Below are 57671 nucleotides of genomic sequence, written 5' to 3'. Positions count from 1 at the left end.
GAACATCTTGAGTCTTTAAATTATAAAGTTATCATGACTAGAGAACCTGGTGGTGTTCAAATATCAGAAAAGATTAGAGATTTAATTTTAAGTAAAAGTGGTGAAGGTATGGAGCCTTGAACAGAGGCTTTACTATTTATTGCAGCTAGAAAAGAACATCTTGAAAAAGTGATCAAACCAAATTTGGAAAAAGGATACATTGTTATATCTGACAGATTTATGGATTCAACCACAGCATATCAAGGTGGAGCTAGAGGATTAGGTGTTGATTACTTAAACAATTTACAAAAAACTATATTAAAAGGCTTTCTTCCTGATTTAACGCTTTATTTTAAATTATCTTTTGAAGAAGCTGAAAAAAGATTGTCTAATAGAAGTTATGAAAAAAACAGATTAGATGAAGAAGGTAAAAAATTTAAAGAAGATGTTAAAAATGCATTTGAGGAATTAGCTAAAAAAGAACCTCAAAGAATTAAAGTTATTGATGCAGAGAAAACCCCTGAAGAAGTTTTTATTCAAACTAAAGAAGTAATTTTGGAAAAAATAAAATTATGAAAAAAATAGAAATTTTACAAAAATTTAAATCTCAATTATTTGATAATACTTTTTTTAGTTCAATTTTACTTTCAAATGATAATCAAGAAAATTTAAACGATCTTGCAAATGAAATTTCAAGATTAATTTTTTGTGAAAACAAAAATTTAGAAAATGATGATTGTTCCTCATGTAAAAAATTTATCAATAGTGCAACATCTAACTTTAGTTTTATTGGAGATGGAAATTTAGCTATAACAAAAGCAGATGTTCTTGATTTAATGCAAAGATATTCATTAACAACAAATGAAATTAATAAGCTTAAAATTTATGTAATAGCTAATGCAGAAAATTTAAAAAATGAATCAGCAAACTCATTACTAAAATTTTTAGAAGAGCCACCAGCAAATACTATAGCAATTTTATTAACTAAAAATAGAAGTCAAGTTTTACCAACAATAAAATCAAGATGTAAATTAATCGTTTTAGAAAATGAAAAAGTTAATGACAGTGCAGAAAACTTAATTGAAAAGATTTTACAAAAAGACAAACATTCAATTTTATTAAGTAATGCAGAATTGAAAAAGGTCGATAAATCTGAGCTAATTGGAATGCTAGAAGAAGCTTATATTAGAACTATAATTAAAAAATATCCTATGTTAGCGGAAATAACTTTAAAATTAATCAATGATTTAAAATTTACTTTCCAAACAAACTTGGCAATTGATGTTTTCTTAATAGAAGTAAGTGAGGCTTTATAATGAAGATTTTAAATGATTTATTAGGGTATGAAAATAGAAAAATTTATCAAGATTCTGAAATGTTTAATTTTACTTTAGATAGTATATTGATAGCAAGATTCATTAACTTAAAATCGGGTATTAAAAATATTGTGGACTTTGGTACAAACAATGCAGTAATACCTTTAATAATAAGCAAATATAGTAAAGCAAAAATTGTAGGTTTAGAAATTCAAAGTAAGGCTGCTCAGTTGGCAATAGAAAATATTGAGCTTAACAAATTGACTGAACAAATAGAGATTGTAAATGAAGATATAAAAATTTATGCAAAAGAAAAAGCAAATAAGTTTGATGCTGTAATTTGCAATCCGCCTTTTTTTAAAAAGCATGAAGAATCAAAAGTAAAAAAAATAAGTGAAGAAGTTGTTAACGCTAGACATGAAACTTTAATTACTTTAGAGGAAATAATTAAAAATGCAGGGTTAATATTAAAAAATGGTGGTTCTTTTACTCTTGTTCACAGACCCGAAAGAACAGGCGAAATAATCAACTTAATGTATAAATATAAATTTGCTCCAAAGAGAGTTCAATTTGTTCATTCTAAACAAGGTGAAGAAGCAAAAACAATTTTGATTGATGCAATTTTAGAGGGTAATGAAGGCATGCAAATTTTACCTCCGCTTATTGCTCATAAGGATGACGAATCTTATACTAATGAATTACTAAAATACTTTAAGGATTAAAAAGATGAATAAATTTAAATTAAATAAAGATACATCCTATTTAGTTGCTGTATCAGGTGGTCCTGATAGCATGTTTATGCTTAATTCATTAATTGAACAAGAACTAACAAACTTTGTGGTTTGCCATGTTAATTACAATTTCAGAAAAGATTCAAATAATGATTTTAAAATTGTAAAAAAATTTTGTGAAAAATATAATTTAAAGTTAGAATTTTTAAACGTTGATCAAGATTATAGTGAACTTAAAGAAAATTTCGAAAGTTGAGCAAGAAAGACTAGATATGATTTCTTTGTAAAAATTGGTAACAAATATGGAATAAAAAATATACTAGTTGCACATAACAGAAATGATTTCGTAGAAACTTATTTACTACAAAAAGAAAGAAAAAATTATGCAAAATATTATGGCTTAAATAAGGTATCAAAATATAAAGAAATGAATATTATAAGACCTATGCTAAATATATTAAAGTCAGAAATTTTACATTATTTACAGCAGCAAGAAATTGAATTTGCAATTGATTCAACTAATACAGATATTAAGTATAAAAGAAATGAAATAAGAGCAAGTTTAAAGGAAGAAGATTTTGCATCAATTGAAAACGAAATTAAAATTAAAAATCAAGAATTAAATAAGTTAAATCTTGAAGTTGATTGATATGTTAATAATAATATGTCAGCTGAAGAATTAGTTATAACAAAAAACTTTAAAGACGAAAATTTAGAATTTATTCAAAGATGTGTTTATAAATGATTAGAAATAATTAAAAAAGATCATTTAGTACAAAACAGAAGCAATAAAACAGTTTTTGAAATTGCAAAAAATATAAAGACTTCACATAAAGTTTTTTGAAGTATGAATATTGAAAATTATTGCCTTGTTAAAGATTACGAAAACATATTTATAATAAAGGCTGATCTAACTTATCCCAAGTCTTTTGAAATAAAAACAAAAGAAGATTTGTATAAGATTGAAGAATTCATTAATTGACTAGATATTTTTAACGCAATTAAAAAAAATAAAGAGAAGTATCCATATGTAGTAACTAATGATTACACAAAATATAAATTTGAAACCTATACGCTTGGTAAAAAAACAAACAGATATTTTATTGATAAAAAAATAAGATATAAAAATAGAATGTTAAAAGCAGTCGTATATAGTAAAAGAACAAAGAAAATCTTAAACAATATAAAGTAGAGTAAAATATCAAATAATGGTATTATTAAAATAGAATAAAAATCTTAAGAGGGAGGAATAAAATGAAAAGCAAAAAAAGCAAATCAACCTTATGATTTTGACTTATTATTATTTTGGCTTTAGTAGTCACAATAATCATAATTTCTGTTACTGTAAAGGGAACAACTCAAACAATTAGTGGAAATGAATTAAATATTTTGGTTAATGGTGGAGGCCCAAATAATGCAATCCCACATTTGCCTACATTAAATCCTAAAGACGACACATTCTGAAAGAGTGTAGTAATCTACAAAGGAACAAATGGAACAGTTGTTATAAAAGGCGCATATAACATTAATGGGGATGGAAGATTTATAAATTTCGTTGCCTATGTTGATGAATCAGATTTAAGTAAAATTTTCCCTACTGGTACATTACCTTGACCATCACTTGTATATCAAGGATCAGTTGGTATGGCGTTGCTTGTTTCATTAGCGCCATTAGTAATTTATGTAATTTTATTTGGTGGAGTATTTTACTTTATGATGAAAGGTTCAGCTGGAGCTGGTTCAGGAGCCGGAAATATATTTGGAATGGGTAAAAATAGAGCTCGTGCTGAAAAATCAGAAGTTAAATTTGATAATGTAGCTGGAATTGAAGAAGAAAAATCAGAATTAGTAGAATTAGTAGATTATCTAAAATTCCCCGCAAAATATGCTGAAGCTGGAGCTAGAGCTCCAAAAGGTGTTCTAATGGAAGGTCCTCCTGGGACAGGTAAAACATTATTAGCAAAAGCTGTTGCTGGTGAAGCTGGAGTTTCATTCTTCTCAATTGCTGGTTCAGAATTTGAAGAAATGTTTGTTGGGGTTGGAGCAAGTCGTGTTCGTGAAATGTTTAACGATGCTAAAAAATCAGCGCCAGCAATTATATTTATTGATGAAATAGATGCAGTTGGTAGAAAAAGAAACAACGGAATGGGATCAGGTGGAAATGAACAAACATTAAACCAATTATTGGTTGAAATGGATGGTTTTGGAACTAACTCAGGAATTATTGTTATGGCTGCTACAAACCGTGCTGATGTTTTAGACCCAGCTTTATTAAGACCAGGTCGTTTTGATAGAGTTATTCAGGTTTCACTACCAGATATTAAAGAGCGTAAAGCTATTTTAGAACTACATGCAAAAGGTAAAAAAATTGATAGTTCAGTTGATTGATATAGAGTTGCTGAAAGAACTCCAGGTTTCTCAGGTGCTCAATTAGAAAACGTTTTAAATGAAGCTGCCATTTTAATGGTTAGAGAAAAACGTGACATCATAACAATCACTGAAATTGATGAAGCTATTGATCGTGTAGTTGGAGGACCAGCTAAAAAATCACGTGCTATGACAAAACAAGATAAAGATATAGTTTCATATCATGAATCTGGTCATGCGCTTATTGGGTTAAAATTGGACAGTGCTTCAAAAGTGCAAAAAGTTACAATTATTCCTCGTGGTAATGCTGGTGGATATACAATTATGACTCCAAAAGATGAAACAGTATTCTCATCTAAAAAAGATTTATTTGCAACTATCGCAGGTTACTTAGGTGGTAGAGCTGCTGAAGAGATAATTTTTGGAAAAGAAAATGTTACAACAGGAGCACATGATGATTTAGATAAAGCAACAAATATTGCAAGAAGAATGGTTGTACAATTTGGTATGTCTAATTTAGGTATGACTAAATATTTAACAATGGCAGAAGAGTCATATGGAAAAATGGAAGGTACATATTCAGACGAGACAGCAACAAAAATTGATGCTGAAATTTCAAAAATTCTTGAAGAATCATACAAAATTGCTTTAAAAATTATTAAAGAAAATATGGAAACACTAGAATTGCTTGCTGAATCACTAAGAGTTTTAGAAACAATTACAGCTGAACAAATTGAATATATTAATAAAAATAAAAAATTACCTGAAGAAGTTTTAGAACAAAAAGCTAGAATGGCTAAAGAAGATGAAAAAATAAAAAAAGGTGAAATCATCGACATTAAAGTAGAAGACCTAGAAATAGACGAGTAATAACATGAATATTATTAAATTAAAAAATGAAATTGAAGTAGCGCAAAAAGCTGCAGAAATAATAGAAAATCAAATTAAAATCAATAACTTCTCAGTTTTAGGTTTGGCAACAGGTTCATCACCGATATTGACTTATGAAAATTTAATTAAATCTTATAAAAAAGGTGAAATTTCATTTGCAAATGTTAAGACATTTAACTTAGATGAATACAAAGGTTTACAACCTACACATCCTCAATCATATAGATATTTTATGAATGAAAAATTATTTAATCATATTGATATTAATATTAAAAATACTTTTGTTCCTGAAGGGGTTAATAACGTCAATCCAGAAGCATATGATCAATTGATTAAAGATAAAGGTGGAATTGATTTACAATTATTAGGTTTAGGAGTTAACGGACATATTGGTTTTAATGAACCAGGTACATCATTTGATAGTTTAACTAGTGAAGTTGATTTAGCCAAGGAAACTATTGAAGTTAATTCAAAAAAATTCTTTAATGGAGATTTAAGTGAAGTTCCAACAAAGGCATATTCTATGGGATTAAAATCTATAATGAATAGTAAGAAAATTTTATTAATAGCAACTGGATCTAGCAAAGCCGAAGCTATTCATGCTTTAGTAAATTCTGAAATCTCAGAAAATTGACCTTGTACAGTTTTAAGAAATCATAATAATGTAACAATTGTTATTGATGAAGAAGCAGGAAAATTGATATAAGCAAAAGAGGTGCTCTTGCACTTCTTTTTTATTTTTTAATAATAAAACACAAAATAATTTAAAATTAATAATAAGAGGTATTAAATGATATTAAAAAATGCAAAAATAGTTTTACAAGATAAAATAATTGAAAATGGTTCTTTATTAATAAAGGATAACAAGATTATAAAAATTTCTGAAAAAGAAATTGATGCAAACAAAGAAGAAGTAATTGATTTAAAAGGTAATTATCTAATGCCTGGATTTATAGATTGCCATGTTCATGGTGGATATGGTGTTGATTTTGAAACAGGTGATGAAAAAAGGTTTCTAACCTTTTCTGAAAATGTTATTAAAGAAGGAATTACTTCTTATGTGCAAGCGAGCGTAACTAATAGTGTTGAGGATAATAAAAAGTATTTAACAGAATTTAAAAATTTTAAAAATGCTAAAAATATAAAAGGAGCTAAATGTCTTGGAGTACATATGGAAGGACCATTTATTTCAGCTGAAAAAAAAGGTGCTCATGATCCAAACTTACTAGTTAAGCCTAATATAGATTTAATAAAAGAGTTTATAGAAATATCAAATAAAAATATTAAAATAGTTACCTATGCAAGCGAACTTCAAGATGGTAGCTTTACAAAGTACTTGATCAATAATAAAATTGTTCCTTCTGTTGGACATACAAATCAAGAATCTTATGAATTAGAAAAAGATTATTTATTAGGAGCAAAACATGTAACACATATTTTTAATGGCATGAGTGGAGTTGATCATTACAGACCGGGTTTAGCAGTATCAGCATTAACACATAAAGATATTTTAGTTGAGGTCATTTCAGATGGAGTCCATCTAAATGAAGATATACTTGATTTGATTTATAAAATTAAAGGAGCAGATAATATATGTATAATTACTGATTCAATTAATGCTAAAGGATTATCAGATGGGGAATATAAAATAGGTAATTTAGAAGTAATAAAAAAAGGAATAGAAGTAAGACTAAAAAGTAACAATGTTTTAGCAGGGTCTGGTGCAACATACAATCATAACGTAAAGTTTTATAAAGAAAAGTGCTTAATACCAATGACAGAGCTAATTAAAATGACATCAATAAACATTGCAAAGCAATTAAATATTTATGAAAAAACAGGAAGTATAGAAGAAAATAAAATAGCAGACTTGGTAGTTGTTGATAAAGAATTCAATGTTTTATATACATTTGTAGAGGGTAAAAAAGTTTATGAAAGATAAATTATTAGAAGTTATAGCAGCAAATATAAATGATATTAAAATAATTAATGAATCAAATGCTGATAGAATAGAATTTTGTAAAGAGTTAAAAAAAGGAGGTTTTACTCCTGAATATGACGATATTAAAAAAGCGTGTGAAATTTCTAAATTACCAATTAATGTGATGGTTAGAAATACTGATAGAGATTTTTGCTATACAGAAGAAGAATTTAAATGAATGTTAAGCGACATTGAATTTATTAATTCAGTAAAGCCAAATGCTATTGTTATAGGTATATTAAAAGAAGATAAAAGCATTGATATTGAAAGAATGAAAATTGTCAAGGAAAAATTGGATTCTAAAATAAAAATCACATTCCATAAAGCTTTTGATGAAGTTTTAGATAAAATTGAAGGCTTAAAAATTTTAAAAGAATTAGGAGTTTCTACTATACTAACAAGCGGTGGAGCAAATATATTAGAAAATTTAAAACTACTTAATGAGTTATCAAATTTAAGTGATATTGAAATACTAGCAGGTGGCGGCATTAATTCAAACAATATTGATTTAGTTAAACAAAGTGTTGAATCAATTCATGTAGGTACTTTAGCAAGAGTTAAAAACAGCTGAGACTTTGAATGTGATTTAAATGTAATAAATGAAATTAAAGAAAGGATAAAAAGAAAATAATGGAATTTAGTAAACATTCATTTTTAGCAATAGCAACGTCTGAAGAAAGTCAAAAAGTATCACAAACAGCTGGAATAATAATGCTAACATGCTCAGCGCTACTAATTGTTTTAGGCGTTGTTACAATTTTATTATTTAGAAAGTACTTAAAAAATAAAAAATGAAAGCAAGAACAAAATTTTAAAATTGTTTCAGGTAAATATAAAATAATGGATTTCTGATCAAACTATGCTTTCATTTTTATTATTGTGGCTTGTTTTGTAGGTTCTATTATTCTTTTTGCGTTAGGTATTGCAGGAACAGTAAGTTAGCTTACTGTTTTTTGTTTCGTTTTAATTGGTATGGTGTTATTATTAATAAGGTAACAGAAAGGAAAAATTTTCAAATGTTTACACAAATAAAGGAAAAATTATCCTTTTTTCAAAAAAATGAAAAAAAAGATAATTTAAAAACTAAAAATGGTGGAAGCGCATTTAATAACTTTTTAAATAAACTTCAAGAACTTGGAAAAGCATTACAGTTTCCAATTGCTGTATTGCCGTTCGCAGCCATTTTAAACAGATTTGGAGCTTTAGGTGTTACATCAACAACAGATTCAGCTGGTGCTATACTTGCTGGAACAGGAAATCAAATTGGGTTTTGAATATCATTCATTATTCAACAGCCTGGTGCAGTTGTTTTTGATAACTTAGCTTTAATGTTTGCAATTGGAGTCGCATTTGGTTTAAGTAAAGACCATAGAGGTGAAGTTGCCCTTGTCGGGGCAATATTCTACTTCGCACTTATGGCCTTGACTAGTGTTGAAAGAAGTTTACCATCAATGATTTATGGTAAAACATTAGGTTTTGACATTTATAAACCAATATTTGGTGATAATAATGAAATAATAGGCATAGAGCTTGCCGGAAAATTGTCTTCATTATTTTATGTACCAACAAATGCATCATATGAAACAGCCAGTGGAGAATTAGTAAATTATGTTTCAGGTGGAGCTTATGTACTAAACATAGGAGTTCTTGGAGGTATTACTTCAGGATGTTTTGCTGCTTATTTCTATAATAAATTCAAAGATATTCAACTACCACAAGCATTATCTTTCTTTAGTGGAAGAAGATTCGTTCCCATGATTGCATTAATAGCTGTTATTCCAACAGCATTTGTATTTGCAATTGTTTGACCATGAATTCAATATGTATTAATGCAATTTGGTAAAGCAGTTGCTGATCCAACAAACCCATCTGTTGCTATTCCAGGAACAGCGTTATATGCAATTTTGAATAGATTATTATTACCATTTGGTTTACACCAAATTTTAAATACTTTCTTTTGATTCCAATTACCTATTCAAGGTCATGTAATTGATCCAATTACAGGTAATATTAGTCAGGGAGAAATCATTGTTAATGGTGATATAAATGCCTTTGCAGCTGGAGTTGAAGGATCAGGATTATTCCAAGGTGGTTTCTTCCCAGTTATGATGGGTGGAGTTCCCGCTATAGCAATAGCTATGATACTAACATCAAAATCAGAAAATAGAAAAGAAGTTGCAGGGTTTCTAGGTGGAGTTGCGCTTGTTTCACTAATTTCAGGAATTACAGAACCAATTGAATTCTCATTTGCGTTCATATCTCCTGTGTTATTAGTTGTTCATGCAATACTTTCAGGTATATTCGTAGCAATATCAACTTCTATGCAAATTCAAATAGGATTTGGATTTAGTGCAGGATTAATCGATTATATTGCTTCATTTGCTCAATCATGAGGATTTGCGGCATCAAAAGAAGGAGCATTTAAAGTTTTAGCTAATCCTCTATGAGTGTTAGTTCTAACAAGTGCAGCTTTTGGAATTTATTTAGGAGTATTCTATACATTAATTAAAAAATTAAATATTCCTACTCCTGGTAGAGAAGAAAAGTCAGAAGAAAATTCTTTAGAAAAAACTGCTTCTTCAAATTCGGGTGATAAATATCAAGTAATGGCAGATGAAATAATTGAAGCTTTAGGTGAAGACAATATAGTTTCAATAGATAACTGTATGACACGTTTAAGATTAATTTTGAAAGATAACAAAAACATAGATGAAGCTAAAATTAAAAAAGCAGGAGCTTTCGGAATAAAAAGATTAGGTTCAGAATCTATACAAATTGTTATTGGTCTTGATGTTGTTCATGTTGCTGAAAAAATGAGAAATTCTCATTCAAAGCCAAAGCCAAAAGAAAATTTAAAAAAATCTCAATAATTGAGATTTTTTTCTTTTATTGTTTATTAAGAAAAAAAGGCTAAAATTAAATAGAAATAAAATAGAAAAGGTGTTTTTAATGAATAAAAAATTTGATGTAGTTGTTATTGGTGGTGGCCACGCTGGTGTTGAAGCAGCATTATCATCAGCAAGACTGAATAAAAAAACAGCATTAATTAATTTATATAAAGACAGAATTGCTGCAATGCCATGTAATCCAAGTATTGGTGGACCAGCAAAGGGAATTGTAGTTAGAGAAATTGATGCTTTAGGTGGAGAAATGGCCAAAGCAGCTGACAAAACAGCTTTGCAAACTAAGTTGCTTAATTCATCAAGAGGACCTGGTGTTTGAGCTTTGAGAGTTCAATCTGATAAAGAAGAGTATTCTAAATATATGCAAAAAATTGTAATTGAACAAGATAATCTAAAACTAATTGAAGCAGCAGCAACAGAATTAATAATCGATAATAATAAAATAAAAGGTGTTAAATTAAGTACTGGAGAAACCATTGAAGCTAAGGCTGTAATATTAACAACTGGAACTTATTTAAAATCAGAAATATTGACAGGGCATGAAAAATTTTCTTCAGGCCCTAATGAAGAACCTACAACAACTGGAATAAGCAAATCTTTAAAAGATTCAGGTATTGAATTATTTAGATTTAAAACTGGAACGCCACCAAGAATTTATAAGAATTCAGTAGATCTTTCTAGAGCAATAAAAGAACCAGGAACAAACGCTAAATTGGCTTTTAGTTTTTTAACAAGTAAATACACGCCAATTGAGAATCAAGAATTATGCTATTTAATTCACTCAACAAATGATACAAAAAAAATTATTGAAGAAAACTTAACAAAATCAGCAATGTATTCTGGAAAAGTGGATTCTATAGGTCCAAGATATTGCCCAAGTTTTGAAGATAAAATTGTGAGATTTTCATCAAAAGAAACTCATCAAATTTTTATTGAACCAGAATCATTAAAAGGGGATGCTTGATATATTCAAGGATTTTCAACATCAATGCCAATAGATATTCAATTATTAATGATCAGATCTCTACCTGGTTTTGAAAATGCAGAAGTTAAAACATGAGCATACGCAATTGAATATGATTGTATTAATCCAATGCAACTTAAACCATCATTAGAATTAAAAGCAATTGAAAATTTATTTACAGCTGGGCAAATAAACGGAACTAGTGGTTATGAAGAAGCTGCTGGTCAAGGACTGATAGCAGGAATAAATGCAACAAGAAAAATTGATAATTTAGAGCCGTTAATTTTAAGAAGAGATGAAGCATACATTGGAGTGATGATTGATGACTTAATTAATAAAGGAGTCTGAGAACCTTATAGATTATTAACTAGTAGAGCAGAACATAGATTACTTCTAAGAAATGATAATGCTGAGAGCAGACTTAAAGCAAAAGGTTTTGAAATTGGATTGGTTAAAAAAGTTGAATATGATCTATATTTAAAGTATGTAAAAGAGATTGATGAAGCTATTAAGGAGTTAGAAGAAATTAGATTTACTCCAAAATCTGAGTTAGCTTTAAAATTAAAAGAATTAAATCAAGCCGATTTAAAACACGGATACAGTGGAATTGAAATTTTGAAAATACCAACAGTTGATATTAATGAAATGATTCCTTATGTTTCTAAATTACAAAATCTTAAAAATAATCAGTTACAATCAATTGTTATTGAAACTAGATTTGCAGGATATGTTAAAACTGAAAGACAAACAGTTGAAAGATTGATTAAATTAGAAAAGAAAAAAATACCATTTGACATTGATTATGATAAGGTTGAAAATTTAGCAACAGAAGCAAGACAAAAACTAAAAAAGGTTAAACCTTTAAACATAGGGCAAGCTTCACGAATAACAGGAGTTAATCCAGCAGACATACAAATGTTGCTATTTTACTTGAAAAATACATATGCTAATGATGAAAAAGTACACTAATAGTAAACTAAATAATAATATTTGTTTATAATAAAAAGGAATAGGAGGCATAACTATGTCAATAGAAATGAGAAATAAAAAGCATACTAGAACAATAAGTTTAATTATTTTACTAATTCTATTTATTGGTTTAGTATTAGTTTTTAAAATAATTAATCAGGTTACAAATGGAACATCTGAATGATTAACAACAATTAAAGCAACAGGATTAATAAATGAAAAATACTTAGACACTGCTTGATTTTCAGGATCTAAAGAATTAAGTCACTTTTTCAATGGACCAATGGGCTTCAAATCATTTGCACAATTTAAATTAATAGGTGTAACAGGAGGAGAGTACAATACATTCTTATTACCTATATTTTGAGACTTGTTAATCAACTGAATTGGATTGGTAGGAATTATTTTCTTAGTAATTTGAATAATTTTAAGTTGAGTAAATGAAAATAAAATTAATAAAATTCTTTCAGAAAAAGGTTCAACAACAGCACCAGTTGAAGTTAAACAAGCAACTGAACAAGAAATTAAACAAGAAGCTGTTGAATTAGAAGAAAAACTTGAAGAAGAACTTATTGTTAAAAATAAAAAAACTTCAGCAATTAAAAAACCAGCTGTAAAAAAAGAAACTAATATTGAAGCTAAAAAAACTGAATCAAAGCCAACAACTGAATCAAAACCAGTAGCTAAAAAAACTTCAGGAACTAAAAAACCAGCTGTAAAAAAAGAAACTAATGTTGAAGCTAAAAAAACTGAATCAAAACCAGTAGCTAAAAAAACTTCAGGAACTAAAAAACCAGCTGTAAAAAAAGAAACTAATGTTGAAGCTAAAAAAGTTGAAGAAGTTAAAGTAGTTGAAACTAAAGCGGCGCTAGTTGGTATTTCAAAAACTGAATCTAAATATGTTATTAAAAAGCACTATGAACAAGTTTCTAAAAAAGATTTATTAGTTAAGTTAGAGGAAAAACATTCTGACTTAAGTAAAAAAGCAGTTAAAAAAATTGTGGACTCAGCATTTGAAATTATGTCAGAAACATTATTTAAAAATGAAGAAATAATGATTTCAAACTTTGGTAAACTTGAAAAAATTCATAAGGAACAAAAACAAGGTAAAAATCCATCAACTGGAGAAATAATTACAATACCTGCTTCAAATTCAGTTAAATTTAAGGCAAATAAACATTTAAAAGAATTAATGACAAAAACAAAATGAACAGGCTTAAAAAGAGTAAAAAAAGAAGTTAAAAAATAAATATTAATGAATTACCTTTAATGGTAATTTTTTTTAAATTATAGTATTATATTATTAATTCAAGAGAATTAAATGTTTCTTGAAAAATTTCCAAAAATATTTTAGTTTTTAGAAATTTTTATAAAGTGATCATTTTTTTTATATAATAAAAGTGAACAATTTATAAAAAACATATACATGCCAACATAATGGGTTGGTGACCTGCCTCTGAACCTATTCAGAGACTTACATGTGTGGTTTTTTGTTTTTTTATACAAAAAGACCCTTTTTAAATATTGAAATGGAGATCTTACGATGAAAATATTCTTATCATTTTCGGTCAATAAAAATTTAATAATAAAAAAGATAACGTCATCTTTTTCACTCATTTGCTTTGTTAAACAATATATAAAAAACTTAAAAAGTTATATTAAATTAACTTTCGAATTCAAAATTGAAAGATTAATTTCAAAGATTGATAAAGGAGTAAAATGAAAAAAATAAATGCTGTAGAGATGAATAACATCTCAATGATTTTTAATAAAACAATAGTTGCTAATAAAGATATTAATCTTGAAGTGCGTAAAGGTGAAATACATGCTTTAATGGGCGAAAATGGTGCAGGTAAGTCTACGTTAATGTCGATTCTCTTTGGTATTTATGAACCTACAGAGGGAACCATTAAAATCAATGGTAAAGAAGAAATAATAACAACACCTGTTAAAGCAACAAGATTGGGTATTGGAATGGTTCATCAACATTTTAAGCTAGTTGATATATTCCCTGTGTGAAAAAATATTGTTTTAGGTGCTGAAGATACAAAGTTTAAGCAAATTATAAATAAGAAAAAAATTATTGAAGATTTAACTAAATTAATGAAAGAATATAATCTTGAAGTTGATTTAAATGCAAAAGTAAAAAATATTTCTGTTGGTATGAAGCAAAGAGTTGAAATTTTAAAAATTCTTTATAGAAAAGCGGAAATTATGGTTTTTGACGAACCAACAGCTGTTTTAACTCCAAGTGAAATTGATGGTTTGTTAAAGGTTTTAAAAGAATTGCAAGCCATGGGGAAAACAATTATTTTAATCACTCATAAAATGGCTGAAATAAAAGCTGTTGCAGACAGAGCTACAGTAATTAGAAGAGGCCAATATATTGGTACATATGATGTTAAAAAAACTTCAATTGAAGAATTAGCTGAAGCAATGGTTGGAAGAAAACTTGTTGAAGTTAAAAATAAATATAAGAAAAATACAAATGATGCAACTTTAATTATTGAAAATATTAACGTTAAAAAACACAGTAATCACAAAGTAATGGGATTAAAGGATTTTTCTTTAGAAGTTAAACCAGGTGAAATTGTAGGTATTGCTGGTGTTGAAGGCAATGGCCAAATTGAATTAGCTGAAGCAATAACAGGAATGGTTAAAGTTGAAAGCGGAAAAATCACTATTAATCGCGTAGATATAACAAATGAATCTGTAAATAAAAGATATAACAAATATAAGATGGGCTATATACCTGAAGATAGACACAAATATGGTTTAGTTTTAGATGCAAATTTAATTACAAATGTCGCGTTGCAAGATATTTCAAGTAAGAAATATAGCAAACACGGAATTATTAACCAAGAAAAATTACAAACTAATGCTCAAGCGGTTATTAGTAAATTTGATGTTAGAAATGCAGACTCAGGATTTGCTATTGCAAGACAGTTATCTGGTGGTAATCAACAAAAGATGATTGTAGGTAGAGAATTGTCAAGAGAAAATGATTTCATTATTATTTTCCAACCGACAAGAGGATTGGATATTGGTTCAATTGAATTTATTCATGCTGAAATTTTAAAAGCAAGAGATGAAGGAAAAACAATAATTTTAATTTCATATGAGTTATCTGAAATTTTATCTCTATCAGATAGAATAGTGGTTTTAAATTCAGGAAGTAAAGTTGGAGAAGTATCAGGAAAAGAAGCAACAAGAGAAATCGTAGGAAAAATGATGGTTTCAGCGGGAGGGATAACAAATGAATAAAGTTTCAATTTGAAAATTCAAGACAAAGCAAGTTGCCTATGTTAGATCAACAACTTTTAAAACCAAGATGTCTTATGTTAAAGCATCGTCAATATCTATTGCTGTAGGTTTAATAGTTGGTATTATCTTTCTGTATATGCTAGGTATGGATGGGATAGGGTTTATCTTTTACAGTTTATTTAGCCCAATCTTCGATTCTGACACGACAGGAAACACATTAATTCAACTCTCTGTATTTCTATTACTAGGTTTGGGATTAGCTTTAGGATTCAAAGTAAAACTTTTTAACATGGGTGGAAGTGGTCAAGCAATTGCTGGATTGCTTATATCTTACATTTTCCTATCTTCAACCATGGGAACGGGCTTTCAAAATGCAAGTAATGGAACTGTTCTATTAATATTTATTATGTTTATTATTTTTGGAGCATTTGTTTCATCTTTAACTGGTATCCTAAAAATAATGTTTAATATTCATGAAGTCGCAACGTCAATAATAATTAACTGAATTTTTTGATATTTGTTAAAATTTTATGCAATAGGAAGTTTTGGTGGATCAGTAACAATGTCACCTCCGCTTCCAAAATTGTTTGGTGATTATATGTGAATATTTGCTATTTCATTTGCAATAATATCTATAATTTCAGTTTTCATAATAACAGAAAAAACAACAATAGGATATAAATATAAAATTGTGGGAAACCAAGAAAGCGTTGCAAAATATGCAGGTATAAATAGCAAAAAAATAATAATTGCTGTAACTGCAATTCAAGGTATTTTAATTTCTGCAGCAGGCTTCTTTTATTATTTTGGTATTGAGGGAAGCATAGGATTGTCAAATGATATACTACCTTTAATTGGTTTTGAAGGAATTCCGGTTGCTTTAGTAGCGTTCAATAATTTTATTGGAATTATACCAATTGCAATTCTTTGAACACTACTTAGAGATGGGATAGAACTAGCTCAATCAAATCCTCAATATATGGGTCTTCCAAAAGAGACTGCAGACTTATTATTTGGAATAATTATACTTTTCTCAACTATGTACACTTTATTTATAAAATTTGATGGAACAAAATATATAAAAAACTTTATTTACAAAATTAAAGATCCAATATTTAGTAATAAAATTAGGTCGTTAAAAAATGACATATGGACAGAAAGAATTAATATAATAAATATTTATAAAAATCAAGAATTGAAAAAAATAAAAGAGCAAATTTCAGTTTTTAAAAAAGATTTAAAAAATTCTAAGGACAATAAGTTAAATCTAAAAATGGAAATTAAGGAATTAAAATTAAACTATAAAGATCTAAAGAAATTTAAAATTTCCAAAATTAAAAATAATATAAAAGACAACAAATTAAAAATAAATAACTTAAATACAAAATTTGCTTTAAATTATTTTGACAAAACAAAATTGGGTTTAAGAAAAAAATATATAACAAGTTATAACAGAATAACCTACTTAGCTTTAGATAAAATTGCTGAAAAAGAAGCATATATTTTTGACATTGAAGCAAATAATCATGATGAGACTAAAGTTTTAACACTGAAAAATGAGATACTAAGCGTAGTTGAAAATCATGATAAAGATGTAAAAGAAATATATAAAATATATAAAGAAAATAAAAAAAATGCAAAAAAATATTTAAAAGAAGTAAAAAATGACTTTAAAAATAAGAAGAATAACTTGAAATCAGACAAAGAAAATTATAAGCATAATTTAGAAATTTTAAAAGTTGAATTAATTAAAAAACAAATGGAGGTTTTAAGTAAGTATGGAAACAATATTTAAATTATTTTTAGCCTTCTTTGCCATATTTACTTTAGCCGCAATTGCTGGCATGTTCACTGAAAGGTCGGGAGTTGTAAACTTAGGAATTGAAGGATTTATGACAATTGGTGCACTATTTTACACATTAAGTATTTATTTTATTAAAGATGCAGGGGTTGATGTTGTTTCAATTAAAGTAACAATAATAACAATTGCATTTATAATTGCTATGTTTGGTGGAGCTTTATTCTCATTGCTACACTCTTTTATGAGTTTGAAACTAAAAACAGATCAAGTAATATCAGGGACAGTAATAAACTTATTAGCTCAAGGAATAGGATTATTTGTAGTTAATATAAAAGCTGTATCAAATGGAAGCACAATAAATGCCCAAATATCTCCGGAGGTTATGAATGGTTTTTCATTTTTAAGTGCTTATATGCTAATAGCATTTTGCTTTAGTTTATTTATTGGACTATATTTTACTTTTACTAAAACAGGAACTAGACATATTTCTGCTGGTGAAAATCCAAATGCGTTGGATGCAGCAGGAATTAAAGTAAATAGATATAGATTTATATGTATAACAATTTCTGGTGCAATTGCAGGTCTTGCCGGGGCAATATTTGTTATTACACAAACATTACAAAATTTTGATGGTTCAGTACAGGGTTTAGGTTTTATTTCATTAGCCATTATGATAATTGGGCAATGAAGAGTTAGTTTAATTGTCTTTTTCTCAGCAATATTTTCAATAATGTTTGCTATTGGAACGGGATTAGACATAGGCTCACAATTTAGACCTTTAACAAAAGCAATGCCGTTTATGATGTCAATTTTTGTAATGATTATTGCATCTAAATGATCTTCACCACCACAAGCATCAGGAATAGCATTCGATAAAACTTTAAGATAGAAAAAAAGAGGAATAATATATGACACCACACATTAATGCAAAAAAAGGGGAAATTGCTAAAACAGTTCTTATGCCAGGTGACCCTTTAAGAGCAAAAAAAATAGCTGAAACATTTTTGAAAGATGTAAAACTTGTTAATGAAGTAAGAAACATGCTTATCTTTACGGGAACATACAAAGGTAAGGAAGTAACAATTGCGGGTAGTGGTATGGGATGCCCAAGTATAGGAATTTACTCTTATGAGTTATTTAATTTTTATGATGTTGAAAATATAATAAGAATTGGTTCAGCAGGAAGCTACAAAGAAAAAATTAATTTATATGATATTTACAATGTTAAGGAAGCTTATGGAGATAGTGATTATGCTAAAATAGCAGCAAACATTGATAATAGAATAATAGGCTCAAGTGATAAATTGTTTAATTTAATTGAAAAAACAGCAACCGAGTTTGATATACAAACATTAAGTGGAAGAATTCATTCGTCTGATGTTTTTTATAGACATGAAAATGTTTTTAGTTTTGCAGAAAAAAATAATCTAGATGCTGTTGAAATGGAATCATTCGCGCTTTTTGCAAATGCTATCAAAGCTAATAAACAGGCAGCCTGTTTATTGACAATTTCAGATAATTTAGTAACAAAAGAAGAAACAACTGCCGAAGAGAGACAAAATAATTTTATGAAAATGGTTGAATTGGCTCTTGAAACAGCAATAAAACTTTAAAAAATGTTATAAAATTGTATTGTATTAGATTGAATTATTTAAATTTCATTAATTTAAAACATCTTCTACATAAAAGTATTTTCCTTAATAATTAAATCAACTTATACAAACTAATATAAAGGATTAGTGTTTCTGCCTCATGACCTATTATGAGACTATAAGTAAAGAAGAGAAAAAATATAAAGTTAATTTGTTATTAAGATAAACAAATCAATTAAAATTAAAGGGGAACAAATATGAAAAAATTACTTTTAGGTCTTATGTCTGTAACTGTTGTTGGTACAAGTGCAACAACAGTAGTAGCTTGTGGAAGCGAAAAATTTAATAATCAAATTTATTTAGTAACTGATGCCGGAAGAATAGACGATAAATCGTTTAACGAATCTTCATATAAGGCTGCTTCCGATTTTTCACAAAAAATCTTAGGAAATGAAAATAAAGCGGCTTATATTCAGCCTGCTTCAGCAACAGAAGCAAATTTAACTAGAGCTTATAGCAATGCTAAAAGAAATGGTGCAAAAACTTTAATTCTTCCTGGTTTTCACCATACAGTTGAAGGAGCTAATAAAGCACCTGGAATTATGGGTGAAGATGGTTCAACAATATTGTTAGATTCACAAAATGGTGGTCAAAAAAATCAAATAGCCTTTAACTTTAGAGGAGATGTTTCAGGATTTTATGCTGGTATGGCAAGTATAGTTGTTTCAATTAATGAAGGAAACTATGACAAAACAAATAACACTATTTCATTAGGAGCATTCGGAGGTATTTCAAACCCAGCTTCTGTTGATAATTTTATTGTAGGTTATTTAGCATCAACTTATGTTTGAAATGAAATAAAGGATGATGCTGAAATGCTTACTTCAATTGGAATTAAAGAAGATGAATTAGATAACGCTGCTAAAATAGAAGCAAGAAAAGCTCAAAATGATTACCCTGAAAAAAACTCAGACGAAAATTGATTTTCAAATAGTTTTTTAGTAGGTCAAGCAAGAACAGTATTAACTAATATAACAAATCCAACTAAAGCAGCAAAACCTAATGTAATGATGGCAGTGGCCGGACCTCAAACTGCTGATGCGCTAAGTTTTGATAATAATTGAAAAATGGTAGGTGTTGATACAGATCAAGCTTTATCATTTGAAAAAGAAGCAAGTGCCGGAAGATTTATAACATCAGCAGAAAAAGATTTATATAACTCTGCAATTTTAGGTTTAGCTCATACTCCTGAATGAAAAGATGTTAAAGTATCAGATGCTGATGGAAAAGAAACAACAGTAATGGCTAAAGCTGATAAAATGTATAATACTGAAGAAAGTAAGTTTTTAGTTGCTGATGAAAAAGGCGAATATAAACCAATTGAAGAGGTCGCTACAGACGGTGATTGAACAGGCAATGATGTTTGAGTTAACGGTAAAGCATCTGCAACAGGGAAAAACTTATTAACAGAAGAAATTAATGAAAAAATTTCAACAACATTTACTCCAGAAGCATTGACTAGTGCTTCAATTGAATTGTTTAAAACAATTAATGATACAACAAATGGATATGTTCCTGCAAAAGAGGGCGATGTTATAACAAAAACAATTATCAATGAACAGGTAATTAAAGCATATGCAGACTCAATATATAGAAAATAATTTTCCAAAAGGGTAAACCCCTTTTTTGTTTGCTTTTTTTGTTTTTTTTTGATATATTTTCTTTAAATTATAAAAAGGGAGAAAACAGATGTTTAAGAAAAAAAATAAAAGCTCAAAAGTCTATGAGTTTTGGTACTTATTCTTATTAATTATTGGAATTTGTATTGGTTCAGGAATTTATGTAAAGAATCAAGAATTGATCTCACAAACAAAAAGCCCTTGAATAGCAACGGTTTTATGACTTGTTATAGGTATGGTTTGTGTTATTTCAATCGTTGCATTTATGGAAATTGCAAAATCAACAGAAAAGCAAGGAAATGGTACAGTAAGTAATTGATGCAAATTATTTATAAACAGAAAATTTGCATCATTTGTTTCAATTCTGTATACAACAATTTATATGCCAGCTTACCAATCAATATTTGTAAGTTTAACAATTGCTTATTTTTTTGTGTTCACTGGTGTGACGCCAAATCCAGCAGCATTGCTAAGCACTTACATAATTGTTGGGTTATTGTTATTTGTACTATTTGCATTTGTAAATGTTTATTCAGCGAATGCTTCTAGAAAAATTCAATTTTTAACTATGTTTATAAAGTTTATACCTTTAATCGTTGCATTTTTTGCAGGATTTATAATTTATGCAATAAATCACAAAACAATGCCTGGAATGGGTTTAAGACCAAACGATCAAGGAGAAATAGTTTCTCCAGTATTTATGAATTACTTGGGTGGAATGGGAGCTATTTTATTTTCATTTGATGGTTATATTTTCACAGCTAATACTCAAAAAAGTGCAAAAAATAAAAAAGTAGTTCCGCTAGCAATTATTGCAGGTCTAATATTTATAACTTTATTTTATGTTTTAATGGCATTTTCATTATTCTTAGGTGGAGATGGTAGTGTTCAAAGTGTTTTAAAAACAGTATTTGCAGGATTTAATACAAATCCATCACCAAAAGCGGAAAAAGCGGCTAATACTGTTGTATATTTAATAATGTTCTTTATTTGTTTATTCAATATAAATATGTTTACGCACTTTGGAACATCAAATTTACTATCAGATCACAATATGAAGTTAGTTTACTTAAAAGAAGGAAAAGCAAGTTTCAAAACTGCTGCATTTACACAAGCAGCAATATCAGGAACATTTTATGTTGCTTTAATTTTAATTGGTGGCTTATCTGCACATGGGGGTTGAAACGGAATTAGTACAGTGGCACCAGAAGCTGGAAAAGAAGCTGGATATCTAACAGGGCCAATGTTTTACGTAGGAATTATGTCTTCGGTTTGTGTGGTTTTAATTTTTATAGTAATTTCAATCCTTATGATATCTGCAATGATTAATAGAAAAACTCAAAAAGTAAAAGTTGACAAAGTTAAATTCTTTTGGCCTGCTGCAATTATAGGAACAGTATTCTTCTTATTCTTTACTATTTGTGGATTAATAGTTTTCTTAGCGCCTCAGTTATTAGACCCAGCTGGACAAAAAACTAAGTGAACAGAAAATGGTGGAATGGTATTTACAATAATATTCTTAATTACTTTAGTTGCTACAATTGTTGTATGATTATTACAAGAAAGAATGTTTAAAAAATATCCATTTAAAAATGGCTTTGAAGGCGAAATTGACCCTTTAATGAAAGTAAACAATTGAATGGCAGCCAAAGAAGCACAGGATCATAAGGAATTAAAAAATGAATCAAAAGCAAAAATTAAATCTACCTAATATTTTAACCTTAGTAAGATTGTTGTTAGTACCAGTGGTTGGAATACTAGTTATTGCAAACATATATGGTTGAGATAAAACAGCTATAGGAAATCAAATATTCTCAATAAGTGCTACTATGTTGAGTGCAGGAATTATATTTATTATTGCAAGTTTTACTGATTATTTAGATGGTTACCTAGCTAGAAAAAATAATCAAGTGACAGAATTTGGGAAATTCTTTGACCCAATCGCAGATAAATTACTAGTTAATTCAACTTTAATTTTATTTGCTGCTAACTTTTCTAGTTCGTCAGGATCAATACTTCCTGTTTGAATAACATTGGTTTTAATTTTAAGAGATATATTTGTTGATTTTATTAGAATGATTTTGAGCTCAAAAAAAATAACATTATCTGCAGGAACTTTTGGAAAGTTAAAAACAGTTTTTCAAATGGCAGGTTTATCAATTCTATTTTTTGCTAGTTCGATTACTTTTATTGAAATAAAGGTTTGACAAGAACAATTAATTTTATTGCCAATGTATATAGCAGTAGCATTTAGTTTATACAGTGGTTTGGATTATTTCTTAAAAGCAAGAAAAGATTTATTTTAATTTTTAAAAAGGAGGAAACTCCTTTTTGTTTTGCCAAAACTAAAAACCCTACTATGTGCTATAATATTTAAGTTAAAAAAGAAAAAGAAGGTGTAAATAATGTTTAAAAATTGAAATATATTTAACGAAAATTTAGGCATTAATCCTTCTGAAGAAATTAAGCAAAAACTTAGCGAATATTTTGAAATTTTAGTTGAAGAAAATGCAAAATACAATTTAACTAGAATTATTGATGAAGATGAGGTTTATGAAAAACACTTTTTGGATTCATTGTTATTTACAAAGGAATGCAAGATAGTTAATCAGAAAATTATAGACATTGGAACAGGTCCAGGTTTTCCGGGGATAGTAATTAAAATATTTTTTCCTGAAACAGAAATAACACTTATAGATTCAAACAATAAAAAAGTTAACTTTTTAAATTTAGTAATCAAAAAGTTGCAATTAAAAAATATTACTGCAAAACATGTAAGGGCAGAAGAATTAGCAAGAATAGAAAATGAAAAGTATGACATTGTTATTTCTAGAGCAGTTGCTTATTTAGATATTATTTTAGAACTAGCAGTTAGATTTGCAAAAGTAAATGGTCAAGTAATAGTCCTTAAAGGTCCTAGGGCAGAAGAAGAAATTAAAGATTTAAATTCAAAAGATGTAAAAATGAAATTAAAGCTTAAATCAAAACAACAAATTGCAGATAAAGGCTTTGGAAAAAGAATTAATTTATTTTATGAAAAATACAGTTCAACTCCTGAATTGTTTCCTAGAGAATACGCTAAGATAGCAAAAGAAAGCAGTAAAAATCATGCATAATCAATTGGAAGTTGGAGATATTGTTATATTCAAGAAATCACACCCAAGCGGAACAATAAAATGAGAACTTATTAGAATAGGCGCTATGTTTAAATTTAGAAGCACAGATAAATTTGATCTTTTTATTGAATTAAGAAGAAATGTATTAGACAAGCAAATAAAAGAAATAGTTAAAAAAGGAGAATAGAAATGAGTTTAAAAGTAGGAATTGTAGGATTACCAAATGTTGGTAAATCAACTTTATTTAATGCAATTACAAATTCAAACGTAGAAGCAGCAAATTACCCATTTGCTACAATCGAACCAAATGTAGGAGTTGTTGAAGTACCAGATGAAAGATTAAACAAAATTTTTGAAATATTTAATTCTAAAAAGAAAATGGCAACAACAATTGAATTTGTTGACATTGCAGGTTTAATTGCGGGAGCATCAAAGGGTGAAGGGTTAGGTAATGCGTTTTTAGCAAATATTAGAGAAACTGATGCAATTTGTGAAGTTGTTAGATGTTTTGATAATAAGGACATAACTCATGTTGAAGGCAACGTAGACCCAATTAGAGATATTGAAATCATTAATCTAGAATTAATGTTATCTGATGAGGCTACTATTAAGAAACGCATTGAAAGAATTACGCCTAAAGTTCGCGGCGGTGATAAAACACTTGTTGCTGAAATGGAAGTACTTAAAAAAGCTGAAGCATGCTTAAATGAAAATAAGCTTTTAAATACTTTGGAGTTAAATGATGAAGAAACTAAAATTTTAAAAGGTTTTCAATTTTTAACAGCTAAAACTTTCATTTATGTGGCAAACGTTAATGATAGTGAATTAATTGAAGATAATAATTATGTAAAACAAGTTAAAGAGTTTGCTAAAAATAATAACGCATCTGTTGTAAAAATATGTGCAAAAATTGAAGAAGATTTAAGTGAGGCAACACCTGAAGAAAAGGCGGAGTTCTTAAATGATTTAGGTGTTAAATATTCAGGGCTTGAACAAGTTATTAAAGCAGCATATGAAGCTTTAGACTTAGAGACTTACTTTACAGCTGGCCCTCAAGAAGCAAGAAGTTGACAATATAAAAAAGGTTGAACTGCCCCTCAATGCGCAGGTGTAATTCACACTGATTTTGAAAGAGGCTTTATTAAAGCTGATATTTACAATGTTAAAGATCTTTTAGAATTAGGAGATGAGAAAAAAGTAAAAGAATCTGGAAAAATGCGTCTTGAAGGTAAAAGTTATGTAATGCAAGATGGTGATGTTTGTTTCTTTAAATTTAATGTCTAATTTAAAACTAAAGAAAACATTATCTTATCAAGGTAATAACTTAAGCTATACAATTACATTTAAGGAACAGAAACATATCATTTTAAGAGTTATTCAAGGGGAAGTTAGAATTAGTGCACCTCTTAACACTCCTGACTGAGAAGTAGAAAAAATCATTTATAAAAATATATCTAAAATAGTCTCAGTTCAAAATCAACATATTTTATCTTCGGTTTATGATTTTAATTCAAGTAATCCATGAGTTAAAATATTTGATAAAGAAATTGAAATTATAATTGATGAAAATTTGACAAGGTCAAAATTTGAAAATAATAAAATTTACATGAAAAATTATTTTGATAATGAAGAACAAGTTAAAAAAATGTATAGCATACTAGCTAAGCATTATAAAAATTGATTTATTTCAAGAACAATTGACTGAGGATTAAAAATGAATATTCAGTTTAGAAACGTTAATGTTAAGTTAATGAAAGCTAAATGAGGATATTGTTTACCAAAGGAACTAAAAATTGCTTATAATACAAAACTTCTACATTTTAATGATGAAATAATAAGTTATGTAATTATTCACGAATTAACTCATATTTTATATCCTAACCATTCTAGAGAATTTTGAAATTTTGTAGAAATTTATTGCCCAAATTATAAAGAGCTACAAATTTTATTAAATTCTACAGGAATATAGACTTTTTTATTTAAAAAATCTATAATTACCTTTAAGAATTATTTGGGGGTTATTATGAAAACAACAAAATTTAGAAAATCAAAATTACCTCAAGTAATCGAAAAAAAGTTTTTTTCAGTCAAATAGTCGTCTTTTATAGACGACTATTTTTTTTGTAAAAACGAGAAAGGAAAAAAAGATGCAAGAAAATAAAAGTGAAGATTTTAAATTAGTTTTGCAGCCACACGAAAAACCAAAAAGTTTTGGTCAGTGGTTCATATTATCAATTCAACATGTGTTTGCAATGTTTGGCTCAACTGTTTTAGTTCCAATAATTATTAATGGACTAGCAGGAGAAGAAGTTATGAATTCGTCAATGGCATTATTTTGTTCAGGCGTTGGAACACTTATTTATATAGCTCTAACAAAAGCAAAGGTACCAATGTATTTAGGTAGCTCATTTGCATATATGACGGCAATTGGAGCTAATTACCAAGCTTATGGTAATTCAGTTTTTATTGCGATTATGGTAGCTGGATTAATTTATATAATATTTGGAATTTTGGTTTACTATTTGGGAACAGGATTCATTGAAAAGATATTTCCTGTAATTGTTATAGGACCTTTAATTATTATTATTGGTATTAGTGCTGCTCCATCAGCACTGGAAAATTCAGGAATAATGAATTCAGAGGGGTGAACTCAAAATTACCCCCAATGAATTGCTGTAATTATTGCTTTATTTACATTTTTTACAACAATACTTATTACATTGAAAGCAAAAGGAATTGCTAAAGTAATACCAGTAATTATTGGTATATGTGTTGGATTTTTGTTAAGTATAATAATTCATTTTTCAATAAAAAACTCTTCTTTATTAGATACATCAAAAATAACAGATGTTCAGAACTGAGAATGGTACCCTTCGTTTAAAACAATTTGAAAACAAGAAGCAAGTAATATTTTACCTGCAATACTTGCTATATCGCCACTAGCTATAATAGCAATGGCTGAACATATTGGGGATCATATAGCCATGAGTTATATAACTAAAAAGGATTTTGTTAAGAACCCTGGTATACATAAAACTTTAATAGCGGATGGAGTTTCTATTATTTTTGATGGTTTAGTTGGAGGACCACCTAACACAACTTATGGCGAAAATACAGCGGTTGTTGGTATGACAAAAGTTGCTTCAGTTTGAGTTTTAGGGCTTGCAGCTATCATTGCAATTATAATGTCATTTATTGCCCCAGTAAATCAAACAATAGCGATGTTACCAGCTCCAGTTATGGGTGGTGTAGGAATGATTATGTTTGGTTTTATAAGCATAAACGGAGTAAGAGTTTTAATTGCTAATAAAACTAATTATATGAATATGAGAAATGTTTTCATTTCATCAACAGTATTAATAATTGGTGTTGTTTTAAGTGTTAAGGGTGAAATGATTGATTTAGGATCATTTAATTTATCAGGTCTAGGGCTTGCAGCAATATCAGGCATAATACTAAATTTAATATTACCAACAAAACTTAATGAGGGATTTTGGATAATAGAATGAGTCAAATCAAAAATCAAAAAATAAATTCTTAATACAAATATATTTGTTTTTGTATTTTAATTTTTTTATATATGATAAAGTCATAGCAAAAAAATTAAGGAAAAGTTTATATGAAAGAAAAAAATCAAGCTAAAAAGAATTTAAAAACAAACTTGGAAATTAAGAATATAGATAAAGCTAAATCAATTTTATATGCCAGCACTTTTAATACACAATTAGGAGAAATGATAGCAATTAATGATAAAAGATATTTATATTTATTGGAATTTATAGATAAAGAAGATTTAGAAAAAGAAATAAAAAAAGTAGCAGATCAATTAAATGCAACCTTAACATTCTCAAGAACAAAAATAGGTGCAAAAATAAAGAAAGAAATTGATTTATACTTTAGAGGTAAAAAAACTTATTTTGAAACACCAGTATATTTCCTAGGAACTAGTTTTCAAAAAAATATTTGAAGTACTTTGCTTGAAGTTGATTTTGGTAAAACAATAAGTTATAAAGAACTAGCTAATAAAATAGGAAATAATGACGTACAAAGAGCAGCGGGGTCTGCTATAGGCAAGAATAAAATAGCTATAGTGATACCTTGTCACAGAATTATCAAAAGTAATGGGGAATTTGGAGAATACGCTAATGGTAGTGAAAGAAAAGAATTTTTAATAAACCATGAAAAATCATTTATAAAAAAATAAAGCCTTATGGCTTTATTTTATGTATTGGGTGCTCTTTATTTGAAATAATGTCTTGCAATTCAAATTCATCTCAATGACCTGGGTATATAGTAAAATTAGAATAATTTTTAGTAATCATAATTAGAGACTTGTAAAAGTCTTCATCATTACAAGTCTTATCAAATAATTTTCTTAAAATTGAGTTCGCTGATTTTTCAATCATTTTTTTATGAAATCCAATTCCACTTTTAAAAAGTGTATCTCCAACAAAAACAGAATTATTATCAACTTCATAAAATGTTGATCCTGGTGTATGACCCCCAACGTGCTTTAAAGTTATTTTAAAGTCATTCAAAGTCAATGTTTGGAATTTGTCAAAAATTTTAAATCTGATAGATTTTTGATTAAAATTCACTGTATCTCCTTTTTGAGTCCCATTCATATCATTATTTAATAAAAATGGAAAATCGAGTTTATGAATTCATAAATTTGCTTGAGTTTTTAAAGAAACTTCATCAATACCAACAGTATGATCATAGTGAAAATGAGTAATAAAAATGTCTGTTAATTGTATTTCATTATTTTTCAAAAAGTCTAATATCTTTTCGCTATTATAACCACCATCAATAAGAATTGCCTTTTTTGTTTGGTTATTTACTAATAAATAGCCATTTGCATCATTCATCACAGAACATTTAAAATTTACTATTTGTTTGTTCATCATTTTACCTCGCGAATCAACTTTTAAATAAACAAAAAGTTAGTAAAAACTAACTTTGTTTTTCATCAGTTTTAGGCTTTGCCACATATTCTAATCAAGTACCATCTTTTTGCTCATATTCTCTATAACCACATTTTGTTGTTGTGAAATTTGAACAACCTTTACCTCTACCAAATTTAGATTTTATAAATACTAAACTTCCTTCATGGCATCTTGGACAAGGTATATCACTTGTTTTTGCTTCTAAAATTTGACCTTTAACTGATTCACTTAATTCTTCATATATAGTCTTTATTCAATCTTTATAATCAAATTTTCCTTCAGCTACTTCATCAAGATTTTCTTCCATTTTGGCAGTGTAATTTAAATTAAAGAAATGCTCATATTTTTGATACAAGAAATCAGCAGCTTGGTATCCTTTGTCAGTAACTTCAAAAGGTTTACCTCTATGAGGAATAGCATATTCACGTTCTTTTAGCTTTGAAAGAGTTGGTGTATATGTTGAAGGTCTACCAATTCCTAAATCTTTTAGTTCTCTAACAAGGCTTGCTTGGTTAAACATTCTTGGAGGAGCGGTTTTTGCTTCTTCAGTAACGATAAATTCTTTCCCCAGATTAAAGACACTATTCTCTTTAAAATCAAAAGGTGGCTTTGCTTCGTCATCTTTTGATATTTCATCATCATTTTCATCAAGTTCAACATCTTCGTCAGTTTCAAATTTATCCAACTTATTATAGCCAAGATCTAAAACCTCTTTTCAACTTTGTTTAAATTCATAACCATTATTTCAGAAAGTTCAATTATGGTAAAAACCACTTGGACCTTTCATCAATGATTTTATAGTATTTCATCAAATTAGATTATAAATTCTAATCATATTCTTATCTTCGATTTGCAAAGAAATAGTTTCTGGTCTTTGGTTTAAATCTGTTGGTCTTATTGATTCATGTGCTTCTTGAGCATTTGCTTGTGTTCTAACAAAAACAGCTTCTTTAAATAAATCACCCTTAAAATTTGAGTTAATGAATTGTTTTGCTTCAGCAACAAAGTCATTTGAATATCTGTTTGAGTCAGTTCTAATATATGTTATTAGCCCCGCTTCATAAAGTTTTTGTGCTGCAACAGTGATTTGTGCAGCACTCATTCTTAGTTTACTAAAACCATCTTGTAGTAAACTCGCTGTTGAATAAGGCTTAAAACTTCTAACCTCAAATTCTTTTGCTTTGTACTTTGTACATTTGTATTCAGAACCTAAGTTATTTATAATAACTTTAGCCTGATCTTCAGAAATATAATAAGTTTTTTGTTCATTAACAATTAAATTATTATCGTCCTTATGTAAAAATAATTTAACATTTGATTTTTCATCAATCACAAATATTTTTTTATAAACTGTTTCAACAAAAGATTTAATTATTTTATCTCGATCAACAAGAATTTTTAAAGCCGGAGTTTGCACCCTACCAGCACTAAGCAAACCTGTACTCTTTTGCAAAGAACTTGATACCATATAACCTATTATTTTATCCAGCATTTGTCTTGATAATTGTGCATTTACTAAATCTTGATCTATATCTCTTTTTTCATTAAATGCTTTTACAACTGCGTTTTCTGTAATTTCATTAAATGTAATACGTTTTATATCCTTATCATGTTTTTCAAAAAGATTTCCTAAGTGTCAAGCTATAGCTTCTCCTTCACGGTCAGGATCGGAAGCAAGAATAATTTGATCCGCAGTTTTACCTGCCTTAATTATTTCGTCAACATTTTTCTTTTTTGATGCTTCAATTTTAAATGTTGGAGTCATTGTCTTAAGGTCAATTCCTAATCCTCATGGACCCGAATCAACAATTCTATTAATATGCCCACCACTAGCAAGAACCTCAAAAGAATCATCAGTAAAGTTTTTTTCTAGATAATGTTTTATTTTTTCAACTTTAGATGGTGATTCAAGTAATACTAAATATTTTGCCATGCTTAAACCTCTTTCATTGAATAATTAAAACCTTTTAAAATAAAAATATCAACAAAATCAAAAAAATTTAATTATCGTTTTTTCTATATATAATAAATAAAACATAGTTTTAAATAAGTTTGTGATTTTTTTAAAAATAGGCATATAATTATAAATAATCAAAAAAGGAGTTTTAATGAAAACCATAATAATCGGAGGCTCAGCTACTGGAATGGGAGTTGCTGCTAAACTTAATAGACTTGATAAAAATTCTGAAATTATTGTAATTCAAGACAAGGAATATGTTTCATTGGGAGCGTGCGGAATTCCTTACTATGTTGGAGACAACTTTCAAAATCCTGAAGTTTTAATTGCTAGAACAGTAGAAGAATTTCAAAAAACAGGTGTACAAGTAATTAATAACACAAAAGTTGAAAAAGTAGATTTTGATAAAAAAGCAGTATATTTTAAAAATAAGGAATTGAAATATGACAACTTGGTTATTGCTGTAGGGGCGAAACCTATTATTCCATCAATTAAAAATATTGATGCAACAAATATATTCACTGTAAATTCAAAAGAAGACGCGATAGTAATTAAAAAAGCAATTAATAATAATAGCAAGGTTCTTGTTATTGGTTCAGGCTTAATAGGTCTTGAAATGGTTGAAAACATTAAGCATAGCAGTAGAGCAGAAATAACAATTATTGAAAAAGCAGATAGAGTTTTGAAAAATCTTTTAGATCAAGAGTTTACAAAATTAGTTGAAGAAAAGATAAAAGAGCAAAACATAAAACTAATTAAAGAAGATGAAATTGTAGAATTTGTTAAAGATAAGGATAATAAAGTTTGTGGTGCTAGAACATTAAGCGGGAATGTGATTGATTGTGATGTTGTAATTTTAAGTATAGGAGTTTTACCAAATACTGAATTATTTAAAGAAACAATTATTGATTTAGAAACAAACGGAGCAATTAAAGTCAATGAATATTGCGAAACTAATGTTGAAAATGTTTATGCTGGGGGAGATTGTTGTAGCAGTTTGAGTTATTTATATAAAAATAGAAGAACATTTTATTTAGCGACTGTAGCAAATAAACAAGCAAAAGTAATTGCAAATAATATAAGTAAAGCAAAAAGCAACAAATTTGCTGGTGCACTAGGCACAACAATTATTAGATTTTTTGATTTAGAATTAGCGAGATCTGGTGAAAATAGAATGTTTATAGAATCAAATAATTTAAAAACAAAAGAAATTTTAATAAAAGACAAGGATCACACAAATTATGTAAGTGATCAAGAAGAATTATGGTTAAAAATAATTGTTGATGAAAATACAAATCAAATCATCAATGTGCAAATGCTTGGAAAAAACAAAGCAGTGTTAAGAATTTATGGATTAGTAAGTTTGATTTGAGCAAGAGTGAATGTTGATGAAGCATTAGAGCAAATTGATTTACCGTATTCTCCACCATTTTCTAGAACAACAGACATAATTCATATTGCATTAAGTAAATTAATATAAAAAGAAAAGAGGTAACTTAAATGTTATTAAGTAGTTTTAAAGAAACATTCCTACAAAACTTTTTAAGCATAAGTACATGACAATCTCTATTAGCGATTTTATTGTTCTTTGGTTTAATGGGTGGATTTTGATATGGACTAAAACAAATAAAAATTAAATTTGTATATAGAATTCTAATTGGTATGTCAATTGGATTAATTTTTGGTGTCATAATTCAGGCTATTATAGGTTTCCCTGGCGGTTCATGATTTGCTCATAGTGGAAATTCCGCATGAGCTTCAGTTGATGGAACTTGAATTGATATATCAGGTTATTACATACAATCAGGTGAAGCTTACGTTAAAATCAGTTCTATAATTGGAACAGATGGATACGAACAAATAATTAAAAATTTAAGTTTAGGAAATATTTTTATAGATTCTAATGGTAAAGCTGCTTTTGAAGGAGCAATAACTTTTGTTCCTGATGTTAAATCAGGAATTCTTTGAGTAGAAGAATTTAATACTTGAGCAACAATGTTAAAGCAAATTTTTATTAATGGTATTTTATTAATTACCATACCTGTTGTATTTATTGCAATATTCAGAGTTGTTGCAAAACCAGGAACAAGCGGTCTAGGAAGAATTTCGGGAAAAGCCATTGCAATTTTACTAATTAATGTTGCAATTGCATTTACAATTACATTTTGAATTGGATACTTTTTAAACATAGGTAAAGGGTTAAATTTTGATCAACAAATTGCTGGAGGATCAGGAAGAACAGATGCAAAAGCATTGCCAGACATAATTTGAGGATATATACCTTCAAACTTTGTTGCTACTCTTTCTGCAACAGCAATTATACCTGTTATTGTATTAGCGGCATTAATCGGATACGCAACAACATTTGTTAGAAAAAAACATCCAGAGTCAATGGAAAATTTAAATAGATTTATGGATAGAGCTTGAGATATTGTTATGTCAATTTTAATGACATTTATGAAAATAATGCCTCTTGCTGTTATGGCTATGATCACAACTTCTATTACAACAAGAGCAATTGGTGCATTAGCTTCAATAGGAATGATTTTAGCGGTAGGATACATCGGATTATTTGTTATGTTAGGTGTTATGACATTAATATTATTTGTATCAGGTGTAAATGTAAAAGCTTGATGAAAATATGCATGAAGACCTTTAATTCAAGGATTTTCAACTCAATCATCAAACGCAACATTACCAGTTACAATGGAAACTCTTTCAAAAGAAATGAAAGTTCAAGATAAAATAACAAGTATTGTAGCACCACTTTCTACATCATTAGGGTTAGTTGCCTGTGCTGGAGTTCAAGCGGGATTAATTACATCTGTTTTATATACAGGTTCTGCACAAGTTGCTTCAATGAATATCTTTGCATTCTTTATTTTAGGTTTATTTACTACAGTCGTTGCAAGTATTGGAATTGCAGGGGTTCCTGGAACAGCTACAGTTGTTACATCAGCAGTTTTAAACGGAATTGGATTTGGAACATACTTTGCTCCAGTTTATGCAATATTTGGAGCAATTGATGGTTTATTTGATATGGGTAGAACTGCAACAAATGTTACAGGTGGAGTTTTTGCAGCAACATTAATTGCTAGGGATGAAGGCTCATTTGAAGAAGGGACTGAATTAGTTACTCAAAAACAGATTGATTCAAGAGTTCAAAAATATGAAAATAAAATTGTAAAAATCAATAGTAAAAAAGAATTAAAATCTCAAAACGCTGAAAAAAAGAAAATAAATAGACAAACTAAAAAAGCAAAAAAATAAATAAATTGGTAAAATAAATAAAGTTTTAAAGTTATAAAGGAGTTAATATGACTAAATTTAGATTAAGATATGCACCATCACCAACAGGTTTTTTACATATCGGAAATACTAGAACAGCTTTAATGAATTATTTATTTGCTAAGCACTATGATGGTGACTTTATTGTAAGGATTGAAGACACTGATTTAGAAAGAAACGTTGAGGGAGCAATCGAATCGCAATTTGAAAACTTAAATTGACTAGGCATTATTGCTGATGAGTCGTTCTTAAAACCTGGAGAAGAAAAATACGGTAAGTATATGCAATCTCAAAAATTTGAAAGATATGAAAAATTAGCTCATGATTTAATTAATCAAAATAAAGCTTATCGTTGTTTTTGCACAACAGAAGAATTGGAAAAAGATTATGAAGAGCAAGTAGCTAAAGGAATCGTTGCAACTAAGTATTCTGGGAAATGTGCAAAACTATCTAATCAAGAAATCAACAGCAACATTGAAGTTGGAAAAGAATTTTCAATTAGATTCTTAGTACCTGAAAAAATTCTAAACATTAAAGATTTTATTAAGGGTGATATTACATTTGATTCAAAAGAATTAGGTGATTTTGTTATTTTGAAAACAAATAAAATTGCAACTTATAATTTTGCTGTTGTAGTCGATGATTTTGATATGGAAATCACTCATGTTTTAAGGGGTGAGGAACATATTTCAAATACACCAAGACAAATTCTAATTTATGAAGCTTTTGGCTGAAAAACTCCAAACTTTGGTCATATGTCTTTAATTATTGATTCAACTGGTAAAAAACTTTCAAAAAGAAGTGGTAATGCATTATTCTTTATTGAACAGTATAAAAATCAGGGTTATCTACCAGAAGCTATGTTCAATTATATTTCTTTATTAGGTTGATCACCGACTGGGGAAAAAGAGCTATTAACAAGAGAAGAATTAATCAAAATGTTTGATGATAAAAGATTTAGTAAATCTCCATCAACATTTGATATGACAAAAATGAAATGAATTAATTCTCAATATATGAAAAATTTAAATGAAGAACAATATTTAGATTTTACTAAAAAGTTTATTGATTCAAATAGATTTAATATTTCAACTAAATCAATCGAATGATTAAATCAAGTTCTTTTATTGTTTAAAAAAGAATTAGAATTTGCAGAACAAATTAATAATCATTTAGATATATTCTTTAATGATATAGACTTATCAAGCGAGATTATTGATGGTTTAAAAACAATTGATAACTATGAATTAGTTATTGTAGAATTTAAGAATCAAATAAACAGTCTAACTAATTGAACAACTGAGGAAATAAAAAAATTAATTAAAATCGTAAGTGAATTAACTTCTAAAAAAGGAAAAGAGTTATTTATGCCAATTAGAATAGCTGCTTCAAATTCAGAGCACGGTCCTTCTTTGGCAGATGTAATTTATCTTTTAGGAAAAGAAAAGGTTTTAGCAAACATTGCTAAAATTAAGTAGGGGTTTTGATTATGGAAAAAGTATTTAGAGATAGTGTGCATGGTGATATATTCATCAACGAAGAAGTTTTTATGGAAATCATTAACTCACCTGAAATGCAAAGACTAAGACGCATATTACAATTAGGTGGTTCTCAGTACGCTTATGCAGGTGCAACGCACACAAGATTTACACACTGTATAGGCGTTTATCATATTATTAATCAATTTTTAAAAACTCCAGACTTTTTAAAAATACCTCATAAAGATAGAACAGCAGTTTTATTAGCAGGTTTAATGCATGATATAGGTCATGGCCCATTTTCACACACATTTGAAAAAATTGGTAATAGACATCATGAGCAATATAGTGCTGATATAATTACTAATCCAAGTGGAAATATATCAAAAATTTTGAAAAAGCATAAAATAAACCCAAATGATGTTGTTGCTATTTTAGAAGGAAAACACCCAGTAAAGGTTTTAAATTCACTAGTAAGCAGTCAACTTGATGCAGATAGAATTGATTATTTGATGCGTGACTCATATTATTGCGGTGTTAACTATGCAGCTGTTGATATAGAATTTTTAATCAGAAACGTAAAAATTATAGATGATAAAATAGTTTTTCCCAAAAAAACAATTCATGCTATAGAATCATACCTATTAGGTAGATATCATATGTATAAACAAGTATATGAACATCAACTTTCAACAGGTTTTGATGTAACATTTCAAAATTGGTTTAAAAGATTGCTGGATTTAAATGAATTAGGTCATGAATTCAAAGATTCAAGAATAAAAAAATATTTTAGTGCAATTTTTAATGGACAAAATATTTCAACAGATTTATACTTAAATTTAGATGATTTTACAATGATAGACATTATTAAAAATTCTCAATTGGAAAATGATCATATTTTAAGTGATTTAGGTTCTAGAATAATTAACAGAAATTTTTTAAAATTAAAAGAAGCTGATGAAGTGAAAATTAGAGAAATTAAGAATATGTTAAAAGAACAGGGTAAAGATCCTAAATACTACTTTACTGAACCAATTTCTAAGAAACCAAATATTTATAGAGATGGTGTAATTGAAGGAAAAGATCAAACAATTTATATTGTTGATAAAAACAATACAGTAAAATCACTTACTAAGTTTAGTTTATTAGCTAATACAGTAAAACAATTTGAAGATGAGAAAATAGTAAAAAAATTCTTTTTTCCAAAAGAATTTATGTAAAACTTGATAGAGAGTAAGGGGGAATAAAATGGAAAATTTATCAAACATTGATTTAGCTTACGCTTTTTTAAAAAAACGTAAAAATCCAGTCAAATTGATGGATATATGAGACGCGATAAAAGATAAAGCTATAAATCATAAAAATGATGAAAACGAAGCAATTGCTGATTTATATAGTGACTTAGTTCTTGATGTTAGATTTGCCCTTTCTCCAAAGGGCGAATGAGCATTAAGTGATGACTCAAAAATTGAAGATATTAAGAAAAAATTTGTTGAAAAACCTGTTAAAAAGAAAATGATTAGTTTAGATGAAGACGCTGAAGACTTAACTGAAGAAAATATAAATTCAGATGAAGACGAAGAAGACCCAGAAATTTATGATGATCTTTTTGTTGAAGAGGAAGAAGACGACGCTACATCAATTTATTATGATGAAGATGAGGATATGTAATATTTAAAGAAAAAGTTGTGAGCTTTTATGTTTTAGCAACTTTTTTTATTTTTTAGAAGGAGTAAGATTATGGCAAAATTTGTATTTGTAACTGGTGGAGTGGTTTCAGGCTTAGGAAAAGGAATCACAGCTAGTTCGTTAGGAAATTTATTGAAAGCAAGTGGGTTAAAAGTGTTCATGCAAAAATTTGATCCATATTTAAATGTGGACCCAGGAACAATGAGTCCTTATCAGCATGGAGAAGTTTTTGTTACAGATGATGGTGGGGAAACTGATTTAGACTTAGGGCATTATGAAAGATTTATTGATGAAAAATTGACAAAGATGTCATCAACATCAGCTGGAAAAATATATCTTGAAACCATTAATGCTGAAAGACGCGGGGATTGAGGAGGCCAAACTATACAAGTTGTTCCTCACATTACTGATTCAATAAAAAATAAAGTTTATCAAGCAGCTAAAACTTCAGGTGCAGATATTATCATTTCTGAAATTGGTGGAACAGTTGGTGATATCGAATCTCAGCCATTTATTGAAGCAATTAGACAAATTAGAATGGAACAAGGAAAAGAAAGTGTAGTTTTTATTCACGTTGCATTGTTGTTATATTTAAGTGCATCAAAAGAATATAAAACAAAACCTATTCAGATGTCTGTTAAAGAATTATTAAGTTTAGGAATTCAACCAGATATTATTGTTCAAAGAACTGATAAGCATTCTTCAAAAGATATTAAAGAAAAAATATCATTATTTTGTAACATACCTACAACAAATGTAATTGACGCAATTGATAAGGAATCTATTTATGAAGTTCCACTAGAAATGTATAATCAAAATCTTCATGCACTTGTTTTAGAACAATTACAAATTAAAGTAACAAAAACTGATATGACTGCTTGAATCAAATTTATTGAGAAAATAAATCAATCAAAACAAGAATTTGAAGTTACTTTTGTAGGAAAATATATTGAATTACAAGATGCTTATCTATCTGTTATTGAATCATTGAAAATATCGGGATATGAGTTTAATAGAAAATTAAAAATTAATTGAATTCAAGCTGATAAAATTAATGAAAATAATTACCAAGAAGTATTAAAAAACGCTAAAGGTATCTTAGTGCCTGGTGGATTTGGTGATCGTGGAGTTGAAGGTATGATTTTGGCGTCTAAATTTGCAAGAGAAAACAATATCCCATATTTGGGTATTTGTCTTGGAATGCAAATAGCGACTATTTCAATGGCGAGAGATTGATTAAATCTCTCAACAGCAAACTCGACAGAATTTGATCAGGCAACTACAGCACCTATCTTTGATTTCATTAGAGGAATTGATGTTCAAAACTTAGGCGGCACTTTAAGACTTGGTGCTTTTTATAAGACAACTATTAAAAAAGGAACAATTGCAGAAAAATTATATGGAGCAAATGAGGTCTTTGAAAGACACAGACATAGATATGAATTTAATAACGAATATATGAAGTCATTAGAAGATAAGGGTTTAGTATTTTCAGGAATATATGAAGATAAAAAACTTGTTGAAATGATTGAGATACCAGCACACCCATTTTTTGTAGCAACCCAATTTCATCCAGAGTTTACTTCAAGACCAAACAAACCCAATCCTTTATTTAAGGGATTTGTTGAAGCTATAATTAAAAATTCTTAGAATTATTATAGTTGTATAATTTTTTAATAATATATTATTAAAATAAAAAGGGAGAAATTTTATGATAATTGAAAAAGTTTATAAAGCAAGTAATGAACAGGAAAAATCACAAAGAAGAATTGCTGAAACTATAATTAGTGAAATAACAAAAAATAATAAGTTTACATTAGGAATAACTCAACTTGCTGAAAAAAGCCAAGCATCGCAACCCACAACAACTAGATTCATTAATGAAATTTACCCAGAGGGAAATTATAAACTTTTTAAAGAAAAATTAAATGAAGAAATTAAGACTTACTTTAAAAGCAATTATGAGAAAAATAATTTATTTGATAATAAAAAAAGAATGCTATTAGATATCACAAATACTTTAGAAAAAATTGATGATAGTCAAATAATTAAGGCATCAGATTTATTAGTAAAAGCAAATAAAATAAATGTTGCTTCACTTGGCGGAAATTATTCAATAAAATATTTGTTTGAGCATAAATTAACAAAAATTGGAAAATATGCAATGTTAAGTTTAGATTGACACCAACAATTAATAAATTTAAATTTTATGACTAAGACTGATGTATTAATTGTTATATCATATTCTTCGGATAAGAATGAAATTTCAAAAATAATTGAAAAAGCTCTTATTAAAGGAATAAAAATAATTTTATTAACTGGGGAATTTAAGAGTAAATGAGAAAATGAAGTTGATATTTGTATAAAAATACCATCAACGGATGCTAAATTTAGATCTTTCTCTTTTACTTCAAAAACTTGTATGAATTTAGTAATAGAATTAATTTTTAGAGAAATGTTGAAAAATATTTTACCTGAAATAGACGTTGTTGAAGAATGAAAATGGCAAAATAAGTAATGGGGTACCATTATTTTTTTGTGTTCTGAAAAAATATTCATTTTTTGAATAAAATGGAGTACTATTTAAGTAGGAGGCCATATGGATAAAAAAATATTAAACAAAAATAATATATTTATTAATTTAGATTTGAATACACAAGCTGAAGTTTTTGAGTATATTGCTAATAAAGCTTATGAATTAAAATATACAAGTAATGAAAAAGCTCTTATTAAAGGATTTAAACAAAGAGAAAAACAATCAACAACAGGATTTGAGGATGGTTTTGCTATACCACATGCAAGAATAAAAGAAATAACACAACCTTCTATATTTTATATAAAACTTAAAAATAAAATAGATTGAAAATCACTTGATGGAAAAGGAACAAACGTTATCTTAGCATTGCTTATTCCAGATACACCATCAGGTGAAGAACACTTAAAAATGCTAAGCTCACTAGCTGTGAAAATTATGGATGAAGAAATTAAAAAAGAATTGCAAAATCCTAAAAGTTCATTAGATGTTTTAAATATTTTATTAAAAGAAAACAATGAAAAGGAACAAACTAAATTAAAAAGTAAAGTAAAAGTTGTAGGTATAACAGCTTGTGTAACTGGAATTGCACACACTTACATGGCTGAAGAAAAATTATTGAAAGCTGGTGCAGAGATGGGCTATCAAATTAGAATTGAAACCCAAGGATCAAAAGGTGTAGGTAATAAATTAACATATAAAGAAATTGAAGAGGCAGATGTAATTATATTAGCAACAGATATCTCTGTTGAAATGGATCGTTTTGTAGGTAAAAAAATATTTGCTACAAAAGTTGTTGATGCAATTAAAGACCCTAAGAAATTAATTGATAAAAGTATTAAGGATGGAAAAATTTATGAATCCAATAATACAGAAGGATTTAATAATCAAAAGGGTAAAAAGGCAGCAACAAATGATTCACCACTAAATCATATTTTAGCAGGTATCTCATATATGATCCCAATGATAGTATTGGGAGGTATTTGTTTAGCGTTTTCATTAGGATTAGCAAAAGCAATTTGAGGTCCTGAATCTGGAACAGCTGGACCAAATGGTGAATATAAGTGAGGTATACTTGCTATTTTAGATAGCATTGGTGGAGCAGCATTTACTTTAATGATTCCTGTGCTAGCTGGTTTTATAGCAAATTCAATTGCTGGTAGAGCGGCAATAGCACCAGCTATGGTTGGAGCATTTATAGGAAATGATACTTCTAAATTAGCTTCTTGAATTCCGGGAATGGATGCTGTAGCAACTCCTATGGGATTTATTGGAGCAATAATTGCAGGATTAGTTGTAGGATATTATGTAAGATGAGTTAACAATTGAAAAGTTCCAAAATCTCTTGCACCAGCAATGCCAATATTCTTTATACCACTAACTGCTGGTATATTAATATCATTAATATTTATATATATCTTAGGAGCACCAATAGGATATGTTATGAGTCAAGTGCAAGCAGGAATTGAAAAAGCATATAACTCAGGCAATATAGGTATATTAGTAGGTTTAGGTTTAGGTATTATATTAGGGGCAATGGCCGGATTTGATATGGGTGGACCAGTTAATAAAATTGCTTTTATTACATGTTCTGCTCTAATTACTGCTGGGGTTCAACAACCAATGGGCGCAATGTCAGCAGCAATCCCAGTAGCACCATTAGGAATGGGATTATCAACAATTTTATTTAAAAGATTTTACTCAGAAGAAGAAAGAGGAATGGGAATAGCTGCGATTATAATGGGAACAATAGGGATTTCTGAAGGTGCTATACCATTTGCAATTAGAGACCCAAAAAGAGCAATAATTTGTAATGTTCTTGGATCTGCTGTTGCTGGTGGTATTGCTGGTGCCTTTATGATAACTGACGCAGCAGCACATGGTGGACCAATTGTTGCAATATTAGGAGCAGTACCTTATGGACCCATGACACTTTACTACTTTATTGCTGTAATTTGTGGAGTAGCGGTTACAACATCATTGTACGGTATTTGACAAATGAAAGATGCTGGTGCTTATGGTTCTGTTAAAGAAGCACATGTTATTAATTTGGAAACATTAAAGCTAGAAAAACATGAAAAAATATTGCAAATCAAAGAAGAAATGAAAAAACTAAAAGAAAATAATGGTACAGAAAAAGAAATAAATATACTTAAAAATGAAATTGAAAAAGTAAATGAACAATATAAAATAAATGTTAATATAGCAAAAAAAGATTTTATGAATATTAATAAAAAAGAAAAAGAGTTTATAAAAAATTCTTCACTTAAAAAAGATATAAAATTTATTTCAGAAAAATATAATTCTGAAATTAAAACTTTAAAGGAAAAAAGTCTAAGTAAAAAGGAAAAGGCAGATTTATCAAAAATAGAATTTAAAGATTTTAAACAAAAACTAAATTCTGAAATCTTAAAAATTAAAGAACTTAAGGAAAATGAAATTAAAAATTGCAATATAGATTTAAGAAAAAAATATAGAGAAGAATATAAAAATAGAATTTAAAGAGATTTAAAATGAAAATAATAAAAATAAAGCCACATTTTTCTGAAAAGATATGAGGTTCAAAAGATTGAAAAAGTTTGGGATATGAAAACCCAAGCAATAAAAAATTTGGAGAGGCTTGAGTTATTTCTGCTCATCCAAACGGATTAAGTTTTTTAGATGATGAAGAAATAACTTTAAAAGATTTTTTTCAAAATAATAAAAATTTTTTTGGAAGAGAAAGCTATGAAAAGTTTCCATTACTTTCAAAAGTAATAAACCCTACTGAAAATTTATCCGTTCAAGTTCATCCAAATGATGAATATGCAATTAAAAATGAAAATGACTTGGGAAAACCCGAATCATGAATTGTTTTAGATTGCCCAAAAGATAGTGAAATTATTTACGGGCATTCTGCTCAAAATAAAGAAGAATTTATTGAATGTGTTGAAAATAATAATTGAAAAAAATTGCTTAAAACCATAAAAGTTAATAAAGGTGATTTCATTTTTGTTCCATCTGGAAAAATTCATGCTTTAACAGCAAATGTAAAGGTTTTTGAACTTCAAAGATCAAGTGATGTCACTTATAGACTTTATGATTATGACAGATTAGAAGAAGGAAAAAAAAGGGAATTGCAGATAGAAAAGTCAATTGATAATTTAACTTTTCCTGATAATAAATTGAATGTTGTTAAAAATGCAAGTGGAAGAGTTTTTTCTTCAAATTTCTTTTCAATATTTGTTTATAAATCAACTTTGCATACAAATTTTGTAAAGTATGAAGATTCATATTGAATTGAGTTAACTGTTGTTAAAGGCGAGGGAACAATCGGAGGGGTTAAATTTCAAAAAGGTGAATCAGCAATTATTTTAAGCAATTTTTCAGAAATTATAATAGAGGGTGAAATTGAAATAATTTTTTACTGAATTAAAAAATAAAAAATCTCGAAAGAGATTTTTTATTTTATTCAGAATCTTTTGAAAATTTTGTTCTCATTTTCTATTGAATTTTCATATACTCCGCCATTTTTTAAAATAACTTTTTCTGAAGCAGGGTTTGTATCTAAACAAGTTATTAGTATTTCTTTAATACCTTCTTTTTTAGCTATTTTTAATGTTTGTGCTAGCATTTCTGTTGCTAATCCCATATTTCTATAGCGTGGTGCTACACCATAACCAATGTGGCCACCAAAATTTAATAAGTTTTCATTTAATTCTAACCTTAAATTAATAAAACCTATAACTTCGTTTTGGTTGTTAATCGCAATATACTGTTTAAAAGGCATTCAGCCTGGGAACCCAACTCCTTCTTTAACAAAGTCAATTCACTCTTCGACTGTTTGAAATGAAAGAATATCTGAGGAACCTTGAATTTTATCTTCTATTTCTTCAGGGTATTGCATGAAATTTTTTAATGCTTTTAAAATTGCATTCTTATTTTTTAAGCTTGGTTTAATAATTTTTATCTCCATATTAACCCCCCAATCTAATTAAAAATATTATATACCTTTAATATTATTTGCATTTTATTATTTTTCTTTTAGTGCTATTATTAGATTTATATGAAAAGGAGAAAACATGAAAAATATAATTGAAATTAAAAATTTAAGTAAGTCATTTAAAAATAAAGTTGTATTAAAAGATTTTAACCTTGATATAAAAGAAGGTGAAAGAATTGCAATTATGGGAGCTAATGGTTGTGGTAAAACTACATTAGTTGAAATGATTGCACAATTTAATAAACCAGATAAAGGTACAATCAAAATTAATTTGGATGAAAATATCAAAGCTGAAATTGGAATTCAACTTCAAACAGGTGATTGACCAGCGGGAATAACACCAAGTGATATGTTAACTTTTTACAAAAGTATTTATCCAAAATTTACAAAAGAATGAGAGGCAATTATTTCAGACGTTTTTGATATAAAAGAGTTTATTAAAACACCTTTAAAAAAATTGTCAGGGGGTCAAAAGCAGAGATTTAATGCAATGATCTCTGTTATGAACAACCCAAAAATTGTTATTTTAGATGAATTAACAACAGGTCTTGATATGGAACTGCAATATAAAATTACTGATTTCTTTAGAGATAACGTAAAACAAAATAAGCAAACATTGTTATTGGTTTCACATCACCCAGAGGAAGTTGAAATTTTGTGTGACAGAATAGTTATTATTCATGAAGGAAATATATTCTTTGATAAAAAAATCAGTGCTGTTATTTCTAAATATGGATCAGTCAGAGATTTAATGAATTTATTTTTTAAAGGAGAACTAAAATAATGAAAGCAAGTTTAAAAAGTTTTGACATAAAAAAACAAACAAGCATTTTTAAAAATTTAACATCGCTTGTTTACAAGTCATTTACCAAAGAACCAAGAAGCATTATATTTATGCTTGTTGTCCCTATATTTTTTTCTGTAATGTTTTTTTTCATTTTTGGAAAAGAAGGGAAAACACTATTTAATTATGCGCTTCTTCCATGTTTGACAGTTTTAACTTCATTAACTCCAGCAATTGTCGAATGAAAAAACTCTGTATTTTTAAAAAGAATAGACATAACAGGGGTTAAAAAGAGTATGTTTATTGCTTCTATTTGACTAGTTTACCTTTTAGCAGGAATATTCTTTTATTTAGTTGTTTTATCTTTTAACACAATATTAAGCATTGCAACGCTTGGAACAGGAAGTGAAAACACTTTTATATCAAGTTTTAACTCAATAAAAATAGGATATTTATTTTTATCAATAATTTTAATTTGTGCAACATCAATTGCATTAGCAACATTGTTCGGAGGTATTGCAAATTCATCTGGTTCAATTCAAGGTGTAGTAATGATGGTATATTTTTTCAGTATATTTTTATCAGGGATAATGCTTCCAACACAATCTTTATTTAAAAGTGAAGGAATGGTAATTTTTACTTATTTTATTCCACACAAATACCCAGTTTTCTTATACATGTATTCATTTAGTCAAACTGGTTGAACAGAAATATTACCCAATGATCAATGAATCATTCCAACTCAAGCAGCCACTTTCCAAGGAGCTGTAAATAGTTTTACTGCCTCATGACAACCAATTGTTGGTTCATTGGGTATTTTAACAGCATTATTTACTTTAACCACATTTACATTTAAATGAACTGCTAAAAGATAATTTAAAATTATTTTCTTAAAAGTTATAAAGTTGTATAATTTTATAGAAGTATAAAAGAAAGAGGATAAATAAATGAGACTATATCATGAAAAATTAGTTAATGCTACAGCTATGGTTAAAGCAGCACACGAAAACAAATATGCAATCGGTCACTTTAACATTAACAACTTAGAATGAACTAAAGCAATTTTAGAAGCAGCACAAGCTTCAAATACACCAGTTATTTTAGGAACAAGTGAAGGTGCAATTAAATATATGGGTGGACCAATCACTGTTGTGGGAATGGTTAACGGATTATTAGAAGAATTAAACATTACTGTTCCAGTTGCATTACACTTAGACCATGGACAATCAATTGAAATGGCTAAAAAATGTATTTTAGCTGGTTACTCATCAGTTATGTTTGATGGATCACATCTACCATACGAAGAAAACTTAGCAAAAACTAAAGAATTATTAATTTTTGCAAATGAACATGAAATTTCAGTTGAAGCTGAAATTGGTTCAATTGGTGGAGAAGAAGATGGTGTTGTTGGAAACGGTGAATTAGGAGACCCAACTCAAGCAGCAGAAATTTCAAAAACTGGAATTTCAATGTTAGCTGCTGGAATCGGAAACATTCATGGAAAATACCCAGAATGATGAACAGGTTTATCATTCGATACTTTACAAGATTTGCAAGCATCATGTAAAATGCCAATGGTATTGCATGGTGGAAGTGGAATTCCTCAAGATCAAGTTGAAAAAGCTATTTCAATGGGAATTTCAAAAATTAATGTTAACACAGAATTACAATTAGCATTTAGAGATGCTACAAGAAAATACATCGAAGCTGGAAAAGACTTAGATGACAAAACAAAAGGATTTGATCCAAGAAAATTATTAAATCCTGGTTACCAAGCATTAAAAGAAACATTTAATGAATTAACAGAATGATTCGGATGTAAAGGAAAAGCTTAATTTAAGATTTTAATTGAAAATCGCGAAAGCGGTTTTTTATTTGTTCTTTTTTATAAAAATGTTATATAATTTTTAGGTACTGAAAAAGTATCTATATGAAAACATAGTGTGAAAGGAGATACATCTATGCCAAAAAAAGATATTCAACCAAAATACTTCGAGGAAGCAAAATTTGTTTGTACAACATGTGCTAATGAATTCGTTTGTGGAACTACAAAAAGAGAAGAAATGAGAATTGACGTTTGTTCAAATTGTCACCCATTCTACTCAGGTGCGCAAAACTTTGCAAACACAACAGGTCGTGTTGAACAATTTAAATCAAAATTTGCAAGAAAAGAAGCAATTAATGCAACTGCTCAAAAAAATTCTGAAGATCAAAAATCAAAAAATAAAGAAACTAAATAATAAGAGACCGTTAGCGGTCTTTTATTTTGGCTTTTTTGTTCACTTAAAGAAGCAAATGATTTAAAATATAATAAATGTTTTGCTTTTTAGAAAGGGGAAAATAATGTCGTATAAAATAGAAGATTTTATTCCCTTAAATAATAAGGAAAAAATTAAAAAAGTTAATTTTGAGTCTAAGTCTGGGAAAGTAACAAATATTTATTTAGATTATGAAAATCATAAATCGTTTAAGCAATTGATTTTGGGTAAGCAAAAAAATAAGACAGGGAGATATCAAGTTGATAATGAAGATGTTATTAATAAGAACTTTATTAAATTGCACACTGAGTATATTAAAACAGATAGTTGATTTGAACGTTTAATTCCAACTAAATGAATTCTTGCTTTGTCACTTCTATCAGATCTTCAATTTTTAAGAAGAGCAAGAATTAAGTATGCAGAAAAAAGATATGATTATTTGTCATTATTAGACTCAAAAAATGATCTATCAGATTTAAAGTTGAGAAGAGATATAGACGAAGCAATTAATAAATTTGTTGATTTTTTAAATGGATCGCATGAAAAAATTTTAGCAGGATTAGATGAAAATTTAGTAAAATTAAATGAGTCAATGCCAGAAAAGTTATTTTCAGAATTTTCACCTCAAGTAAAAGTTTTATCAAAAGCTGTTCATGATATTGAAAAGGAACTATTTTTAAATAGGATGGAATTTAAATTCATTCAAGTCTTATATGATAGCATTGAAGTAATTAATGAGTTAAGAGACTCATGTACTTGTGAATACAATACAAAAAAATCGAATAATAAATTGTTAAGAAAAAGAAAAGGTTTGTTTGAATATAAGCAAACAAAATTTATTGTTGAAAAACAATTAAAGTTCTTAAATATTAGACTTAATAAATTAAGGCTAGAAAAGCTTATTTTAATTTTTAGAAAAAGAACAATTACTTCTCAATTTAAATTTGAGTTAGATAAATTTTATAAAAATTATTCTGTTTCTAAAGAAGTGCAACAAGATATTTATTCAGAACTAAGTAACTGAAAAAAAATTATTAGAGATAAATTTAAAGATCAAAATCAAACTGAAAAAAAATTTTTGTTTAGCTTTATTAAATCAGAAACAGAGTTACTTAAAAAATATGTAGTTTCAAATGTTCATGATTATCATAAATTAATTCTTACTGGTGAAATTAAATATGGTAATAAAAATGAATTTTTATCACTTAGAAAACATTATAAAAAACAAATTGTTCCGGTTGTTAAACAAGCTGAGCAATGAATGGAAAATAACTTTAAGAATTTGGACATAAATTTTGAATGATTCTTAAAAGGAAGTTTTAAGCTTTCTTCTTTAAATATGATTTATGTTAAAATTTTAAAAGCCATAAATTTAGGTAAAAAGAATATCTTTATTTCGGATTTCTTACATTTACTAACTAGTAAAGATTATGAAATGCTGTTTGAAACAATTAAAAAAATCAACAAATTTTATCCAGATATTTCATTTATTGTTCTTCACTCAAAAACATTTACAATTAATGATTTAAATAAGAACAATAAAATTTATTGATTAAAAAATGAAGAATTGATAAAAACATCAACTAAAGAATTTTTTGAAAAAAATCTTGTTAAAATTTGCAAAAATGAATTGGGGGAGTCAAATGTTTTTGCTTTTTATAAAGAAACTGAAAATTTAATAGACATTGAAAATAGATTATGAAATGTAAACACAAAAAAATTTAATGATTCAGGTTTTATATTTATAAATCCATTAGAAGTATCTACAGAATTCATTGAAAATAATTCAGTACCAATAAATGTTAAAATTATTAAGTCAAACAAATATCATGATAAAAATATGCATTTTGCTATAACAAGAAATAAAACAAAAATATATTTCTATTCAAAAGATAAAAATTTTGAAAGAGAAACTGAAACAGTTCTTTATTTTGAAGAACGTTCTATATCATCTGTAATATAAAAGGAGAAAATATGAAAGATACAAATTACAAACTATTAATTAAAAAAATAAAACAAAATAAAAACATAATAATTTTAAAACACATTAGACCTGATTGAGATGCTCAAGGTAGTTCTATGGGTTTAGCCTACCTAATTGCTGAAAATTTCAAAAACAAAAAAATTGTTGTTCCTGGTGATAGATTAGACGATAATCGTGATTTTTTATCTGAAAACTTATCTGATGAATTTATTAAATCTGCTTTAGTTATTACAGTTGATACAGCGACTCAAGCACGTTTAGATTTTGATAGATATGAATTAGCAGAAGAAACATTTAAAATTGACCATCATGTTAATATTGATCCATATGCAAAAAATGAAATAGTTAAAGAAACAGCAATGGCGTGTACAGAAGTAATAACTTTGTGAGCTGAAGCAATGAAACTAAAATGAAATGTTAATGCAGCTTCAAATTTATACAAAGGTTTAGTTACAGACAGTGGAAGATTTTTATTTCCAAATACAAGTTATAAAACATTTAATGCAGCAAAAATATTATTAGAAAATGGCGCTAATTTAAAAGCTGTCCATGACTCTTTATTTGTTTCAGATTTAAAAAGAAAAAAATATGCAAACTTTGCGTTTTCAAAACTGCAACTATCAAAAAATGGTGTAGGTCATATAATCATTACAAAAGAGGACCAAAAACCATGAGATTATTCATATGATGAAATTAAATCAGCATTAGGAACAATGAGTGGGATTGATGAAATTAAAATATGAGTTTTAGTTATTGAATTGGATGATGAAATTAAGGTTTCAATCAGAAGTAGAAATTTTGAAATTGATAAAATTGCTAATAAATATAATGGTGGTGGGCACAAACTTGCTAGTGGATGTAAATTAAAAACATTAAAAGACATTTCAAAATTGGTTAAAGATTTAGATTCAGTTATTATAAAGGAAACTAAATAATCATGATTCCAAATAGAGACACAATTCAAGAAAAACAGTTGGGTTGGGTTGAGTTAATTACTGGGTGCATGTTTGCTGGTAAAACAGAAGAATTTATAAAAAGATTACGCAGACACGCATTTGCAAAAAGAAATGTTATAGCTTTTAAACCTGTTATTGATACAAGATATGCAGTTAATGAAGTAGCATCACATGCAGGAACACTACTACCTTCAATTCCAGTTAATTCAACAAGTGAATTAAGAGATTATTTAGAAAAAGTAATAAACTCTCAAAAAGTTGATGTTGTTGGAATTGATGAAATTCAATTTTTTGATGAAGAAATTGTTGATTATATTGAAGAGTTAGCTGATAGAGGAATGATAGTAATTGTAACTGGTTTAGATAAAGACTTTAGAAGTCAGCCATTTAAAAATGTTGATCGAATTTTACCTTTAGCTGAAATGGTTGATAAACTTACAGCAATTTGTCAAAAATGTGGTAATTTTGCGAATAGAACACAAAGAATAATTGATGGTAAGCCAGCTGACTGAAATTCACCATTAATCTTAGTTGATGGTAACGATAGTTATGAAGCAAGATGTAGAAATTGTTATCAAATAGAAAAGGGGTAATATATGAATCCAAAAACGTATGAAGCATTGGAAACAATGCAAAAAAGAGTTGAACAAATAGACAAAGATTTGCAGTCTGAAGATATTTTGAATGATGTTAAAAAAATGATGGAACTTAATAAAGAAAGAGCAAATTTAATTGATGTTGTTCAAAAGTTTCAAGAATACAAAAATGTAATTCAAGCAATTTCTGATGCGAAAGAAATATTGGGTAATGAAAAAGACACAGAAATGATTGAGTTGGCAAAAATGGAGTTATCTGAAAATGAAGAAGCTGCAGAGTCTATAATAAAAATAATTGAAGAAATGTTATTACCAAAAGATCCAAATGATGATAAAAACGTTATTGTAGAAATTCGTGGAGCTGCTGGTGGAGATGAAGCAAATATTTTTGCAGGTGATCTTTTGAGAATGTACAAATTATATGCAGAAACACAAAACTGAAAAATAACAATGATGGATGCTAGTTCTTCAGAAGCTGGAGGTTTTTCACAAGTTTCATTTATGGTTAAAGGTGATAGAGTTTATTCAAAATTAAAATTTGAATCTGGAGCACACCGTGTGCAAAGGGTTCCAAAAACAGAAGCAAAGGGAAGAATTCAAACATCAACATCAACGGTGGCAGTTTTACCAGAAATGAGCGATGTTGAAATCGAAATTAAAAACAGTGATTTAAGAATTGATACTTATCGCTCTTCAGGAGCTGGTGGTCAACATGTTAATACTACTGACTCAGCTGTTCGTATTACACATATTCCTACTGGTATTGTTGCTGCATCTCAAGATGGAAGAAGCCAGCATGATAACAAAGATATAGCTATGACAATGCTAAGAGCAAGAGTTTATGAGGCAGAACTAGAGAAGCAACAAGCAGAAGCTGATGCAAACCGTAAAAATGCTGTTGGAACAGGTGCAAGAAGTGAAAAAATTAGAACCTACAACTATCCTCAAAACCGTGTAACTGATCATAGAGTTGGTTTAACATTAAACAAACTAGATCAAGTTATGGAAGGAAAAATTGATGATTTTATAACTGCACTAATGAATGATGAACAACGCCAAAAAGTCGAAGCTCAAATTCAGGAAAATGAAAAATAATAGTATTATAAAGGTGACTCAAATTTTATTAGAAAATTCTAAACTAGGAAAATCTGATATAAATGAAATTATTTCTTTTGTTATTAAAAGAGAATATTCTGAAATTCCTTTTATTCCAGAATATGAATTATCAACCAAAGAATTAAATAAAATATTTAAAATTTCAAAAAAAGTAGCTAAAGGGAAACCTTTAGCTTATATTTTAGGCTACAAAATATTTAGAAGTCACAAATTTTTAACTAACAATAGAACTTTAATTCCAAGAATAGAAACAGAGCAATTAGTCGATTATGTTAATGGATTTATAATAGATAACCCAGAAAAGAAATTTGATGTTTTGGATTTATGTACAGGGTCAGGATGTGTAGGAATATCCTTGTATTTAGAAAATTCCAATAATATTGAAAAAGTAGTTTTATCTGACATTTCTAGGTTTGCTTTAAAAGTTGCTAATAAAAATATAATTGAAAATAAAATACTAGATAAAGTTGAAATAGTAAGAAGCAATTTTATGAATGTTTTTTTAAATAAAGAGCAAAAATTTAATATTTTAACTTGTAACCCACCATATATTGATAAAAATGATGCAAACATTGATAGAGATACCGTGAAATATGAACCTCACTTAGCTTTATTCGCAAAAAATAATGGACTTTATTTTTATGAAGAAATAATTAAAAATATTGAAAAAATAATTAAAGTAGATCAACCATTTATAGTAGTGCTTGAAATAGGGTGGCAACAAAAAAATAATTTAGAACTATTACTTAATGATAAATTAGGTTTAAAATATAATTGAATATTTAATAAAGATCATTTTGGCAATTGAAGAAATTTAATAATTACAAATAGGGAGAAATAGTCTTGGAGAAGGTTGATTTTAAAAGTAAATTTAGATTAAATTTTGCTATCAAAAATAATATGGCAGAGGTTCAAGAAAAAAATGCACACTTATATAAAGTTGCAGTTTTTAGTATGTTTATTTTTGTAGTTATTATGATACCTTCATATATATTTAGTTGGATCGTTTTTACTGATATAAATTTAAAAGTTTATTTTGATAATTGAAATGAATTAAAAGTTTATTTAGATTTACCAGCGAAAATTCAAATAGTTTTACCAGTTTGCTTGGGCTGAGGTTTTTTTGCCCTAACAATTTTAGGTTTAATTTTATTAAAACCGTTTTTAACTGGTAATGGAATAAATAATAAAATTAAAAATAGTTATTGAATTGTAATAATTGCTAGTGCTGTTTTAACTGCGTTGTTATTTTCAATTGGGCAATATGAGTTTTCAAAATTTCAAGAGTTTTACACATTTGAATCCCTAATTGAACAAAGAAGCAAAATGAATACAAATGTCCCTGAGATTATAATATTTGTTTCAGAGCAATTTACAAAAAATAAAAGCCAAAGCTACATATGAGCTTCAGAAGACGCAATTTGATGAATTTTATTTATTCAAATTATTATAATTTTTATGCTTTCATTAAGTATTCAAAATGCAATGCTTGTTGAAGGTGAAAATTTGAATATCAATAAATATATAGACTATTTAAATAAGAGAAAAAAAGATTTAAGCGAAAATAAAATTAATTCTTTTTTGAAAAAAATATTTAAAAATTCTGATAAAAACATTTCAAATTGAACTATATTTGCTGCAATATGCATTATTTTACCTCAATTTATATATGTAATTATGATTTCATTTGATACAACTAAAACAGCTATGTTAACAAGAACAATTCACGTTTTGCCAGAATTATTAAAAAGATATAATCTTTCTGAAACAATGTTTGGTGACGAATTTAATCAATTGTTAAAATATCAAAATAATTATTTTGTATATTGTTCATTGCCTATAATTGGTCTAGGAACAACAATGGCAACTTTTATGTATTTTGTCTCTGTTTCAATCAGGGGGGAAAATAAATCTCAAAACTTGTTTATTACACAATACTTCATTATTTATATAAACCTTTTGATTCTTACATGCTTGATAATTGTTTCAAAAATTCAAGTAGGAAATTTAGTTGAAGCTTGAAATTCAACATCAATAAACGATAATACAAATTTGGGTCAAGACTTTGTTTTAAGAGTTAAAGAAATAATGGGTGAAAGGGATTTTGAATTTATTAAAAACGATTATTATTTAGATCAGATAAATCAAACCTTAAAATTTGGATGAGAAGACACTGTTAATGTCATAACAGAATCAATTATATTATTTAGCATTATGATTTCATCATTCTTAATTATAGGAAATAATATTTTAAGAACAACTATTTTTAAAAAACGTGTAGGTGCACAAATTATATTTTCAAAAAAACTTGCAACTAGAATAAGGATAAATAAAAATGCTAAAAAAAGAAATAATTAATGAATGTATTGAAGATATAAAAGCAAATAAAATTGTGATAATACCAACAGACACTATTTATGGATTATCAGCAAAAATTAGCAAAGATAATGAAATCAAAATAAATCAAATTAAAAATATAAAGCATGAAAAGCCATTGATAACTTTGGTTTCAAATTTTCAACAATTAAAAAAACTTCAAATTAAAAAGATTAGCAAAGAAGATAAAAAAATTTTATTAGATTCGCGAACAACAGTGATTTTTGAAACTAGTCTAGAATTTAAAACTATTGCTGTTAGATTTGTAAAAAGAAAAGATATAAAAAAAATAATCAATAAAACTGGGCCAATATTTTCAACAAGTGTTAATAAGCATGGCTTAAAACCAATAAATAAGGAAGAAGAATTAAAAAATTTTGATCAAAACATTAAGTTGTTTTTTGATATAGAACCCACTGATTTAAATCCATCAAAAATATATAATTCTTTAACAAAAAAATGAATAAGATAAAAGAAAAATATTCAATTAATGATTTATCAGATTATTTAATACTTGATGAAAGCGTAACGAAAATAAAATTGGCTAAAGAAATAGAAATTGAAGATAATAATTTTAATTTAAATTATTTTGTAAATGAAGAAGGTGAATTTACAATGGACTCAATTGACAAATTATGTCAAGAAAAATTCCCTTTTATTCAAAACCCATCTTCAAAAATTTTAAATGAAATTTTCGCAAGAAATAAAATAGCAAAAAAATTAATCATAAATTCTTTAGACAAAAGAAATTCAAGTACTATAAAATTTGATGGAAATGATGAAGAACATAAAATAGCAAAAAAGCTAGCAAAATCTGTAGTATACGATTTAAATAAATTTATATATAAGCATAAAATAAACTATATTATCACAAATGTTGTTTTAGCAAATTTGGAATCAAATGAGGTTAATTATTTTGGGCAAATCGACTTAATTGTTAAATCTGAAAAAGAGTGATTTTTATGCATATTTAAGTTTAGTAAATCACCTTTTGAACTTAAATATAAATATGAAGCAATGCTTCAAAAAAAATTAATTGAAAATAACTCATTAATCAAAATATCAAAAGCATTTGTCTTTAATCCTTTAAACGATATTGTCATAAATGAAATTTCGATAAAAACATAGTGTTCTTTTAGTGTTTTTAATGTTTTTTACATTTCTTTTTAACACTAAAGTGGTATATAATAAAAAAGTAATTTATAGAATAAAGGGGGCATTTGTATGAAAGACACCTATGATATTGTTTTTGATCATAAAGATAATAAACATTTTAATCAAGATTTAAATAATTTAATTAAAAGATCGCCAAACAATAATTTTGAAAAATGGCTATTTAAGGATAAACAATTGGAAAACTTTTCTCCAATTACAATAGTTAATGAAAAAAATGAAATAATAGCGGCATTAGGAATCTTAAAATTTAATGTTTTTATTAGTGGAGAAAAATGCAGTGCAGTTCAAATAGGTAACTTTTTTATTAAAGAAGCGTATCAAAACGAAAATTTGGAAGAAATTTTAATAGAAGCAGCGATATATAAATATTCAAATCTAGTTGATATCTTAATTTCTTATTGTGGGGTTAAAGATGAAGAAATTTTAAAAAAATCTGGATTTGAAAGAAGACAGGAATATTTATTTTTTATTCCTTGAAATGAAAAGGAACAAACAGAATCATCAAAACTAATTAAATTAGATTTAAGTGTAAGTCATGATTTTGAATTGGTTAAAGAAGCTTTGCTACATTCAAGCAAACAATCAAGCATACTTGATACAAAAGGTGATAGCCTTGTTAAATTTCATAATATTCAAAAATATTTTGAAAATGATTTATGATACATCCCATCTTTAGAAACAGTTGTATGTTTTAGAATTGAAGATGGAATATTTGATTTCATAGCTTCATTTTCATCACATAATGTTGATGTTAATGAAATATTAAACATAATAGTTCCAAGAGGAATTAAAAGAGTTGATTTTGGGTTTATGCCTGACATTAGAGAAGGGCTACACATTACAAAAACAGATTCTTTTGTAAGAACAGGACTAGATATACATTCATGCCTTTATCTAAAAGAAATAACAACGGGATTAAAAGACAAAAAATACATGTTCCCACTTTTATCAAGACAAAAATAATTTAATTAAAAACACAATTGGATATAATTTCCTAATTGTGTTTTTTTAATTTAAAAGAATATAATTAAAATAAAAAAGAAGAGGATTGTATGTTCAAAATGACAAAAGGAATTAAAGCACATAAGCATTTTATTAAATCACGTAAAAAACACATTAATAAATGATTAAAAGAACATGGTTTAACCGATAAGGAAGCCAAAGATTTTGCTTCTTTTACAAAAGAAAATATATTGTTAAAAGTTTATTTAAATATTGTTATTTTTGAAGGTAAAAATCGTAAAAACTTTGTTAAAGAAATGATTTACATAACACTTTATTCAAGAATCCTTTACCAAGGCTTAGAACAAATTGAAACTAAAAAATCGCAAATAGAAAAAATTAAGCTTTCAAAGATAATTGAAAATTTAACATTAGATCATTCAGAATTTGCTTTTGAAAAAATTAATTTTGAAAAAGAGATTTTTAATCAGGTAAAAGAATTTTCAAGTTTTAATGATGAAATATTGAATAAGAGAAGAAATTTTTTTTACCAAGAAATAGGTTTGCTATTTTCAAAAATTACCGAAGAAAAAAAACAAATATTTTATGCTTATGGATATTTACTATCGCTTTATGTTATTACATATTTTGAAACTGATATAGAACAAAAAAATAATACTTTTAATAACTTATTATTTAAATTAAGAGTTAATGAAGCATTGTGTGATTTTACAAAAGAAGTTAATGAATTTCATTTTAATACGTTAATTGCAAAAATTAACAGATGACTAAAAGTTAAAAGTAAAAGTTTTAGTTTCAAGGAGGGAGGTTAATTATGAAAAAACCGTTTTTAGCTAGTGCATCTCTTATAGCAATTTTTGGAATTGGTGCAGCATTTTATGTAGCAATAAACATATTGTTAAATATTTTTGTACCTACACCCCTACCTTTTATATTGTTTATTTCTTTAACGCACTTATTTTCTTGTGTATGAGCAATAATAGTTTTATGTAATAGAAAAAGAAGAATTGAAACTAGAATAAGATGAATGCTGTTTATAGTTTTAGCACCATTCTTTGGGATAGTTTCGTATGCATTTTTAGGAAGAGTTTATAAATATAGAAAAAACAAAAATTATTTATATAATAAAAATACTGCAAGTTTATTGCAACCTAAAACCCAGTATGACCTTGTAAATTTAAAATCAATTGAAAAAGAGAACCCAGAATTTAAAAGAGCATTTATGATGAGCTTTGAAAAACAAAGAGAAAGTATTTATTCAAATACACTAATTAAGTATCTTGCTTCAGGAAATATTTATTTTTCAAATCTTTTAAATGATATAAATCAGGCAAAAGAGTACATATTAATAAATTGCTACATAATAGCTGAGGGAGAGGTTTTGGAAAAGATAACTGACTTATTAATTAAGAAAATTGAAGAAGGTATAAGAGTTTATATAATTTATGATTTTCTAGGTTGCTATGGTAAATTTACAAAAAGCAAAAAAAGATTAATTCAAGAGGGTGCCCACTTGGTAGCTTATTCACCAATACATTTCCCATTTGTTAAGTGAAATGCAAATTATCGTGATCATAGAAAAGACATTTCAATTGATGGAAAAATTGGCTATATTGGTGGAATCAATATTTCTGATGAATACATTAATAAAAGTGGAACCTTTGGCTTTTGAAATGATTCAGCAATTAAAATAATTGGAGAAGCAGTTCAAGAAATTGAGTTAATTTTTAAAAGAGATTGAAATTTTTATATGACTAAAAAGGAAAGAAAAATCGAAAAATTAGAATTAAAAGTTGGTTCATTTAATCATGAAAACATAAAAACACCAGATTTCATTCAAATTATTTCTGATGGCCCAAATCATGAAAGTCCTATGTGTCTTGAAGTTATGCTAAATTTAATTCATTCTGCACAAAATAGAATTTGAATTAAATCACCTTATTTTATTCCACCGCCTGAAATAATTAATGCACTTTGTAACGCTGCCTCAACAGGTCTTGATGTTAGAGTTTTATTGCCAGGAAAGTCAGACAAAT

At 27.5% G+C, this 57671-nt stretch carries 52 protein-coding genes and 2 riboswitches (2 of these 54 cut by a window edge); of the genes, 49 read left to right on the top strand and 3 right to left on the bottom strand.

All coding sequences use genetic code 4. The features are described from left to right. From tmk to CK556_RS03670, 25 genes are all read left to right on the top strand, one after another. Nucleotides 1–564, top strand: the 3' portion of a protein-coding gene (gene tmk, locus CK556_RS03795) for a dTMP kinase (protein ID WP_027875869.1). Its footprint begins 63 nt before the window's first position; the window shows 564 of its 627 coding nt (coding positions 64–627); the start codon falls outside the window, past its left edge; it ends in the stop codon at nucleotides 562–564. Further along, nucleotides 552–1295, top strand: coding sequence for a hypothetical protein (locus tag CK556_RS03790; protein ID WP_027875870.1), 744 nt, complete (start codon nucleotides 552–554; stop codon nucleotides 1293–1295). The genes tmk and CK556_RS03790 overlap by 13 nt, the downstream gene beginning before the upstream one ends. Next, nucleotides 1295–2017, top strand: coding sequence for a tRNA1(Val) (adenine(37)-N6)-methyltransferase (locus tag CK556_RS03785; RefSeq protein WP_027875871.1), 723 nt, complete (start codon nucleotides 1295–1297; stop codon nucleotides 2015–2017). The genes CK556_RS03790 and CK556_RS03785 overlap by 1 nt, the downstream gene beginning before the upstream one ends. Before the next feature lie 4 nt (nucleotides 2018–2021). Continuing rightward, on the top strand, nucleotides 2022–3218 hold the full coding sequence (tilS, locus tag CK556_RS03780) for a tRNA lysidine(34) synthetase TilS (protein ID WP_027875872.1): 1197 nt from the start codon (nucleotides 2022–2024) through the stop codon (nucleotides 3216–3218). Between the two features lie 62 nt (nucleotides 3219–3280). Continuing rightward, nucleotides 3281–5263 carry an ATP-dependent zinc metalloprotease FtsH gene (gene ftsH / locus CK556_RS03775; protein WP_027875873.1) on the top strand — a complete coding sequence of 661 codons (1983 nt, stop codon included), beginning with the start codon at nucleotides 3281–3283 and terminating at the stop codon, nucleotides 5261–5263. Between the two features lie 4 nt (nucleotides 5264–5267). Beyond that, complete coding sequence (gene nagB, locus CK556_RS03770; protein ID WP_027875874.1) at nucleotides 5268–5990, top strand: glucosamine-6-phosphate deaminase; 723 nt, start codon at nucleotides 5268–5270, stop codon at nucleotides 5988–5990. 84 nt (nucleotides 5991–6074) lie between these two features. Further along, nucleotides 6075–7226 carry an N-acetylglucosamine-6-phosphate deacetylase gene (gene nagA / locus CK556_RS03765; RefSeq protein ID WP_027875875.1) on the top strand — a complete coding sequence of 384 codons (1152 nt, stop codon included), beginning with the start codon at nucleotides 6075–6077 and terminating at the stop codon, nucleotides 7224–7226. Next, nucleotides 7216–7896, top strand: a complete 681-nt coding sequence (locus tag CK556_RS03760) for a copper homeostasis protein CutC (protein WP_027875876.1) — start codon at nucleotides 7216–7218, stop codon at nucleotides 7894–7896. The genes nagA and CK556_RS03760 overlap by 11 nt, the downstream gene beginning before the upstream one ends. After that, a complete protein-coding gene (locus tag CK556_RS03755) occupies nucleotides 7896–8207 on the top strand; it encodes a hypothetical protein (protein ID WP_027875877.1) in 312 nt (103 codons plus the stop codon). Before CK556_RS03760 ends, CK556_RS03755 begins: the two co-directional genes overlap by 1 nt. Before the next feature lie 74 nt (nucleotides 8208–8281). Beyond that, the gene (locus tag CK556_RS03750) at nucleotides 8282–10135 is read left to right on the top strand and encodes a PTS transporter subunit EIIC (protein ID WP_051412780.1); all 1854 of its coding nucleotides are present in this window, start codon (nucleotides 8282–8284) and stop codon (nucleotides 10133–10135) included. Nucleotides 10136–10214: 79 nt separating this feature from the next. Beyond that, nucleotides 10215–12101, top strand: a complete 1887-nt coding sequence (gene mnmG / locus CK556_RS03745; protein WP_027875878.1) for a tRNA uridine-5-carboxymethylaminomethyl(34) synthesis enzyme MnmG — start codon at nucleotides 10215–10217, stop codon at nucleotides 12099–12101. A gap of 55 nt (nucleotides 12102–12156) precedes the next feature. Then, nucleotides 12157–13350, top strand: a complete 1194-nt coding sequence (locus CK556_RS03740) for an HU family DNA-binding protein (protein ID WP_095761536.1) — start codon at nucleotides 12157–12159, stop codon at nucleotides 13348–13350. Between the two features lie 169 nt (nucleotides 13351–13519). Continuing rightward, a riboswitch (nucleoside riboswitch) is annotated at nucleotides 13520–13583 on the top strand. Nucleotides 13584–13820: 237 nt separating this feature from the next. After that, nucleotides 13821–15365 carry an ABC transporter ATP-binding protein gene (locus tag CK556_RS03730; RefSeq protein WP_027875497.1) on the top strand — a complete coding sequence of 515 codons (1545 nt, stop codon included), beginning with the start codon at nucleotides 13821–13823 and terminating at the stop codon, nucleotides 15363–15365. After that, entirely contained in the window at nucleotides 15358–17160 is a 1803-nt protein-coding gene (locus CK556_RS03725) for an ABC transporter permease (protein WP_027875498.1), read from the top strand. Before CK556_RS03730 ends, CK556_RS03725 begins: the two co-directional genes overlap by 8 nt. Next, complete coding sequence (locus CK556_RS03720) at nucleotides 17144–18055, top strand: ABC transporter permease (RefSeq protein ID WP_027875499.1); 912 nt, start codon at nucleotides 17144–17146, stop codon at nucleotides 18053–18055. Before CK556_RS03725 ends, CK556_RS03720 begins: the two co-directional genes overlap by 17 nt. A gap of 19 nt (nucleotides 18056–18074) precedes the next feature. Next, nucleotides 18075–18779, top strand: a complete 705-nt coding sequence (gene deoD / locus CK556_RS03715) for a purine-nucleoside phosphorylase (RefSeq protein WP_027875500.1) — start codon at nucleotides 18075–18077, stop codon at nucleotides 18777–18779. 99 nt (nucleotides 18780–18878) lie between these two features. After that, nucleotides 18879–18942: riboswitch (nucleoside riboswitch) on the top strand. Between the two features lie 73 nt (nucleotides 18943–19015). Further along, nucleotides 19016–20419: a BMP family ABC transporter substrate-binding protein gene (locus tag CK556_RS03710; protein WP_027875501.1), complete on the top strand. Its 1404-nt coding sequence runs from the start codon at nucleotides 19016–19018 to the stop codon at nucleotides 20417–20419. An 88-nt stretch (nucleotides 20420–20507) separates the two neighbouring features. After that, the gene (locus tag CK556_RS03705) at nucleotides 20508–22148 is read left to right on the top strand and encodes an APC family permease (RefSeq protein WP_036246638.1); all 1641 of its coding nucleotides are present in this window, start codon (nucleotides 20508–20510) and stop codon (nucleotides 22146–22148) included. Next, a complete protein-coding gene (gene pgsA, locus CK556_RS03700) occupies nucleotides 22117–22743 on the top strand; it encodes a CDP-diacylglycerol--glycerol-3-phosphate 3-phosphatidyltransferase (RefSeq protein ID WP_027875502.1) in 627 nt (208 codons plus the stop codon). Before CK556_RS03705 ends, pgsA begins: the two co-directional genes overlap by 32 nt. A gap of 99 nt (nucleotides 22744–22842) precedes the next feature. Further along, entirely contained in the window at nucleotides 22843–23553 is a 711-nt protein-coding gene (gene rsmG, locus CK556_RS03695) for a 16S rRNA (guanine(527)-N(7))-methyltransferase RsmG (protein ID WP_027875503.1), read from the top strand. Beyond that, the gene (locus CK556_RS03690; protein ID WP_095761535.1) at nucleotides 23546–23740 is read left to right on the top strand and encodes a DUF951 family protein; all 195 of its coding nucleotides are present in this window, start codon (nucleotides 23546–23548) and stop codon (nucleotides 23738–23740) included. The genes rsmG and CK556_RS03690 overlap by 8 nt, the downstream gene beginning before the upstream one ends. Nucleotides 23741–23742: 2 nt before the next feature. Beyond that, nucleotides 23743–24837, top strand: a complete 1095-nt coding sequence (gene ychF, locus CK556_RS03685) for a redox-regulated ATPase YchF (RefSeq protein WP_027875505.1) — start codon at nucleotides 23743–23745, stop codon at nucleotides 24835–24837. Next, entirely contained in the window at nucleotides 24809–25522 is a 714-nt protein-coding gene (locus CK556_RS03680; RefSeq protein ID WP_027875506.1) for a YgjP family zinc-dependent metalloprotease, read from the top strand. Before ychF ends, CK556_RS03680 begins: the two co-directional genes overlap by 29 nt. A 178-nt stretch (nucleotides 25523–25700) precedes the next feature. Next, nucleotides 25701–27086 carry a uracil-xanthine permease family protein gene (locus CK556_RS03675; RefSeq protein ID WP_036246641.1) on the top strand — a complete coding sequence of 462 codons (1386 nt, stop codon included), beginning with the start codon at nucleotides 25701–25703 and terminating at the stop codon, nucleotides 27084–27086. An 86-nt stretch (nucleotides 27087–27172) separates the two neighbouring features. Next, nucleotides 27173–27757, top strand: a complete 585-nt coding sequence (locus CK556_RS03670) for a methylated-DNA--[protein]-cysteine S-methyltransferase (protein ID WP_051412753.1) — start codon at nucleotides 27173–27175, stop codon at nucleotides 27755–27757. Nucleotides 27758–27761: 4 nt separating this feature from the next. Here the strand turns inward: CK556_RS03670 and CK556_RS03665 are convergent, their stop codons facing one another. Both CK556_RS03665 and CK556_RS03660 read right to left on the bottom strand, forming a co-directional pair. Then, nucleotides 27762–28457, bottom strand: coding sequence for an MBL fold metallo-hydrolase (locus CK556_RS03665; RefSeq protein ID WP_027875507.1), 696 nt, complete (start codon nucleotides 28455–28457; stop codon nucleotides 27762–27764). Nucleotides 28458–28506: 49 nt separating this feature from the next. Further along, entirely contained in the window at nucleotides 28507–30432 is a 1926-nt protein-coding gene (locus CK556_RS03660; protein ID WP_027875508.1) for a type IA DNA topoisomerase, read from the bottom strand. Between the two features lie 175 nt (nucleotides 30433–30607). Between CK556_RS03660 and CK556_RS03655 the strand changes: the two genes are divergently transcribed. From CK556_RS03655 to CK556_RS03615, 9 genes are all read left to right on the top strand, one after another. Next, entirely contained in the window at nucleotides 30608–31936 is a 1329-nt protein-coding gene (locus CK556_RS03655; RefSeq protein WP_027875509.1) for an FAD-dependent oxidoreductase, read from the top strand. 20 nt (nucleotides 31937–31956) lie between these two features. Beyond that, on the top strand, nucleotides 31957–33726 hold the full coding sequence (locus tag CK556_RS03650; RefSeq protein ID WP_051412754.1) for a dicarboxylate/amino acid:cation symporter: 1770 nt from the start codon (nucleotides 31957–31959) through the stop codon (nucleotides 33724–33726). Between the two features lie 47 nt (nucleotides 33727–33773). Beyond that, complete coding sequence (gene gltX, locus CK556_RS03645) at nucleotides 33774–35222, top strand: glutamate--tRNA ligase (protein WP_027875511.1); 1449 nt, start codon at nucleotides 33774–33776, stop codon at nucleotides 35220–35222. 11 nt (nucleotides 35223–35233) lie between these two features. Further along, nucleotides 35234–36442, top strand: a complete 1209-nt coding sequence (locus CK556_RS03640; RefSeq protein ID WP_027875512.1) for an HD domain-containing protein — start codon at nucleotides 35234–35236, stop codon at nucleotides 36440–36442. 28 nt (nucleotides 36443–36470) lie between these two features. After that, the gene (rpoE, locus tag CK556_RS03635; RefSeq protein WP_027875513.1) at nucleotides 36471–36893 is read left to right on the top strand and encodes a DNA-directed RNA polymerase subunit delta; all 423 of its coding nucleotides are present in this window, start codon (nucleotides 36471–36473) and stop codon (nucleotides 36891–36893) included. Between the two features lie 69 nt (nucleotides 36894–36962). Then, nucleotides 36963–38561, top strand: coding sequence for a CTP synthase (locus tag CK556_RS03630; protein ID WP_027875514.1), 1599 nt, complete (start codon nucleotides 36963–36965; stop codon nucleotides 38559–38561). 61 nt (nucleotides 38562–38622) lie between these two features. Beyond that, the gene (locus CK556_RS03625; RefSeq protein ID WP_027875515.1) at nucleotides 38623–39429 is read left to right on the top strand and encodes a MurR/RpiR family transcriptional regulator; all 807 of its coding nucleotides are present in this window, start codon (nucleotides 38623–38625) and stop codon (nucleotides 39427–39429) included. Between the two features lie 81 nt (nucleotides 39430–39510). Continuing rightward, nucleotides 39511–41946, top strand: a complete 2436-nt coding sequence (locus CK556_RS03620) for a fructose-specific PTS transporter subunit EIIC (protein ID WP_027875516.1) — start codon at nucleotides 39511–39513, stop codon at nucleotides 41944–41946. 11 nt (nucleotides 41947–41957) lie between these two features. Beyond that, nucleotides 41958–42866, top strand: a complete 909-nt coding sequence (locus CK556_RS03615; protein WP_027875517.1) for a type I phosphomannose isomerase catalytic subunit — start codon at nucleotides 41958–41960, stop codon at nucleotides 42864–42866. A gap of 20 nt (nucleotides 42867–42886) precedes the next feature. Here CK556_RS03615 and CK556_RS03610 read toward each other — a convergent pair whose 3' ends face one another. Beyond that, nucleotides 42887–43399 (bottom strand): GNAT family N-acetyltransferase, encoded by a 513-nt coding sequence (locus CK556_RS03610; RefSeq protein ID WP_027875518.1) that lies wholly within the window; start codon nucleotides 43397–43399, stop codon nucleotides 42887–42889. A gap of 106 nt (nucleotides 43400–43505) precedes the next feature. On the opposite strand from CK556_RS03610, the gene CK556_RS03605 reads away from it, so the two are divergent. From CK556_RS03605 to cls, 15 genes are all read left to right on the top strand, one after another. After that, the gene (locus CK556_RS03605; protein ID WP_027875519.1) at nucleotides 43506–44210 is read left to right on the top strand and encodes an ABC transporter ATP-binding protein; all 705 of its coding nucleotides are present in this window, start codon (nucleotides 43506–43508) and stop codon (nucleotides 44208–44210) included. Continuing rightward, nucleotides 44210–45085, top strand: coding sequence for an ABC transporter permease (locus CK556_RS03600; RefSeq protein WP_027875520.1), 876 nt, complete (start codon nucleotides 44210–44212; stop codon nucleotides 45083–45085). The genes CK556_RS03605 and CK556_RS03600 overlap by 1 nt, the downstream gene beginning before the upstream one ends. A 72-nt stretch (nucleotides 45086–45157) precedes the next feature. Further along, on the top strand, nucleotides 45158–46045 hold the full coding sequence (gene fba, locus CK556_RS03595) for a class II fructose-1,6-bisphosphate aldolase (protein ID WP_027875521.1): 888 nt from the start codon (nucleotides 45158–45160) through the stop codon (nucleotides 46043–46045). A gap of 126 nt (nucleotides 46046–46171) precedes the next feature. Beyond that, nucleotides 46172–46450, top strand: coding sequence for a 50S ribosomal protein L31 (gene rpmE / locus CK556_RS03590; RefSeq protein ID WP_027875522.1), 279 nt, complete (start codon nucleotides 46172–46174; stop codon nucleotides 46448–46450). A gap of 103 nt (nucleotides 46451–46553) precedes the next feature. Beyond that, nucleotides 46554–48431: a hypothetical protein gene (locus CK556_RS03585; protein WP_027875523.1), complete on the top strand. Its 1878-nt coding sequence runs from the start codon at nucleotides 46554–46556 to the stop codon at nucleotides 48429–48431. A gap of 11 nt (nucleotides 48432–48442) precedes the next feature. Continuing rightward, nucleotides 48443–49387, top strand: coding sequence for a DHH family phosphoesterase (locus CK556_RS03580; RefSeq protein ID WP_027875524.1), 945 nt, complete (start codon nucleotides 48443–48445; stop codon nucleotides 49385–49387). A gap of 2 nt (nucleotides 49388–49389) precedes the next feature. Then, nucleotides 49390–50001, top strand: a complete 612-nt coding sequence (locus CK556_RS03575; protein ID WP_027875525.1) for a thymidine kinase — start codon at nucleotides 49390–49392, stop codon at nucleotides 49999–50001. A gap of 3 nt (nucleotides 50002–50004) precedes the next feature. Continuing rightward, nucleotides 50005–51099 carry a peptide chain release factor 1 gene (gene prfA / locus CK556_RS03570; RefSeq protein ID WP_027875526.1) on the top strand — a complete coding sequence of 365 codons (1095 nt, stop codon included), beginning with the start codon at nucleotides 50005–50007 and terminating at the stop codon, nucleotides 51097–51099. Then, complete coding sequence (prmC, locus tag CK556_RS03565) at nucleotides 51089–51961, top strand: peptide chain release factor N(5)-glutamine methyltransferase (RefSeq protein ID WP_027875527.1); 873 nt, start codon at nucleotides 51089–51091, stop codon at nucleotides 51959–51961. Before prfA ends, prmC begins: the two co-directional genes overlap by 11 nt. A 2-nt stretch (nucleotides 51962–51963) precedes the next feature. After that, nucleotides 51964–53478, top strand: coding sequence for a hypothetical protein (locus CK556_RS03560; protein ID WP_027875528.1), 1515 nt, complete (start codon nucleotides 51964–51966; stop codon nucleotides 53476–53478). Beyond that, nucleotides 53456–53968, top strand: coding sequence for an L-threonylcarbamoyladenylate synthase (locus CK556_RS03555; RefSeq protein WP_027875529.1), 513 nt, complete (start codon nucleotides 53456–53458; stop codon nucleotides 53966–53968). Before CK556_RS03560 ends, CK556_RS03555 begins: the two co-directional genes overlap by 23 nt. After that, nucleotides 53956–54624 (top strand): hypothetical protein, encoded by a 669-nt coding sequence (locus tag CK556_RS03550; RefSeq protein WP_027875530.1) that lies wholly within the window; start codon nucleotides 53956–53958, stop codon nucleotides 54622–54624. Before CK556_RS03555 ends, CK556_RS03550 begins: the two co-directional genes overlap by 13 nt. A 96-nt stretch (nucleotides 54625–54720) precedes the next feature. Next, nucleotides 54721–55635: a hypothetical protein gene (locus CK556_RS03545; RefSeq protein WP_027875531.1), complete on the top strand. Its 915-nt coding sequence runs from the start codon at nucleotides 54721–54723 to the stop codon at nucleotides 55633–55635. An 89-nt stretch (nucleotides 55636–55724) separates the two neighbouring features. Beyond that, nucleotides 55725–56447 (top strand): hypothetical protein, encoded by a 723-nt coding sequence (locus CK556_RS03540; protein WP_027875532.1) that lies wholly within the window; start codon nucleotides 55725–55727, stop codon nucleotides 56445–56447. Between the two features lie 2 nt (nucleotides 56448–56449). Then, a protein-coding gene (gene cls / locus CK556_RS03535; protein ID WP_027875533.1) for a cardiolipin synthase crosses the window boundary here: on the top strand, nucleotides 56450–57671 show its 5' portion. Its footprint extends 338 nt past the window's final position; the window shows 1222 of its 1560 coding nt (coding positions 1–1222); its start codon is at nucleotides 56450–56452; its stop codon lies off the right edge, out of view.

Source organism: Mesoplasma chauliocola (assembly GCF_002290085.1).
GTDB lineage: Bacteria > Bacillota_I > Bacilli_A > Mycoplasmatales > Mycoplasmataceae > Mesoplasma > Mesoplasma chauliocola.
This window is presented reverse-complemented; position numbering and strand designations above follow the sequence as displayed.